The sequence below is a fragment of the Roseovarius sp. AK1035 genome, from assembly GCF_003288315.1.
Classification (GTDB): domain Bacteria; phylum Pseudomonadota; class Alphaproteobacteria; order Rhodobacterales; family Rhodobacteraceae; genus Roseovarius; species Roseovarius mucosus_A.
In genome coordinates this window covers 1,523,746-1,565,000 of record NZ_CP030099.1, presented here as the reverse complement: position 1 = coordinate 1,565,000, position 41,255 = coordinate 1,523,746, and the positions used below count along the sequence as shown (strand labels likewise).

At 61.8% G+C, this 41,255-nt stretch carries 37 protein-coding genes and 1 tRNA gene (1 of these 38 running past the window's edge); 17 read left to right on the top strand and 21 right to left on the bottom strand.

Annotated features, from left to right (window positions below):
• Together RAK1035_RS07455 and cueR are read left to right on the top strand one after the other, a co-directional pair.
• On the top strand, nt 1-2,100 hold the 3' portion of the coding sequence (locus RAK1035_RS07455; protein ID WP_050775761.1) for a heavy metal translocating P-type ATPase. It extends 360 nt beyond the left edge of the window; only the last 2,100 of its 2,460 coding nucleotides appear in the window; the start codon falls outside the window, past its left edge; its stop codon occupies nt 2,098-2,100.
• On the top strand, nt 2,097-2,483 hold the full coding sequence (gene cueR, locus RAK1035_RS07450) for a Cu(I)-responsive transcriptional regulator (protein WP_008281524.1): 387 nt from the start codon (nt 2,097-2,099) through the stop codon (nt 2,481-2,483). Before RAK1035_RS07455 ends, cueR begins: the two co-directional genes overlap by 4 nt.
• 94 nt (nt 2,484-2,577) lie before the next feature.
• Here cueR and ggt read toward each other — a convergent pair whose 3' ends face one another.
• The 3 genes from ggt to RAK1035_RS07435 are packed head-to-tail and all read right to left on the bottom strand — an operon-like array spanning nt 2,578 to nt 6,498.
• A complete protein-coding gene (gene ggt / locus RAK1035_RS07445; RefSeq protein ID WP_008281523.1) occupies nt 2,578-4,350 on the bottom strand; it encodes a gamma-glutamyltransferase in 1,773 nt (590 codons plus the stop codon).
• Nucleotides 4,351-4,359: 9 nt separating this feature from the next.
• Nucleotides 4,360-5,472: a THUMP domain-containing class I SAM-dependent RNA methyltransferase gene (locus RAK1035_RS07440; protein ID WP_008281522.1), complete on the bottom strand. Its 1,113-nt coding sequence runs from the start codon at nt 5,470-5,472 to the stop codon at nt 4,360-4,362.
• A gap of 39 nt (nt 5,473-5,511) precedes the next feature.
• A complete protein-coding gene (locus tag RAK1035_RS07435; protein WP_081507014.1) occupies nt 5,512-6,498 on the bottom strand; it encodes a 2-hydroxyacid dehydrogenase in 987 nt (328 codons plus the stop codon).
• Nucleotides 6,499-6,600: 102 nt separating this feature from the next.
• On the opposite strand from RAK1035_RS07435, the gene RAK1035_RS07430 reads away from it, so the two are divergent.
• Both RAK1035_RS07430 and RAK1035_RS07425 read left to right on the top strand, forming a co-directional pair.
• The gene (locus RAK1035_RS07430; RefSeq protein WP_008281519.1) at nt 6,601-7,104 is read left to right on the top strand and encodes an SH3 domain-containing protein; all 504 of its coding nucleotides are present in this window, start codon (nt 6,601-6,603) and stop codon (nt 7,102-7,104) included.
• Nucleotides 7,105-7,232: 128 nt separating this feature from the next.
• Nucleotides 7,233-7,307, top strand: a tRNA-Gln gene (locus RAK1035_RS07425).
• A 357-nt stretch (nt 7,308-7,664) separates the two neighbouring features.
• Here RAK1035_RS07425 and RAK1035_RS07420 read toward each other — a convergent pair.
• From RAK1035_RS07420 to RAK1035_RS07395, 6 genes are all read right to left on the bottom strand, one after another.
• Nucleotides 7,665-8,105: a hypothetical protein gene (locus RAK1035_RS07420; RefSeq protein ID WP_008281518.1), complete on the bottom strand. Its 441-nt coding sequence runs from the start codon at nt 8,103-8,105 to the stop codon at nt 7,665-7,667.
• A 431-nt stretch (nt 8,106-8,536) separates the two neighbouring features.
• Nucleotides 8,537-11,167, bottom strand: coding sequence for an AAA family ATPase (locus RAK1035_RS07415; protein WP_008281517.1), 2,631 nt, complete (start codon nt 11,165-11,167; stop codon nt 8,537-8,539).
• Nucleotides 11,164-12,279: a metallophosphoesterase family protein gene (locus tag RAK1035_RS07410; protein ID WP_008281516.1), complete on the bottom strand. Its 1,116-nt coding sequence runs from the start codon at nt 12,277-12,279 to the stop codon at nt 11,164-11,166. Before RAK1035_RS07410 ends, RAK1035_RS07415 begins: the two co-directional genes overlap by 4 nt.
• A 121-nt stretch (nt 12,280-12,400) precedes the next feature.
• Nucleotides 12,401-13,150, bottom strand: coding sequence for an SDR family oxidoreductase (locus RAK1035_RS07405; RefSeq protein ID WP_037297914.1), 750 nt, complete (start codon nt 13,148-13,150; stop codon nt 12,401-12,403).
• A 41-nt stretch (nt 13,151-13,191) separates the two neighbouring features.
• Nucleotides 13,192-14,658 carry an aldehyde dehydrogenase family protein gene (locus RAK1035_RS07400; RefSeq protein WP_008281514.1) on the bottom strand — a complete coding sequence of 489 codons (1,467 nt, stop codon included), beginning with the start codon at nt 14,656-14,658 and terminating at the stop codon, nt 13,192-13,194.
• A 212-nt stretch (nt 14,659-14,870) separates the two neighbouring features.
• Nucleotides 14,871-16,847, bottom strand: coding sequence for a TonB-dependent receptor domain-containing protein (locus tag RAK1035_RS07395; RefSeq protein ID WP_008281513.1), 1,977 nt, complete (start codon nt 16,845-16,847; stop codon nt 14,871-14,873).
• Nucleotides 16,848-17,138: 291 nt separating this feature from the next.
• Here RAK1035_RS07395 and RAK1035_RS07390 point away from each other — a divergent pair, with 291 nt between their 5' ends.
• The 4 genes from RAK1035_RS07390 to RAK1035_RS07375 are packed head-to-tail and all read left to right on the top strand — an operon-like array spanning nt 17,139 to nt 20,932.
• A complete protein-coding gene (locus RAK1035_RS07390) occupies nt 17,139-18,203 on the top strand; it encodes a hemin-degrading factor (protein WP_037297912.1) in 1,065 nt (354 codons plus the stop codon).
• Entirely contained in the window at nt 18,200-19,096 is an 897-nt protein-coding gene (locus tag RAK1035_RS07385) for a heme/hemin ABC transporter substrate-binding protein (protein ID WP_008281511.1), read from the top strand. The genes RAK1035_RS07390 and RAK1035_RS07385 overlap by 4 nt, the downstream gene beginning before the upstream one ends.
• A complete protein-coding gene (locus RAK1035_RS07380) occupies nt 19,077-20,144 on the top strand; it encodes a FecCD family ABC transporter permease (RefSeq protein WP_008281510.1) in 1,068 nt (355 codons plus the stop codon). Before RAK1035_RS07385 ends, RAK1035_RS07380 begins: the two co-directional genes overlap by 20 nt.
• On the top strand, nt 20,144-20,932 hold the full coding sequence (locus RAK1035_RS07375; RefSeq protein WP_008281509.1) for a heme ABC transporter ATP-binding protein: 789 nt from the start codon (nt 20,144-20,146) through the stop codon (nt 20,930-20,932). The genes RAK1035_RS07380 and RAK1035_RS07375 overlap by 1 nt, the downstream gene beginning before the upstream one ends.
• Before the next feature lie 52 nt (nt 20,933-20,984).
• On the opposite strand, the gene RAK1035_RS07370 is transcribed toward RAK1035_RS07375, so the two are convergent.
• Together RAK1035_RS07370 and RAK1035_RS20150 are read right to left on the bottom strand one after the other, a co-directional pair.
• Entirely contained in the window at nt 20,985-21,677 is a 693-nt protein-coding gene (locus tag RAK1035_RS07370; RefSeq protein WP_008281508.1) for a flagellar hook capping FlgD N-terminal domain-containing protein, read from the bottom strand.
• A 10-nt stretch (nt 21,678-21,687) separates the two neighbouring features.
• Nucleotides 21,688-22,185: a flagellar hook-length control protein FliK gene (locus tag RAK1035_RS20150; RefSeq protein ID WP_157132408.1), complete on the bottom strand. Its 498-nt coding sequence runs from the start codon at nt 22,183-22,185 to the stop codon at nt 21,688-21,690.
• A gap of 1,113 nt (nt 22,186-23,298) precedes the next feature.
• Between RAK1035_RS20150 and RAK1035_RS07360 the strand changes: the two genes are divergently transcribed.
• From RAK1035_RS07360 to RAK1035_RS07330, 7 genes are all read left to right on the top strand, one after another.
• A complete protein-coding gene (locus RAK1035_RS07360; protein WP_037297907.1) occupies nt 23,299-23,583 on the top strand; it encodes a rod-binding protein in 285 nt (94 codons plus the stop codon).
• Nucleotides 23,573-23,932 (top strand): flagellar protein FlgN, encoded by a 360-nt coding sequence (locus tag RAK1035_RS07355; protein WP_008281505.1) that lies wholly within the window; start codon nt 23,573-23,575, stop codon nt 23,930-23,932. Before RAK1035_RS07360 ends, RAK1035_RS07355 begins: the two co-directional genes overlap by 11 nt.
• A 209-nt stretch (nt 23,933-24,141) precedes the next feature.
• Nucleotides 24,142-24,972 (top strand): flagellin N-terminal helical domain-containing protein, encoded by an 831-nt coding sequence (locus RAK1035_RS07350; protein WP_008281504.1) that lies wholly within the window; start codon nt 24,142-24,144, stop codon nt 24,970-24,972.
• Between the two features lie 72 nt (nt 24,973-25,044).
• Nucleotides 25,045-25,422, top strand: coding sequence for a flagellar biosynthesis regulator FlaF (gene flaF, locus RAK1035_RS07345; RefSeq protein ID WP_008281503.1), 378 nt, complete (start codon nt 25,045-25,047; stop codon nt 25,420-25,422).
• Entirely contained in the window at nt 25,419-25,823 is a 405-nt protein-coding gene (gene flbT, locus RAK1035_RS07340; protein WP_008281502.1) for a flagellar biosynthesis repressor FlbT, read from the top strand. Before flaF ends, flbT begins: the two co-directional genes overlap by 4 nt.
• Entirely contained in the window at nt 25,820-26,623 is an 804-nt protein-coding gene (locus RAK1035_RS07335; protein WP_008281501.1) for a DUF1217 domain-containing protein, read from the top strand. Before flbT ends, RAK1035_RS07335 begins: the two co-directional genes overlap by 4 nt.
• A gap of 111 nt (nt 26,624-26,734) precedes the next feature.
• Nucleotides 26,735-26,971, top strand: coding sequence for an Lrp/AsnC ligand binding domain-containing protein (locus RAK1035_RS07330; RefSeq protein WP_008281500.1), 237 nt, complete (start codon nt 26,735-26,737; stop codon nt 26,969-26,971).
• On the opposite strand, the gene ade is transcribed toward RAK1035_RS07330, so the two are convergent.
• From ade to ubiE, 10 genes are all read right to left on the bottom strand, one after another.
• Nucleotides 26,968-28,662: an adenine deaminase gene (gene ade / locus RAK1035_RS07325; RefSeq protein ID WP_037297905.1), complete on the bottom strand. Its 1,695-nt coding sequence runs from the start codon at nt 28,660-28,662 to the stop codon at nt 26,968-26,970. The genes RAK1035_RS07330 and ade overlap by 4 nt on opposite strands.
• A gap of 101 nt (nt 28,663-28,763) precedes the next feature.
• A complete protein-coding gene (locus RAK1035_RS07320; protein WP_232279205.1) occupies nt 28,764-29,159 on the bottom strand; it encodes a hypothetical protein in 396 nt (131 codons plus the stop codon).
• Nucleotides 29,160-29,230: 71 nt separating this feature from the next.
• On the bottom strand, nt 29,231-31,273 hold the full coding sequence (locus RAK1035_RS07315; protein ID WP_037297904.1) for an ASKHA domain-containing protein: 2,043 nt from the start codon (nt 31,271-31,273) through the stop codon (nt 29,231-29,233).
• A gap of 121 nt (nt 31,274-31,394) precedes the next feature.
• Nucleotides 31,395-32,081 (bottom strand): hypothetical protein, encoded by a 687-nt coding sequence (locus RAK1035_RS07310; RefSeq protein WP_008281496.1) that lies wholly within the window; start codon nt 32,079-32,081, stop codon nt 31,395-31,397.
• 86 nt (nt 32,082-32,167) lie between these two features.
• A complete protein-coding gene (aroA, locus tag RAK1035_RS07305; protein WP_037297902.1) occupies nt 32,168-33,514 on the bottom strand; it encodes a 3-phosphoshikimate 1-carboxyvinyltransferase in 1,347 nt (448 codons plus the stop codon).
• 80 nt (nt 33,515-33,594) lie between these two features.
• Complete coding sequence (locus tag RAK1035_RS07300; protein ID WP_008281494.1) at nt 33,595-34,119, bottom strand: UTRA domain-containing protein; 525 nt, start codon at nt 34,117-34,119, stop codon at nt 33,595-33,597.
• 111 nt (nt 34,120-34,230) lie between these two features.
• Complete coding sequence (locus tag RAK1035_RS07295; protein ID WP_254683693.1) at nt 34,231-34,914, bottom strand: YjbF family lipoprotein; 684 nt, start codon at nt 34,912-34,914, stop codon at nt 34,231-34,233.
• Nucleotides 34,911-37,031, bottom strand: coding sequence for a YjbH domain-containing protein (locus tag RAK1035_RS07290; protein ID WP_112303068.1), 2,121 nt, complete (start codon nt 37,029-37,031; stop codon nt 34,911-34,913). The genes RAK1035_RS07295 and RAK1035_RS07290 overlap by 4 nt, the downstream gene beginning before the upstream one ends.
• A 123-nt stretch (nt 37,032-37,154) precedes the next feature.
• A complete protein-coding gene (gene ubiB, locus RAK1035_RS07285) occupies nt 37,155-38,693 on the bottom strand; it encodes a 2-polyprenylphenol 6-hydroxylase (protein ID WP_008281491.1) in 1,539 nt (512 codons plus the stop codon).
• Between the two features lie 3 nt (nt 38,694-38,696).
• Nucleotides 38,697-39,440: a bifunctional demethylmenaquinone methyltransferase/2-methoxy-6-polyprenyl-1,4-benzoquinol methylase UbiE gene (gene ubiE, locus RAK1035_RS07280; protein ID WP_008281490.1), complete on the bottom strand. Its 744-nt coding sequence runs from the start codon at nt 39,438-39,440 to the stop codon at nt 38,697-38,699.
• A gap of 86 nt (nt 39,441-39,526) precedes the next feature.
• On the opposite strand from ubiE, the gene mutM reads away from it, so the two are divergent.
• Nucleotides 39,527-40,378 (top strand): bifunctional DNA-formamidopyrimidine glycosylase/DNA-(apurinic or apyrimidinic site) lyase, encoded by an 852-nt coding sequence (gene mutM / locus RAK1035_RS07275; protein WP_008281488.1) that lies wholly within the window; start codon nt 39,527-39,529, stop codon nt 40,376-40,378.
• Between the two features lie 64 nt (nt 40,379-40,442).
• Nucleotides 40,443-41,219, top strand: a complete 777-nt coding sequence (locus RAK1035_RS07270) for an enoyl-CoA hydratase (protein ID WP_008281486.1) — start codon at nt 40,443-40,445, stop codon at nt 41,217-41,219.
• Nucleotides 41,220-41,255 lie beyond the last annotated feature (36 nt).

Genomic DNA, 41,255 nt, shown 5'->3' with positions numbered 1-41,255 from the left:
GATGCGCGCACCCTTGCGCGCGCCTTGACCGAGGCGGGATATCCTGCACGCCTGCGCAGTCAGGATGGCGAGGACCCCGCTCTGCGGCGTGCGGCCGAGATCACGCAAGCCCGACGCCAGATGTTGATCGCGGGTCTGCTGACCTTGCCGGTCTTCGTGCTTGAAATGGGGGGGCACATGATCCCCGCGCTGCATGATTTGATCATGGCGACGCTTGGCATGGCTCTGTCATGGTCGATTCAGTTCGGACTGACCACGCTGGTGCTGATCTGGCCGGGGCGGCAATTCTACCGTCTGGGGGTTCCTGCGCTGCTCAAAGGCGCGCCGGATATGAACAGCCTCGTCGCCCTAGGCGCAACTGCGGCTTGGGCCTATTCCACCGTGGCGCTCTTTGCCCCAGCAGTCTTGCCCGAGGGCACGCGCGCTGTCTATTTCGAAGCGGCGGCGGTGATTGTCACGTTGATCCTGACCGGCCGCTGGCTGGAGGCGCGGGCCAAGGGGCGCACGGGCGCAGCGATCCAGCGGCTGATCGGATTGCAGCCCAAGACAGCCCGTGTCGCGCGCAACGGCAAGGTCAACGATTTGCCCATCGAGGAGGTGGCGCTTGGCGATCTGATCCATCTGCGTCCCGGCGAGCGAGTGGCACTTGATGGCGAGGTGATCGAAGGCCAGTCTTACATCGACGAATCCATGATCACCGGCGAGGCGCTGCCCGTAGCCAAAGGGCCCGGTGACAGTATCGTCGGCGGCACAGTCAATGGTGCGGGCGCACTCAGCTTTCGTGCGACGGCGGTGGGGCAGGATACCGTGCTCGCGCGCATCGTGGCGATGGTCGAGACGGCGCAGGGGGCCAAGCTGCCGGTGCAGGCGCTGGCCGACCGGGTGGTGCGAATTTTTGTGCCGGTGGTGATTGCGATTGCGCTTTTGACGGTGGCGGTCTGGCTGCTGCTGGGCCCCGCCCCGGTTCTAACCCATGCGCTGGTGGCGGGGGTTTCGGTGCTGATCATCGCCTGCCCCTGCGCGATGGGGCTGGCGACGCCGACCTCGATCATGGTGGGAACCGGGCGCGCGGCAGACCTGGGCGTGCTCTTTCGCAAGGGCGAAGCGTTGCAGCGGCTGGATGAGGTGCGCGCCATCGCCTTTGACAAGACCGGCACGCTGACACGTGGCAAGCCCGAGGTGACGCGGGTTGCTGTGGTTGCGGGGCAAGAGGCGGACACCGTGCTGCGGCTGGCAGCGGCGGCTCAGGCGCGCTCTGAACATCCTATCGCCCGCGCGGTCGAGGCCGAAGCAGCGCGGCGCGGGCTGAAGGTGCCGGCGGCTGATGCTGTGCGCGCCATCGCTGGCCACGGGCTAAGCGCCGAGGTGGAAGGCGCCCGCGTGCTGATCGGCGCGGCGCGGCTGATGACGCGCGAGGGCATCGCGACCGGTGCCTTGGCCAGTGAGGCCGCCTCTTTGGCCGACGCAGGGCAGACCGCTATTCACATCGCGGTTGACGGACATCTTGTGGCGGTGCTGGGCATTGCCGATCAGGTCAAACCGACCAGTGCTGCGGTGATCGCCGCCCTGCATGCCAAGGGGATCAGAACCGCGATGATCACAGGCGACAGTGCCGCCACCGCCCATGCCATCGCCCGGGACCTCTGCATCGACCATGTCGAGGCCGAAGTCCTGCCCGAAGGCAAGGTGGCAGCGGTGCGCGCCTTGCAAGCGCGCTTTGGCACGCTCGCCTTTGTCGGGGACGGGATCAATGACGCGCCCGCGTTGGCGCAGGCCGACGTGGGAATCGCCGTGGGCACCGGCACGGATGTGGCGATCGAGGCGGCAGATGTGGTGCTGATGTCAGGCGACCTGACCGGCGTGGTCGAGGCGCACGCACTCTCGCATCGCACGCTGCGCAACATCCGGCAAAACCTCTTTTGGGCCTTTGCCTATAACGCGGCACTCATCCCCGTGGCGGCGGGTGTGCTCTATCCGGCGACCGGTCTTCTGCTGTCGCCGATGTTGGCGGCGGGGGCAATGGCGCTCTCGTCGGTTTTTGTGCTGTCCAACGCGCTGCGCCTTAAGCGTCTGCGCCCGGTGATGGGGGCTGCGGCATGAATATTTCGGATGTGGCCCGCGAAACCGGCCTGCCCCCCAAGACGATCCGGTATTATGAGGAAATCGGCCTCATCCGGCCTTTGCGCGATACCAATGGCTACCGCGTGTTTCGCCAAAGCGACAGTCACAAGCTGGCCTTTCTGGGCCGTGCCCGCACGCTTGGGTTCTCCATTGAGGATTGCCGCAAGCTGATGGCGCTCTATGAGGATCAGGATCGCGCCAGCAGCGATGTCAAGCAATTGGCGCAAGAGCATCTGGCGCAGATCGACGAAAAAATCGCACAGTTGCAATCGATGCAGGCGACGCTGCGCCACTTGGTGCGGGAATGCGCCGGGGATGCGCGGCCCGATTGCCCCATATTGCGCGATCTGGCCGAAGGCTGAACAGGCGGGGGGCGCTGCCCCCCGAACCCCCCGCGATATTTAAGGCCAGATGAAAACAAAGCTGTTTCTTTTTGGCTCAAATACTCAAAATCCGTCACTCCCCAAAGGCGAGACCCTCACGACGGGGATCGGCACCGCCTGCAAGCTCTGCGCCAATGGCGATGACATGCAGGCCCGAGGTAAGCGCCGTCTCACGTATCTCAAACCCCATCTCGGTGAGAGGCGACACCAAGGCGCGCGCGCCCGGTTCAATGTCATAGGGGCCAAAACGGTTGACCAGATGCGGCAGGCTGACCGCCTCTTGCACATCAAGGCCCCAATCGACCCAAGCGATGATGGTTTTAGCAACATAGCCAATTATGCTGCTTCCCCCCGGGCTGCCCAGCACAAGGACCGGCACGCCGTCGCGGCGCAGGATTGTGGGCGCCATTGAGGAACGCGGGCGCTTGCCGGGGGCCAAGGCATTGGCGATAGGCCGGCCTGCGTCATGAGTGGCAAAAGAGAAATCGGTCAGCTCATTGTTGAGCAGAAAGCCCCCCACCATCAGCCGCGACCCGAACCCGTTTTCAATCGTCGTCGTCATCGACAGGGCATTGCCATAGCCATCGACAATCGAGATATGCGAGGTCGAGGGCAGTTCCAGCGATTGATCATCCGCCCAGAGATAGGCGTGATCAAAGTCGGGGCGGCCCGGCGTCACCTCCGGCAAGGCATCATCGCCGCGCAATAGATCAGAGCGCTGTTTGAGGTAGTCAGGTGACAAAAGGCCCTTGAGCGGCACGGCCACGAAATCACTATCCGCAAGGTAACGCCCCCGGTCGGCAAAGGCCAATCGGCTGGCATCCCCGATCAGGCGCCAAGCCTCGGGGCTTTGAGGCCCAAGAGATGAAAGATCGAAAGGTTCCAGCAGGCCAAGTATCTGCCCCACCGTGCTTGCCCCCGAAGACGGCGGGCCCATGCCACAGACCTCATAGCCGCGATAGGGCGTGCAAAGCGCGGGTCGTTCCTTGACCCGGTAGATGGCGAGGTCCAAGGGGCTGAGAACGCCCGGATTGCCACCCGACCGCTGCACCCGTTCCGCGATGTCGAGCGCCATCTCACCCGCGTAAAAGGCCGATACGCCCTTATCGGCAAGCAGACGCAGGGTATCGGCGTAATCCGGATTGCGCAGGATGTGCCCCGGCGCGAGCGGCACGCCACCGGGCAGGAAATACTCGCGCGTGTCCTTGAATATCTTGAGGCGGTCGGCATCCTCGGCAATAAGCCCGGCAAGGCGCGGGCTAACGGGAAAGCCGGTCTCGGCCAAGGCGATGGCCTCGGAAAACAGTCCCGCCCACGCCGTGCGGCCCCAGCGGGCATGCGCCTCTGCCAAAAGCGCCGGGGTGCCGGGCGTGCCAACCGAGCGCCCGCCCACCACCGCGTCAAAGAAGGCAAGGGGTTGCCCGTTGGCATCTTGAAAGAGTGTGGGGGTTGCCGCCAAAGGCGCTGTCTCGCGCCCGTCGAGCGTGGTGATCGCTCCGCTCGCGCCATCGTGCCAGACAAGAAAGGCTCCGCCGCCTAGCCCCGAGCTTTGCGGCTCCACCAGTCCCAGCACAAGCTGCGTGGCGATCATCGCATCCGCCGCTGTGCCGCCCTCGCGCAGCACCCTTGCGCCGGCGTCAACGGCAAGCGGATGGGCGGCGGCGATCATCCAGTTTTGTGCCTCAACCGGCTGGCCTGCGTCCTTGGCCGCCTGCGCCGACAGAAGGCGCGCGGGCACCTGCAATACCCCGGCCCCTGCCCCCTCTGGTGCGACGGTATCGGCGGCCTGTTGCGCCAAAGCGGCACCGCCTGCGAAGATCGACAAGATCAGAACCAGACCGCGCATGAGCCCCCCCTAAAGCGGATCGGTGCGCCAGAGCGTCACCTTGAGCCCACCATGCGCCACCGGCGGCCCCGGTGGCAAGAAGGGCAGACCGGTGGTTTTGGCCAAGCCCCCATCGCTGGTGACAATCCCCACCCGCCAGCCGTGCATCTCGCGACGCAGCACCTCGCCCAAGCTGGCATAGAGACCGAAGAGCAACTTGCGATTGCCGATGCGCGCGCCATAAGGCGGGTTGACCATCACCAATCCCGGCGGCCCTTCGGGGCGGGTCAAGGCCGAAAGCGGTTGGCAAGCAAACTGCGTAGTGCCCGCCACGCCCGCCCGCTCCGCATTCTCAGTTGCCATCCGCACGGCACCTGCGTCACGGTCAAATCCCATGAATCGCAACTCTGTGGCGTGCGGCGCACGCGCCGACTTGAGCGCGGTCCAGACCGCAGGGTCAAAGGCCGCCATATCCTCAAACGCGAAGTGGCGCGCGCGGCCCGGCATCAGCCCCGCCGCAATCTCTGCCGCCTCAATGGGAAAAGTGCCAGAGCCACACATCGGATCAAGCACCGGCTCGCGCCCGTCATAGCCACATTGCCGCAGAAAGAGCGCTGCCAAGGTCTCGCGCAGGGGGGCCTTGCCCACCGCCTCTTTATACCCACGCCGGTGCAACGGCTCGCCCGAGGTATCCAGGCTGAAAGTGACCAGATCATCCTCAATCCGTGCCATCAGGCGCAGCGGCGCATCCTCGGTGACGGCCACGCCCAAGGTTTCGGTCAAGGCCTTGACGATCCGCTCTGTCGCGGCCCCCGCATGATAGATCTTGGACTTGCGACAGGTGACTTCGACGCGCAGCGGCACATCCGGGCGCAAATGCGCCGCCCAATCGAATTTACGCGCCCGCTTGTCCAACTGTGCAAGATGCATCGCGCGGAACGCCCCAATCCGCGCCAGCACCCGCCCTGCCCCGCGCAGAACAAGATTGGCGCGCCAGACATCAGGCCAAAGCCCCCGAAAGCTGACACCGCCGGGCAGGATCGTGACAGGGCCAAAGCCATGTTGCACCGCCTCTTCCGCGAGGGCAGTTTCATGCCCCGGAGCGGCGGCGAGAAAGATTTCAAAAGGCTCAGGCTGTGTCATCGCGCCGTCATAGGCCAAACTGGCCCCAAAGGCGAGCCGTCACAGCATCGAGGGGACGACCTGATCGGGCGGGCGGTGGCCATCGTCAAACGTCTTGATATTGATGATCACCTTTTCGCCCATCTCTATCCGCCCTTCCACGGTGGCCGACCCCATATGCGGCAAGAGCACAACGTTCTTCAACTCGCGCAGGCGCGGGTTGATGTCCGCGCCATGTTCATAAACATCGAGACCGGCGCCTGCGATCTCTCCGGCGCGCAACATGCGGGTGAGGGCATTTTCGTCAATCACCTCGCCGCGCGAGGTGTTGACGATCACCGCCTCCGGCTTCATCAGCTTGAGCCGCCGCGCGTTCATAAGATGGAAAGTCGAGGGCGTGTGCGGGCAATTGATGCTGAGCACATCCATACGCGCCACCATCTGATCCAGGCTTTCCCAATAGGTCGCCTGAAGGCTCTCTTCGATTTCGGGGCGCAGGCGGCGGCGGTTGTGGTAATGCACCTGCATGCCAAAGGCCGCCGCGCGCCGCGCCACCGCCTGACCGATCCGGCCCATGCCAAGGATACCCAGCCTGCGCCCGGCGATCCGCCCCCCCAACAGGGCCGTGGGCGACCAACCGCCCCATTGCCCCGATTGCATCACCGCCAACCCTTCGGGCAGGCGGCGCGTCACGCTGAGGATCAAGGCCATGGTCATATCGGCGGTGTCATCAGCCGATACGCCAGGCGTGTTCGACACAAGAATGCCATGCTGGCGCGCGGTGCCCACGTCGATATGGTCCACCCCGGCCCCGTAATTGGCGATCAGTTTGAGCCGATCCCCGGCCTGCGCGATCAGGCTGGCGTCGATCCGGTCCGACAAGGTCGGAACCAGCACATCTGCCTCTTTGGCGGCGCGAGCCAGTTCCTCTCGCGTCATGGGCACGTCCGTCTCGCGCAGGCGAACATCGAAAAGTTCGCGCATCCGCGTCTCGACCGGCTCGGGCAGGCGTCGCGTAACAACAACACTCAGGCGTGCAGATGGCATGAAGCCCTCCTTGAAACTTTCCTTTCAGGCGCGTTGCTGCCAGAGTGGCGCAGGAAAGAGCGGGGCACAAGAACCCCCTTGCAGATTACGGGCAGAATTCGAATGACGGTGATGAAATCCGGGCTTGTCGCCCTTGTCATAATGATGGGACTGGGCCCCGTTGCGGCCATGGGCCAAGAGCGCGGGCCGGTCACGAACCTGCCACTGCCGCGCTTTGTGTCGATGAAGGCCTCAGAAGGCAATGTACGCCGCGGCCCGAGCCTTACGCATCGTATCGACTGGATTTTCAAACGGCGCGACATGCCGCTCGAGATCACCGCAGAGCATGGCCATTGGCGCCGGGTGCGGGATCGCGACGGCGCGGGCGGATGGGTCCATTACACGCTTCTGTCCGGCGTACGCACTGCCAGCGTCGAAGTTGAAATGCTGGACTTGCTGGCCAAGCCTGATGCGAAGTCCATGGTCGTGGCCCGGCTGGAGCAAGGCGTGATCGCGCGACTCGAGGAATGCCAGCCCGACTGGTGCGCGGTTTCCGCCGGTGGCTATGATGGCTGGGCCCCGAAATCGGCGCTCTGGGGCGTTATGGACGGCGAAACATTCGAGTAACCGCTCGCTGCGTCCTTTAATTTACTAATTTATATTAGATACTTAACCATGTATTTGGATCGCACCACGTTTTTTTTGCCAAGCACCCTTGAACCGCACCATGCTCCAGAGTAATTAGCGCGTCACGTTGGGGTGTAGCCAAGTGGTAAGGCGTCGGTTTTTGGTACCGTGTACCGTAGGTTCGAATCCTACCACCCCAGCCAAGTTCTCCCGATCCTTGATCCGATGACACGCGCGGGCTGTTCTCAGCGCGAAAGTGCCCTGATTTGTGCCCCCGCTGGCGGGTGGCTCGGGTGACGCCCCGGATTGCTCGGCGAGAGCCTCTCCCACGCGGGACGTCAGAGGTAGTCTGGATCGAGCCCGTAGGCCCAATAACCCCAGTCGTCGTGCTTGTTGTCCGCCTGTGAGCCGATCTCGAGAGGCTCGTGGTAAAGCCAACGACCGCCCGCGAGGGGACGGCCTGAAAGGTACAGCGGAATACGCCTCGCACGAGTCGAGTTGGGGTGTGGCACTTTCAGCGAGAGGTGAGCAGACATTTCTCTGATGGCTGATTTACCCGACTACTCACACTCCGGCATGTAATCCAGCACCGTCTCTGGCGCCGGGCGTGCGATCTCTGGCAGGTCCTGCAGGACCTCGTCGATCACCTCCGCCGTCAACGCCGCCACTTCGCAGGCGTAGGCTTGGCGCGTGCCCTCCGGGTTTTCCTCCAGCCATTCTTGAAAGTCTTGCTCTTCGAAATAGGCGATTGCGCCGATGCCTGCGATAGGAACGGCAACGATTGCCCTCCTGAGCCGGGCCTTCGCCTTGGTCTTCGCGACGGCCTTCGCTAATTGCTGACGATGTGCAATCCCCGTTGCCACGGCCTTGGCGCTCATCGCCGCAACCGCAGACGTCATCTGCAGCGCCCAGATGCTCGCCGCAATCGCCGTGGACGCGAGCGCCGCACTGAGCCAAACTAGGAAAACCACGCTCCTGAATACACCGAAGATCCTCGACACGACTGGCCTCCACCGTTCTAAAACCCCGGCCCGCGCTTACCAACCGGGGCTTGTCTCTGGGCAGCTTACGCGCCACGACGCAATCCGCCAACCAGTGCCAGTACGGGTCACGATCCGGAGCGCGTTGCGCTTTGGCGGCGAGATCGTTCGCCACCGCACGAGACAAACCACCGCCCTACTCCGCGACGGCTGCCCGCGTGTTGATGGCCTCGATGTCCGGGATCAAACACCTGGGTGATCCCGTTCTACGACCGCGCGGCTCTGTGGGCGACGAGAGACGTCCTATGCTCCGGGGCACCCGTCCGCCACATTGGGGGATGAACCATTTCCAGGTGGAGTGGAAAGCACGGGACGGGTCTTGCGTATTGGTGTCTCCAGTGACGCTTCTGGTCTCTACCCTGACATCGCAGCGCACGGGCCCGATGCGGCGCTCAGGTTGGGTCAACCGTCACCTCTGCGCGCGTGCCGCCCAAGGCTGCGAAGGCGCGTTGTCGACAGGTGAGCACGAGAATTTGCTGGTCACGGGCCGAACGATGGAGCGCGTCAAACATGGCCTCGATGCGGTCATCATCCGAATGGACAAGAGCATCGTCCAAGATCACAGGAACGGGGCGCCCTGAGGCCGCAAAGAGCCGGGCAAAGGCCAGTCGTGTCAGGATCGCCACCTGTTCGCGGGTGCCGCCCGAAAGGATTTCGAGCGACTCGGCCTGACCTTTGCGGGTCAGGGTCGCGGGCAAAAGGCTGGTGTCGTCAATCGTTAGCAGTGCCCCCGGATAGAGAATCGCGAGCAGGGGCTGCAACTCACGCAGAACCGGGCCAAAATAGGCGTCTCGGGCGAGGGTTCGCGCCTCGTCCAACGCGCGCCGAAGGCGGATCAGGGCGCGCACCTCGGCCTCATACCGGGCCGCGCGTGCCTCGGATTCGGCGCGGGCTCCGGCGAGAGTGGAGAGGCGTTCCTCAATCCCCTCCTCGGCGAGCGCGGTGATGGTGGCGTTCAGGCTGGCAAGGTCTTCGCGGTTTTTGGCCAGATCACGCGCAGCCTGCTCGACCGCCCCCTTGGCGCGAGTTAGCCGCGCCTCGGTGGTGGCAAGGTCCGGCGCTGTGGCGCGCAAACGGTCGCAGGCCTCTTGCGCCCCGAGGCAGATGTTCGCGAGCGTGGGTTGTCGGGCCTTGAGATCGGCTATTAGCGCAACAAGAGCCTCTGGGTCTCCGGCCTCGGACAGGGCAGATTCAAGCTGCCGCGTCGCACTGCTGCGATTGGCCTCGGCTGCGGCGCGGGCTTCACCTGCGGTCACGGCCAGTTCATGCGCCGCTTTTGCGGCGGCGCGGGCGGCCGCCTCGTCGGTTTCGGCAGCGGTCAACGCCTTGGTCAGGGCTGCAACATCCTCAGCTTCTCTCGGGGCATCGGCCACCTCGGCCTGCGCCCGCGCAAGGGCCGCGCGCAACGCCTCAACACCGTCGGGGGCTACTTCCGCGCAGAGGGCCAAACCCTGTTTCACATCTGCCTCAAGCTGTTGGGCTTCAGCCCATTGCGTGCGGGCGGCGGCCAGCGTGTCAACCTGCGCCTCCGCCAAAAGGCGCGCAAGCGCCTGATCTGCACGCGCAACCTCGGCGGCGCTGTCTGTGCCGCGCGCAGAACCCGGATCAATGTGCAACCTGCCAAACCCCGGCAAGGCAAGCTCAGTCGGCACTAAGATCGGCGTCGGGCCTGTTCCAAAAGGTTGACCGTCATGCAGCGCTGGAGAGCCGTCAGGGTGAACCTCGATCGTCACGGCCTGTGCCTCGGCCCGCGCCCGCGCCAGATCAAGCGCGCTTTGGGCCTTGTCGGCGGCGTCGAGCAGTTTGGACGTGACGCGTATACGGGCGCGCGCCGCTTCGGTCTTGTTCAGCATCGCCCAAAGCTCTGTGGCGCGGTCAAGCCGGCGCTGGAAATCGTTTGCCTTGATCTGCGCCGCCTGCGCCGCTTGGGCGCGGGTGGCCTGATGCAGACGGTTGCGCAAATCACGCGCCTTGGTGCCTTGGTCCTCGGCATTCACCGCGGCGGCACTATCGCGCGCGGTCAGCTCAGTGGCACGCGCGCGGGCCTTCTTTGCCGCTTCTTCGGCCTTGGCAACTGCGCTGCGGGCCTCCTCAAGGCGGGCGGCGCGGCTTTCGGCGGCCAGCACATCGCGCTGCAAATGCTCGGCATCCAGTGTGGCAAGGCGTAGGGCGGTTTCCGCCTGTGCAACCTCGGCCTGATGGGCCTGGGCCGCCTGATGCGCGGCTTCAGCCTCGGCCAAGGTTTGTGCGCGGGCCGCCGTATCCGCAGGATCGGTCAGTCGGGCAAGGTGACGCTGCACCTCCGCCCGGCGGATCAGGTCATCCGAGAGCCGCTCGGCGCGCGGGCGCAACTCGGCCTCTTCGGTGGCAAGCGTTGCGGCCTCTTCCACCGCGCGCGCCCATTCTCCCCCGGCTTTGGGGCGTCCGGTTGCGGTCGCCAATCTCGACAGCGCCTCGGTCACGCGGTCAATCACGCCATCCATCCGCCGCCCGCCGGTCATCATGTCAATCTCGCCCGCGACAGAAGACAAAAGATCGCGCCGCGCATTCAACCCGCGCTCGCGCTCGCGCTTGTCATCTGCGCTGCTGCCGTCGGGTTCCAACCCCATCAACCCTTGCCGCACCCAGAGCAGGCCGGACGGGCCTGCCAGACCTCCGCCCATCAGCCGGTCAATCCACGCCTCCGCCTCATCTGCCTGAGCGATCAGGCGGCCGTTGGTGTCGTGCACTTGCGCCTGCGGGCGGTTGAGCCACCGCTTTGCAATGCGAAATCGCCCCTCCGCAAGCTCCACCTCGGCCGCCACCTCGGGCGCGCCCCCGGCATGCGGTTGCAGCGCCTTGATGGCCGCATTCCGGCTGTTGTGGCGTTCAAAAAACAACGCATGCAGCGCGTCAAAAAAGGTCGATTTGCCGAATTCATTCGGTTGAGAGAGCACAGTGATGCCGTCGCCAATCTGGCCAAGGCGTGCGCGCTGACCCGCGAAACGGCGCACGTTGGTCACCTCGATCACCCGAAGCTTCACGCCTGCACCTCCTGACTGAGCGCATAGAGACGCGCGAGTGCCGCAGACGCCGTATCGCGGTCGGATTGCGAAAGTGTGGTATCCCCTGCCTCGGCCAGCAACACTTCGGCAGCCTGACGCAGCGCTCCGGCGCGGTCGATCTGGTCAAGGTCTTCGGGCAGCGCCTCGACGCCCAAAGCAGAGAGGTCCGCCGCGAACCAGCCGAAATCCGGGGCACGAGCGGCCAGCGCGGCCTCGAGCGCGGCGCGGTCAGCCAAAGGCAGGCGTCCCGTCACGGTGAGCCGCACCAGATGATCGCGTGCACGGCTTTGTGGCAGGATATCAGCAAAGCGAGCGGTCAGATCCTCGCCCGGCAGCAGGTCGAGGGCCGGGCGACGCCAACGGAACTGCGCGGTTTCGACCGGCGTCACCTCAGCCGTCCCCCCGAGCGTCACAAGAAGCGCAGAACCCGGCGCATCGTGCTTGAACCCGTCTGGTTCGGGGGTGCCGGAATACCAGGCAGTGGGCGTCACCTGCATCTGCCCGTGCCAATCGCCAAGGGCGAGATAGTCAAGACCCGAGCGCGCGGCCCGGTCGGGCGGAATGATGCCAAGGGCCCCCTCTTCGCCCGAGAAATCGGTGATCGCCCCATGCCCAAGCCCGATACGGCGCGCCCCTTCGGGCGTGGGGGCCGACATCGCCTCGGTCAGATCGCGCCCCGGACGGCGTTGTGTACAAGGCGCAGGCAAGAGCCAATGGTCAGGGGCAAGGGCAACCGGCACCTCAGACGTGAGGACCATCAGATTGCCAGGTGGGTCTTGTGCAATCCGCCGCCAAAGTTCGGAGGCCGCAAGGCTGTCGTGGTTGCCGGGCAGCAGCACCCAAGTCAAATCGCGTTCCTCGCCCATCGCACTGAGGGCTTGCCGCAACGTGTCGGGGGCGGGCGTTTCGGCATCGAACGTATCGCCCGCAAGCAGCACCACCCCTGCCCCACCGTCGCGCGCAGCCTTGGCCAGCCGGGATATCGCGCCATGCCGCGCCTCGCGCAAACGATGCCGAATGCCCTCGGGATAGCCGCCATAAGCGCGCCCAAGATGCAGGTCCGAGGTATGAAGAAAGCGAAAGGGGGTCATAGAGGTCCTTGTTGCGCCCAAGCGCTCTGTTTCAGCCTTGCCGCGAATGCGTCAGAGATCAAGCACTGGCGTATGGTCATCAGGCCGAACAGACAGTTTCACGGCACCGCCAACACATCGCTCAGATGGTGCGGCCACCATCAACCTCGAGCACCACGCCGGTGATGAAATCCGCCTCGTCCGAGGCGAGATATAGCGCCGCGTTGGCGATGTCGCGTGCCTCGGACAAGCGGCCCATCGGGATGGTCGAGATAAATCGCGCGCGGTTTTCGGGCGTGTCGGGCATGCCCATGAACTGTTCCAGCAATCCGGTCGCCCCCATCACCGGTGCGATACAACAGACGCGAATCTTGTCGGGGGCCAATTCCGCTGCCAATGAGCGCGTCATCAGGTTCACGGCCCCCTTGGACGAATTATACCACGTCAGACCGGGACGCGGGCGGATACCTGCGGTAGAGCCGATGTTGATCATCACCCCGCCTCCAGCAGCACGCCAAAGCGGCACGCAGGTCTTGGTCATGTGAAAGATCGACAGCACGTTTATTTCATAGATCTTGCGAAATGTCGCCTCGTCGGTGTCCATCAACGGGCTGTTGGGATTGGTCCAGCCTGCGTTGTTGACCACGATATCAAGACCACCAAAGGCCGCAACAGTGGCGTCAACGGCGGCCTGCACCTGATCGCCTTTGGAGACATCACAGGTCACGGCGATGGCGTTCTCACCAAGGTCGCGTGCCACGGCGCGCGCACCGTCCGCGTTCATATCGACCACTGCTACCTTGGCACCTTCGCGGATATAGGTCTCGGCTATGCCCTTGCCAAAGCCCGAAGCCGCGCCGGTCACGAGGGCTCGTTTTCCATCCAGTCTCATCTTGCGTTCCTTTGGTCTGGTCTTTTCCGCCTGCGTGCGGCCTAGCCGTGATTGTTGATGATCGTCTTGATACGCGAGAATTCCAGCAGCGCCGCAAAGCCCTTTTCGCGGCCATGCCCGGATTTGCGTATGCCGCCAAACGGCAATTCCACCCCGCCGCCCGCGCCATAGCCGTTGATGAACACCTGACCGCAGCGCATTGCCTTGGCGACACGTTGCTGGCGCCCACCATCTTTGGTCCAGACCGCGGCGACAAGACCGTATTCGGTGGCGTTGGCGATGGAAATAGCCTCTGCCTCATCCTCGAACGGGATGAGGCAGAGCACAGGGCCGAAAACCTCTTCTTGCGCGATCCGCGCCTTGGGATCACAGGGGCCGAATACTGCCGGAGCGACATAATAGCCGCCTTTTGGGGCCTTGGGATCGATGCTGCCACGGGCCATCAAGGGTGCGTCGGCCTCGGCGATATAGGTCTCGACCCGCTTTTTCTGCTTGGCCGAAATAAGCGGGCCAAGCACCGCATCCTCGCCAGACTCTGAGGCGGCAATCGCGCTGAAACGCGCGGTCAATTCGGTAACGGCGCGGTCATAGATGCCGCGCTGCAACAACACGCGCGTGCCCGCAGAACAGGTTTGTCCGGCGTTCTGGATCACAGCGTTGACAAGAACGGGCATGGCCGCGTCAAGATCGGCGTCGTCGAACACGATTTGCGGCGACTTGCCCCCCAGTTCCAGCGTGCAGCCGATGAAATTCTTGGCAGCTGCGGTCTGAACGATCACGCCCACTTCGGGCGATCCGGTGAAGGAGATGAAATCTATCCCGCGATGATCCGCCAGAGCCTGACCGGCCACCGCACCGCGCCCGGTCACGATATTGATGGCACCGGGCGGAAAGCCCACGTCGAGCGCCAGTTCCGCAATCCGAAGCGCGCTGAGGCAGGCATCCTCGGCGGGTTTCAGGACCGTTGCATTGCCCATGGCCAGCGCCGGGGCGACCGAGCGGCCAAACATCTGCGCCGGATAGTTCCACGGGATGATATGGCCGGTCACGCCATAAGGCTCTCGTTGCACCTCGACATTATAGCCGTTGAGAAAGGGCACAATCTCGCCATGCACCTTGTCGGCGCCACCGCCGTAGAATTCAAAATAGCGCGCGGTGACTTTCATGTCAGTGCGCGCCTGTGCAATCGGCTTGCCGTTGTCGCGCCGCTCGAGCTGGGCCAGAGGTTCGATATTCTCAAGAATACGCTCTGACAGGCGGATCATCAGGCGACCGCGTTCTGCCGCAGTCAGCCTTGACCATTCGCCACCATCAAAGGCCGCGCGCGCCGCTGCGATGGCCGCGTCGATATCGGCGGCATCGCTGTCGGCGATCTGGGCAAAGGGCAGCCCGTCAATGGGCGAAAGCACCTCCATCACCCTGCCCGAGCGCGCGGGAACCCAAGCATTGCCAATCAGGTTCAGCGGTTGCGGGATGACCAGCTTTGCATCGGGGTCAGTGTCTTTCATGCCTTGGCTCCTTGCGGTTCAATGCCCCTTGCGATGGTATGTGGCCGGATGGTGGCGACCACAAAAGATACATGTCGTCGAAGGGTTGGATTCGCTCGTGCCCAGCGTGATCGAGCGATCCCGCGCGCGCAAGCTCTGAAAGGTCTCGGCATGATGTAAAGCCGGGGCGGCAGGCCGGGTAAACCCGCCCCTTCTACCGCCCCAAGCCCGTCTCAGAAGGTTTTGGCCAGCGTGAGTTTGAAGTTTCGCCCAACCGCCGGGCGGGTAGCAAGATTGGGCATATACTGTTCGTCAAACAGGTTTTCGATCCCAAGACGGAACTCGGTTCCTTCCCACACGCCGCGCTTGGGCGCGATGGTGCCGCGCAAGTTGTGGACCGTATAGCCGTCATCCCGCACCCCGTTGACGGTGATGGAGTCGGCGCTGACAACCTCCCAGCTCAGGTCATAGGTATCGTCAAACACCTTGCCCACGGTCGCACGCAGGCTGTTGGCCGCAAGATTGCGCCAGTCGCGCACGCCGCCCAATAGATCCACCTCTTCGCCATCGGCGACAGTCGCGTTGAAATCGACGTAAAAGCCGTTTTCCATGGCATAGGACGCCTCAAACTCTAGCCCTTGGGTCTGGATTTCATCCAGCAGGTTCTGCGCGGGCGTCGTATCGACAAAGGAATTCACGTCCCAAAGCTCACTGTCAAAGTACGTGACCTTGAGCGCGAGGTTATCATTGTCTCGCCAGAGACCGCGACGGTCATATGAAAAGCCAAGTTCATAGGTGCGTGATTTTTCGCTCCGCCCTACCCGGATCGGGAATTCCAGATCGTCGATGATCGGCAAAACCTCGGTATAGGCGGCGCTGCCGAACAGGGCAAAGCCGTTGTCAAAGGCATAGCGCAGCGACAGCCCACCCATCAGCGCATCCTCGGAAAAGCGGCCATCGTTTGGCGCTGTGTCCCCCTCGACCTTTGATGTTTCATACCGAATGGCGGGCGTTAAGGTCCAGGCGCGGCCGATGTCGATTTCGTCCACCGCAAAGATCGCCCAGCGGTTGTCTTCGCCCCCCGGTGCGGCAAAGGCATTGACGCGCTCGCGGTTGATATACTCAATCCCCGCCGTCAGATCATGGCGCAACGCGCCGGTGTCAAACAGGGACGTGTTTTTGAGTGTAAGCGTCGTGGTTTCATAGTCATGGTCAGCGTTGAGAAGCTCCGAGCAAATCGTGATCGGCGCGGGCGGGCTGCCAGGACAAGACACCGCGTTCTGCAAGATCGACTCGTCAACGTGCGAATATTGCAGCGTCAGATCAACCAGATCATTGAGCGGGTTGAAGTTGTATTTGAGAATGCTGGTCTGGCTTTCGACCTCTCGGTCGACATTCCCGAAAAAGGTGAGGTTGCCAAAGCTGTCGAATGGCACGTCGAATTGCGAGCTTTGGGTATCCTGATAGCTGGCTTCAATGGAATGGGCCTTGTCTTCGCCAAAACGATACTTGGCCTTGATCAACCAGGACGGATCGTCAATCCGCGCCCTCAGGGGGTTGATAACAGCGCCATTGCCATCCTCAGGAAAGCCAAGTCTGCGGCTGACATAGTTGAAGAGCACCCCAAAGTCCTCGGTGGGCTGCCACGCCCCGATGGTCGAGGATGTCACACCATTGCCATTGGTCTGAAACTCCAGTGTCTGACGCAGTCCAAAGCCGGTTTCGCCCCCGGTGACGTCCTCAGGGTCGATGGTTTCAAGCCGAACCACCCCACCAACCACGCCAGAGCCATATTGGAACGATCCCACCGTTCCACGGATCACCTCAACCTCCTTGAAGAGGAAAGGATCGGTGAAAAGCTGTGTGCCAATGCGGTAAAGCTCCTCGGACCCGCGCGTTGCGCCATCGACCTGAATCAGCACCTTTTGATCCGTGCCAAACGTGTCATTCGATCCAAACCCACGGATCGAGATACCCGACCCCTGCGCCGTGTCGCCATTGAGCAGGGCCACAGACGGCACTGTCACGAGCAATTCGGCCACCGAACCCGCCTGTCGGTCACGGATTTCGTCTTGGTCGATCACGGTCGTGGGGGTGGCGGTATCGGTTTGCACCGCACGCTTGCTTTCTCCCAGCGTCAGCGTTCCAAGAAACCCCTCTTGGCCGGGTGTTTCCTGTGCCAGACTGGCAGAGCCATAGCCGAGCCCCATGCAAAGGCAGGTCGTAGTCAGTAGTCTGCAGCGTGTGCGCGATGTCATCACGTGTCCCTTTCGTTTCCTTGACAATGGCTGTCACACCGTTGTGCTTGCGAAAGGCTGGCACGGTTTTTTCGTTTGATTTCAGTGGGCGAACGATCTTTCTGGGATCGGTCTTGCGCTCCTTAGTCTTTTATGAGTAAAAGAGTCAAGATTGCGATTCAACTTTGAGAAATCGTTTTCGAGAGCCACGTCCGCGCCGCAGGTGCGATGCAGCCAGCCCATCCATCCAGACATGAGGCCGGCATGACAGACTCTGCTCCCCTTACCCCCGACGCACTCCGTGCCTTTATGGCCGACAACCCCAAGATGCGCAGCCGCGATCAGGCGAACCGCCTTGGCATCAGCGAAGCGCAACTGGTCGCGGCCCACATCGGACGCGGTGTGACGGCCATTGCCGCGCACCCCGATCAGGTGATGGGGGCCGCCCAACGCCTTGGCGAAGTGATGGCGCTCACCCGCAATGAAAGTTGCGTGCATGAAAAAGTGGGGCGCTATGACAATTATCACAGCGGACAACACGCGGCGATGGTCCTGACCGAGGATATCGACCTCAGGATGTTCCCAAGCCATTGGCACCATGCCTTTATGGTCGAAACCGAGAGCGAGACAGGGCCCCGGCGCAGTCTGCAGGTGTTCGACGCCGCAGGCGACGCGGTGCACAAGATTTTCCTGCGCGATGGATCATCGCTGACCGCATGGGAGGCGCTTCGCCTCTCGCTGGCTCTGCCAGACCAGTCCGAGAGCTTGACGGTTGCGGCGCGCACGCCCCCGGAGGCTGCGAAATCAAACCCCGACAAAATCGAGGTCCTGCGCGAGGAATGGCGGCGGATGACCGATACGCATCAATTCCTGCGCCTGACGTCTAAACTGCGGATGAACCGGCTTGGGGCCTACCGTATCGCGGGGGCACCGTTTGTGCGGGCATTGGCACCAGAGGCGGTGAACACCCTTCTGACCCAACTGGCGCAGGCAGGCACCGAAGTGATGATCTTTGTCGGCAATCGGGGCTGCATTCAGATTCATTCCGGCCCTGTTGTGACCCTCAAACCGATGGGACCATGGCAGAATGTGATGGATCCAGGGTTCAACCTGCATCTGCGGTTGGATCATGTGACCGAGGTTTGGGCCGTAGACAAACCGACGCAACGCGGTGCGGCAATTTCGGTTGAAGCGTTTGACGCGCAGGGATCGCTGATTTTTCAAATCTTTGGATTGGGCAAGGAGGGGCGTGACAGCCGCGCTGCCTTTGGTCGGGTCGTAAAGGCGCTTCCGGATCTGCACAACGCTGACACGGAGGCCCTGACATGAGTGGAAGTTCCCTGACGCGCCGCGCACTCTTGGCGCAGGTGGCGATCTTGGCCTTGGCGGGGACAAGCCTTGCGCAAGACGGCGACCGTGTGCTGTCCATCGGCGGATCGGTGACAGAGATCGTGCATGCCTTGGGGCAAGAGGATCGGTTGATCGCGCGCGATACGACCTCGACCTTTCCGCCCAACGTGACCAAATTGCCTGATGTGGGCTATGCGCGCGCGCTCAGCCCCGAAGGTGTGCTCTCGGTCGCCCCGTCGCTCATCCTCGCTATCGATGGGGCTGGCCCCCCCGAAACGATCGAAGTCCTGCGGCAATCAGGCGTAGGTTTTGTCACCATTCCAGAGGCGCACAGTGCCGAGGGAATCATCACCAAGATTACCGCTGTTGGCGCAGCCTTGGGCGTGCCTGACCGCGCCGACGCCTTGGCGTCAGAGACGCGCACCGCGCTTGCAACCGCGGCCACGCGGACTGCTCAAGTGCCAGAGGCCGCGCGCAAGCGCGTCCTCTTCATCCTCAGCCTGCAAGGCGGGCGCATCCTCGCGTCCGGGCGCGACACGCAGGCTGCCGCCATCATCGAGATGGCGGGGGGCATCAACGCGGTTACAGCCTTTGAAGGCTACAAGCAGTTGACGGATGAAGCTGTGGCAGAGGCCGCCCCCGATGTGATCCTGATGATGGACCGAACTGGGGATCATGCCATCCTGGACGAACAACTCTTTGCCATGCCCGCGATCCGCATCACGCCGGCAGGTGCCGATGAGGCAATTGTGCGGATGAACGGGCTCTATCTGTTGGGCTTTGGGCCGCGCACCGCATCGGCTGCCCTCGATTTGAACTCAGCCCTTTATCCGCAGCCCCAAGAGACCGACAATGACCGTGACCCAAGCTGACGCGCTGACGCCCAGCCGTTTCACGGATCGCCGCACGCGGGCGCGGCGCGCGCATCTGTGGCTGGGTCTCGGTCTGCTTCTGACGTGCGCCCTCAGTCTTGAAACCGGCGCATCCGGGGTCTCGCTTTGGTCGATGGTCGGTGCGGGGGGGCAGGATACACCCGTCCACAGCATCATCCTTTGGGAGGTTCGCCTGCCGCGCGTTTTACTGGGCGCGCTGGTTGGGGCGGCTCTGGCGGTTTCCGGCACGGTGATGCAAGGGCTTTTTCGCAATCCGCTGGCCGATCCCGGCATCGTGGGGGTTAGCGCCGGGGCCGGTCTTGGGGCCGTGACGGCGATTGTGCTGGGCGGCCTGCTGCCCATCGCCCTGCGCGACAGTCTGGGCCCGTTCCTTGTGCCGGCGGCGGCGTTCTTGGGTGGCTGGGCCTCTGTTCTTTTGCTCTACGGGGTTGCCACGCGCGGTGGGCGCACGTCTGTGGCGACGATGCTGCTGGCGGGGATCGCGCTTGGCGCGCTGTCGGGCGCAGTGTCGGGCCTGATGGTCTATGCGGCGGATGATCAGCAGCTGAGAGACCTGACATTCTGGGGCCTCGGCTCTCTGGCTGGGGCGACATGGGCCAAGGTGGCCACCGCCATGCCGATCCTTGTTGTGGCCATGGTCGGGGCCCTCGGGCTGGGGCGTGGGTTGAATGGCCTTGCTTTTGGCGAGGCAACCGCACTGCATCTTGGCATCCCGGTGCAACGGACCAAAACGCTGGCCATTCTTGCGGTTGCGGCGGCGACTGGCGGTGCGGTGGCGGTGTCTGGCGGGATTGGGTTCATCGGCATTGTCGTGCCACATCTGCTTCGTCTGGCAACCGGGCCGGATCACGGGCCACTGCTGCTGAATGCGGCGCTTCTCGGGGCAATCTTGCTGCTTGGGGCAGACATCATCAGCCGCGTGATCATTGCCCCAGCCGAACTGCCCATCGGTATCGTCACAGCGGTTCTGGGCGCGCCGGTGTTCTTGTGGATATTGCTCCGACAGCGCCCGATGGGGGATATGTGATGCTGGCTGCAGAGCGGATCACGCTTGGCCTTGGGGGCCGGGTCATCCTGCGCGACGTCACGCTTTCTGCCCGCGCAGGTGCGGTGACGGCCATTGTCGGCCCGAATGGATCGGGCAAGACGTCGCTCTTGCGCGTGCTGACGGGCGAGAGCGCCGGTTCGGGCCGAGTTCAGCTTGGTCAATTGCAGGTAACTCCGCGTGCGGCTGCAGCACTTGCCGCACGACGCGGGGTGCTGCCACAGGCCACGCGGATCGCCTTTCCCTTTACGGTGATCGAATTGGTCCGCATAGGCCATAGCGCAGGGCAATATGCCGGGCGGGCTGATGTTCCCGAACGCGCCTTGGCTCGGGTGGGATTGGCGCATATGGCCAACCGTTTCTACCAAGACCTGTCGGGGGGTGAGCAGCAGCGCGTTCAATTGGCACGCGTTCTTGCGCAGGTCTGGGAGCCTGTCGGACCGGGCGGGGCAAACTGGCTGTTTTTGGACGAGCCCGTCTCGAGCCTTGATATTGGCCAACAGCTGAGCGTCATGCAGATTGCCCGCACCTATGCGGAGGCAGGGGGCGGCGTGGTCGCGGTGATGCATGATCTGAACCTGACCGCGATGTTCGCCGATCATATCATCATGGTGCAAAAGGGCAGGATTGCAGGCGCGGGCAAGCCGCAAGAGGTGCTGACCTCTGGCACACTCTCGGCGGTCTACGGCTGTGCGCTCAGGATAAGTACGCCGCCAACAAAGGATGTGCCCTATCTGCTGCCCCAAGCCGCGCAAGAGTTTGCAGGCTGATATCGACATTGCACCCCATGCCATACGTAAAACCTGCGTCATGAAGAGGGCCCTATTGCGGTGCCGGGCGCAGGCCAAGAACCTGTGCAGGGGCGATCCGTTCGCCATTCCTGAGGATCAAGACGGTCTCGCCCGCCTCGAACTGTGCTTCTGCGATTTGACGATAAAAGCTGGCGCTGTGGCGTGCGAGCGTTTCTTCATTCGCGAAGGAGTGCACAGAGAGCGTATATTCCCCCTCTGCAAGCGGGAAACCCGCCGAATCGAGACCGGACCAGACCACCGGACCCGAGCGCGCCGGGATCGTTTGGCGGTTCACTATGATGCCGCGGGCATCGCTTGCAACGATTTCGGCGGCATCCGCCTGCGACTCGACCGTGGCGATCAGGGAAATCGGCTGTCCAGAGAACGCGACGGGGCCGGTTGCCAGCGCCTCCATTCCGATCCATCCGGATACTTGCGACAAGCCCTGTGCGCCCAACCGCGCGCCTAGATCTGTGAGCAGATCATTGGTCAGCACCTGTTGTTCGACCGTCGAGAATGTCGCCAACTGCACAGCGAAATCAGAAGATTCAATTGGATTGAGTGGGTCCTGATTGCGCAATTGGGTCGTTAGCAGCCTGAGAAAGGTTTCAAAGTCAGAGCTGAAACCGGTTGCCGGACGCGCAGGGGCAGCAGCGTTGGTTGCGGAGGGGGCTGCTTGGCTGCGGTCCAGGGCAGTGCCCGGTGGAATCGTCGTCACGTCCATCTTGTTTCCTTCAAATCAAGACATTGATGCGCGCGCCTGCCAAAGCAGGCGAACTGAGAGCCGGGGGCACAAACACGTCTGGCACCGCGCCGCGCCCCTCATCCTCGCGGTGGGTGGCGCCTTGTGCGTTCAGGGTCTTGCCCGGGCTTCCGCCAGGGTTTTGCCCGGAAAACTCGAAACGCGCCTCTTGATAGCCAACATCCAGCAGCCCCCGCGCCAATGTCTCTATGTGCCGCCGAAGAAGATCGAGCGTTTCTGGCCGCTCTGCCAATACAGTCACGGCCACGACGCCTTCATGGCTTGTCAACCTGAGGCGCACCCGGCCCAGTTCCTCGGGCGCAAGCTGAAGGTCGATGGTGGATTTGCCAGCACCCTGCGACTGCACCGCCACCGCAATCTGCTGGGCAATGGCCTGCGGCAAGTCGGTCCGCGCCAAGGAGAGGAGCGGCTGGTATTGCCCGTTTGGCCCCGTAGACACGGCAAACCGCAAGTCGGAAACCTCGGTCACCGCTGGCATTCCCGGCTCGTCTCCAAGACCAAGCTTCGGGATATCTGCAAATGGGTTTGCCTTTGCGGCCTCCCCTCCGCTGAGGAGATTGAGCCCTGCTGACCGCATGGCCAGAGATGAAGGAGGCGCGTATCCAGCAGCCTTCTGTGCGGAATACGCGCCCCACGACCCAAATATCAATTCCCGAGGCGAACCTGTCTTCGATTCTGTGACCTGAGCATACTCTGGATCAAATTCGAATTGCCCTAAGGCATGGGGCAGGTTCGGGCCAACATTCGAACTATCTGGGCGCATGCCCGGCGGCGCGGAGAGGTCGGGTTCTGCCTTTATCCGGGGCTGAGAGACAAAAGGATCGGCGCGCCACGCCGCTGGCTGCTTTGCATCCCCGCCCGTCTGGGAACCTGTCAACGATCTTTGGCCTAGGTCCACTTGGGTGAAGTCCTCTGGCGATATCTCTGGTACCGGGCCCACCGGATGAGCGAAAGAGGCTGATGTCGTCTGATCTGCAAACCGATGCGGTGCCGATCGCTGCTCCGAGGGGTTCATCCCGTCCGCAACTGATCCCTCGAACTGCGCCGTGGCATAGCCCTGGATCGGGACTATGGGGGCATCCTCCTCTGCTTGCGACAAGGCACCATCGACCGCCATTGAGACAGGCGGCACAGGCTGGTCCTCATCCTCAGATAACCCAGGCACCGGCCCCGCATGTGGCCGAGGCCCGGCATCGGTGCTGGGCAATCCACCCTCGGACACCAATTCCTTGCGGATTTGGGTCCGCGCGACATCCACAACAGACGCGGCAAGCCCAGCGTCTGACATATCGTCTTTCTCGCGCTGCAGATCCAAGGCGGCCTCTTCCGCACTTTGGAAAATGTCGGCGAATGTTTTCGCCCTTTCAGACGACGGTCCACCGGCAGCAGCCGCGCCCAAACCGGACGGCAATGCCGATGAAAGCCCAAGGACGGGATTAAGAGGATCCTTGGCGGGGATTACTGACATAGGCGCCCTCCGTGATGCCATGGCGATAAGCCGGAGGATTGCAGAAACCAGTTACTGCTTCTTTACCGGTTTCGGTTCTTCTTGTGTCCAGTGTGATCAATTTGAGGGATTCTCATGACTGACCCTGTACAACTTTCCTCCAGAGCCGTGGACCGGCCCTCGACCAGCTTAACCCGCACCAAGCATGTGGCCGAACAGCTAGAGGCAAGCTTTCTTGCCGAAATGCTCAAGTTCGGGGGGCTGGACCCCAAGAGCGACAGCTTTGTGGCAAGCACGGGCGAATCGCAATTTGCATCCTTTCACCGCGAGGCATTGGCACAAGAGATGGTCAAAGCGGGTGGCATCGGGCTGGCAGATGTCTTTTATCGCTCGATGATGGAGCGTGCCCATGACGCTTGATCAGAGTACCCGCATCATCCAACAGCTTGACCTTATTCTGGAGGAAGAGCGCGACGCCCTTTTGCGCGGAGATCTGTCGCAGATCGTGGCGCTCATGTTGAAAAAGGAACAGTTGGTAGACGCGCTCAATGCCCTTTCGGCGACGGCAAGCGGCGATCTGATTGCGGTTCAAGGTAAGTTGAGCCGCAATCAGGCCCTGCTTGACGGGGCCTTGCAGGGGATTCGCACCGTTGCGGCGCGCCTCGCAGCACACCGCCGCATTCGACGTTCCTTGGACACCTATGACCAGAACGGTCACAAACGCTCGATTCCCGGCGATATCGCGCACCATCTTGAAAAGCGTGCCTGACGGATTGGCTAAAATTCGCGGCGTTTCAGAGATGGGACTTAGCACTCCGTTAGCATCTTGAAGGCATTTTATCTCTTGCATCCCGAAACGGATGGCGCAGCCGGGACCATCCCGCACCCTGCAACCGTCAGAAAGACAGTCCAAACCGTCTCCTCCGGGGAGACGAACCATGAAATGGCGAAATTCGCCAAACCCGAAAGGAACATGATATGTCCAGTATTCTGACCAATAACAGCGCCATGGTCGCTCTTCAGACCTTGCAATCCGTGAACTCCAACCTTGCCAAGACGCAGGATATGATCTCGACGGGCAAGGCTGTCGCAACGGCCAAGGACAATTCGGCCATCTTTGCCATTTCCAAGGTGATGGAATCCGACGTCAGCGGCTTCAAGGCCGTTTCCGACGCGCTGTCTTTGGGCGAATCGACGGTCGCCGTGGCCTCGGCCGGGGCAGAGCAGATCACCAATTTGCTCAACGAGATCAAGGAAAAGGTCGTCGCCGCGACCGGTGAAAACGTCGATCACAGCAAGATCCAGAACGATGTCGACGAGCTGGTGAATCAGGTCACGTCGATTATCGGCGCGTCACAATTCAACGGCGCGAATCTGCTTAACACGGCGGGCAACGCAGGGATAACGGTACTGTCGTCCCTCGATCGGGACGCAACCGGAACGGTCACAGCGTCGAACATCAGCGTGGCTTCTGTTGATTTCGAGGCCAACCTTGATCTGAGCGACATTGATGTGACGAACTCTGCAGCCGCTGACACCTCGCTTGCCGCAATCGAAGTCCATATCCAGACGGCGGTCGATGGGGCGGCAGCGCTTGGTGCCTCGGCCAAACGGATATCGGATCAAAACGAATTCGTCAGCAAGGTGACGGATGCGATCAAATCCGGGATCGGCGCATTGGTCGATGCCGATTTGGAAGAGACCTCTGCGCGTCTCCAGGCCTTGCAGGTGCAACAACAGTTGGCGACACAGTCTTTGTCCATCGCCAATCAGGCCCCGCAGGCCATCCTGTCGCTGTTCAGGAACTAAGCCATTCAGGGGCGTCTTTCGGGGCGCCCCTGACATCTGATCGGTGACAGACTGACCCTGAAAGGACATGACGTGAATGCGACCCGTCTGGCGCAGAGCGCCTATCGCGACCAATCCCGGTCCGTCCGGACTGACCGTGGGCTGGAATATGATGCCTTTGCCCGTATCACCCAACGCCTCGTGCACGCAGCAGGGCAGGACCCAAGAGATATAGCCAGTCTCGCGGTCGCCCTTCATGACAACCGGCGGCTCTGGACAATCTTGGCGACTGACGTCGCCGACCCACAAAATCCACTGCCGCAATCGTTGCGGGCCCAAGTCGTCTATCTCGCGCAGTTTTGTCATCATCACAGCAGCGCGGTGCTGAATACAAACGCATCGCTTCAACCCTTGATCGACATCAATACAGCCATCATGCGCGGGCTGAGCGATAGGAGAGCAGACCAATGAGCGGCCTCGTCCTAAAACTTAATCCCAAAGAGCGGGTGCTTATCAACGGGGCGGTGATCGAGAACGGCGACCGCCGCTCGCGGCTGTCCATCATGACGCCGAATGCGCATATCCTGCGGCTTCGGGATGCCATTCACCCCGAAAGTGCAACAACGCCTGTACGCAGGGCCTGCTTTGCTACGCAACTTCTGCTCTCGGGCGATGGCGATCCGCAGGACGCGCGCCGCCAGATCCTGCGCCGAATCGAAGAGCTGAGCCAGGCGTTGCGCGATCCCGACAGCCGTATCCAGTTGACCCTCGCCACGCGGGCGCTTCTGGACGGGGAATACTACAAATGCCTCAAGGCCCTGCGTGCCCTCCTGCCGCGTGAAGAGCGTCTTTTGGCGCATCGTGCGTCATGAACTTTACGCCTGTAGTGCCGCTGGGTGGATTGTCGGGCTGGGCGCTCTTGTCGCGCACGTCTGAGCGTCAGACGGATCTGTTCAACAAATCCCCGCAGATCGTGCGTGATACCGAATATTTCGAGCAGAACATTGCCAAGATCACCACGGCAGAAGGTTTGGTTTCAGATCGCCGCCTCTTGCGGGTGGCCTTGGGGGCGTTTGGCCTTCAGGAAGATATCAACAGCCGCGCCTTTATCCGCGCCATTCTGGAAGAGGGCACCATTCGGGATGATGCAATTGCCAACCGTCTTGCCGATGACCGGTACAAACAGCTGTCCGAGGCGTTTGCCTTCGCCGACCGTCCGATCCCGCGCACGCAATTATCGACCTTTGGAACCGAGATCACCGAGAAATTCCGGCGTCGGGAATTTGAGGTTGCCGTCGGGGATCAGAATCAGGCCTTGCGCCTGGCCCTGAACGTCCAACGCGAATTGGGCGACATCGCAGGCGATGCAGAGACCGAGGACACGCGCTGGTTTCGGATCTTGGGAAACCCACCCCTGCGGCGCGTGTTCGAAGTGGCGCTTGGTCTTCCAGACAGTTTCGGGCAAGCTGATCTTGATCGGCAGTTGGACGAGATCAAATCCCGCAGCGCGCAGCAATTGAAGATAGGCTCCCTGTCGGATCTGAGTGCGGAGAGCGTGCGGGAGCAATTGATCCAACGGTTCCTCTTGCGCGAGCAGGTGGCAAGTTTCAATGTTCAATCCTCGCAAGCAATCGCGCTGACGCTGTTGCAATCGGTTCCGCGCCGGGCTTGATACTGGGCGCTGCGTTTTGGTCTTGCGCCGTGGCAAGCAGGCCATTCCGAGTTTGCCGTTGCATTTGCTTGCAAGTAAAAGCCCTATGGGGCTGAGCCACAGGAGGAATTCATGCGCTGCGTCTTTATCAACATCCGCTGCAAACCGGGGCATTCCTATCGCGTGGCAGAGGCCATAGCCCTGCGCGAAATCCATTCAGAGCTTTACTCAACCTCCGGTCCCTTTGACCTGCTGCTCAAGCTCTACATCCCTGAGACTGAGGATATCGGCAAATATATCAACGACAACCTTCTGGACATTGCCGGGATCGAGCGCACCGAAACGACCCTGACCTTCAAGGCGTTCTAGCCTAGGATTTCGAACCGGTTGACATCAACCATACCCCGGTCCGTGATCTTGAGCGCCGGGATAACCGGCAGCGCGAGAAACGCAAGTTGCAGGAAGGGTTCCTGCAAGGTGACACCCAAGGACCGTGCTGCTGCCCGCAGATCGACAAGACGATGGTGCACCTCCTCAAAGGGCTCAAGGCTCATCAACCCTGCCAGAGGTAAGGGCAGTTCTGCCAAAACCTGCCCGCCCTGCACCACGACAAAGCCGCCCTCAATCTCACCCAGCCGTGTGGCGGCGAGGGCCATATCCGCATAATCCACCCCGACACAGGCGATATTGTGGTGATCATGGCAAACGGTCGAAGCGATAGCCCCGGACTTGAGCCCGAAACCACGAACAAAGCCGGTGGCGATATTGCCGTTCTTGCCATGCCGCTCGATCACCGCAATCCTTACCAGATCGCGCGTGGGATCGGGATGTTTGTCGCCTTCTACCGGCTCGATCCGTTCGCGCAGATGCGCGGTCAGGATCTTGCCTTCGATAATGCCGATCACATCCGTCTCGGCGCGGTTGCCGGCGTGGCGAAAGTCCTGTGGGCTAACCGCAGGCGCCCGCACGGAGCATCGCCCGATGGGGGGCACCGTGCCCCGCGCAGCAAAGGCCGCCGCATCCGCAAGACGACCGGCGCAAAACACGCGCCGCACGTCGCAGGTGGCGAGCGAGCCCACCGCCACGATATCCGCCCGCCGCCCCGGCGCGATCAATCCGCGATCTCTGAGGCCAAATGCCTCGGCCCCCGAGAGCGACGCCGCGCGATAGGCCGCCAGAGGCGACGCCCCTTCTGCGATCAGCACCCGGATCATATGATCGATATGGCCCTCTTCGGCGATATCGAGCGGGTTTCGATCATCGGTGCAGAGGCACATATAGGGCGCCGTGATCTCCGACAGCAGCGGGGCGAGCGCATGCAAATCCTTGCTAACCGAGCCTTCGCGGATCAGCACGCGCATGCCGCGCTGCAGTTTCTCGCGCGCCTCCTCTACGGTGGTCGCCTCATGCTCTGTGCGGATGCCTGCCGCGCAATAGGCGTTGAGATCACGCCCCGTGAGTTGCGGGCAATGGCCGTCGATATGGCCCCCCTCAAAAAGCCGCAGCTTGGCCATCATGCCCGAATCGCGGTGGATCACGCCGGGGAAATTCATCACTTCGGCCAAACCGATCCCCGAGGGATGCCCCATCACCGCGCGCAAGTCTTCGGCGTCGATCTCTGCACCCGAGGTTTCCATATGGGTCGAGGGCACGCAAGACGAGAGCTGCACCCGGATATCCATCAAAGTCTGTTCCGAGGCCGCCTGAAAATAGCGGATGCCGTCCAGCCCCAGAACATTGGCAATCTCGTGGGGATCGCAAATCGCGGTGGTTACGCCGCGCGGCGTTACGCAGCGGTCGAATTCAAAGGGTGTGACAAGAGAGCTTTCGATGTGCAGATGGGTGTCGATGAAACCGGGGACAAGGATCAGCCCCGTAAGGTCGATCACCTCGCGCCCGTCATAGGTGTCGCCAATGCCTACGATGGTATCGCCGCAAATGGCCACATCGCCGGGGATCATTTCCCCCGTCACAAGGTCAAACACCTGCGCCCCGCGCAGCACCAAATCGGCGGGTTCATCCCCCCGGCCCTGAGCAATCCGTTGTTCGAGATTTGCCATGCGCTGACCCTCCGACATCCTGCAACTGTCGCGCGTCGAAGGGTCAAGAGCAAGCCCGATGGCCGAAACCTGTCGGCCCTGGGCTTGCTATCAGGCTGTCCTCACTCGGTCTGCGCGGCAGGTTTCTGCGCTGCTGGTTTTGCGAGCTTCATCTCTGGTTTACAGTCCATGCCGTTGTAGCGGCTGACCAGGGCTTCATTGCGGCGCTGATAGGCGCGTGCCTCGTCGCCTGCGGCACCCTTCATATCCATGAAGAACCACGGCACCAGCAAAAAGGCTCCGGCAGTCCCGGCCACAATGTTCTGGGCGGTTTTGGTTTCCTGCTCTTTGACAAGGCCCTCGATGGCGCGGGTATTGGCCGTAATGTCGCTGCGCAATTGCGCGCAGGTAAGGGCGCTGTCACCGGGCTGCACTTCGGCCACGGGATCAGGGGTACGACCACCGCATGCGCTCAGGAGGGAAATGGACAAGAGGGCCGGCACGAACAACTGTTTCATCTGATTGCCTTTTTACAGAGTGTTCGCGTCAGTATCCCGCTCCTGAGATGATGAAAAGCCGCGATTTCGCACTACCCCCGCCGACGCTTGCGCCGCCCCCCGTCGCTGCCATCGCCATGGGTGTTAAAGCTGGGATTGGGAAGTGTCACGATTTTGGACAGCTCCGGAAAAGGGTCCGTCTTGTGAGGGATTGCGTTGGCGGCCACGAAATGCTCTTGGAATTTCGGCTCGATGGCGGTCTCGACCTTGGTGATCTGACCCACCACGCGCTCAATCTCGCGGCGGGCGGCCACGTTGCACAGCGCGATGCGCGCGCCCGTACCCGCCGCATTGCCCGCCGATGTCACCTTGTCTAGCGGCACATCGGGGATCATGCCCAGCACCATCGCATGCAACGGCGAGATATGCGCACCAAAGGCACCTGCCAGAACAACGCGGTCCACCTTGTCGACGCCGCGTTCGTCCATGAGCAGACGCGCGCCCGCATAGAGAGCCGATTTTGCAAGCTGGATGGCACGAATATCGCCTTGGGTCACGGTGATGACCGGCCCACCCTTGGCACTGCCATCGTGGATAACATAAGAATGGGTGCGCCCATCCTCGATCATACGCGTGGTGCCAGTGGCCTCGGACGATCCGATCAGACCGCTTTCGTCCAATAGCCCAGCCATGCGCATCTCGGCCACCGCCTCGATGATGCCAGACCCACAAATGCCGGTAATGCCCCCGTCGCCTACCGCCGCCTCGAAACCGTCCTCATCCGACCAAATGTCAGAGCCGATCACCCGGAAACGGGGTTCCTTGGTCATGGGATCAATACGAATAGCCTCGATCGCGCCGGGGGCGGCGCGTTGGCCGCTGGAAATCTGCGCCCCCTCAAAGGCGGGGCCGGTGGGCGAGGAACAGGCCAAAACCCGCGTCTTGTCGCCCAAAAGGATCTCTGCGTTTGTGCCCACATCGACGATCAGCGCCAGATCTTCGGATTTGCCCGGCTCTTCGCTCAGCGCCACGGCGGCGGCGTCGGCCCCCACATGGCCTGCGATACAGGGCAACACATAAATCTGCGCGCGCGGATTGATCGCAACCAAATCCAGTTCGCGGGCGTTCAGGGCCATGCTCCCTGAGGTGGCCAGTGCAAAGGGGGCCTGGCCCAATTCCACCGGATCAATCCCCAACAAGAGGTGGTGCATCACCGGATTGCAGACAAACACCGTCTCGACGATGAGCTTGGCGTCAATCCCCGCCTCTTTGGCAATCTCTTCGGCCAAGGTATTGATCGCGTCTCGTACCGCTGCCGTCATTTCACGGTCGCCGCCGGGGTTCATCATCGCATAGCTGACGCGGCTCATCAGATCCTCTCCAAAGCGGATCTGCGGGTTCATGATACCGGAGGATGCCTTGACTTCGCCGGTTTCCAAATCGGTCAAATGGGCCGCAACAGTGGTAGACCCAAGGTCAATGGCCAGACCAAACAGCCCCCCTTCGTGCAGACCGGGCCAAATCTCCAGCACCTGTGCCGGGGTTTCCGCATGCCCTCTGTGCAGCGCGACCGTGACCTGAAACTTGCCCTTGCGCAGCACGGGTTGCAGCTTGGCCAAAAGGCTCAGATCGGCGCGGATATTGTCGATCTCCCACTGAGCCTTGAGCGCACGTTGCAAACGCTCGAAATCGCCGGTGGGCTCATGCATATCGGCCTCTTCCACCTCAACGAAATAGAGGCGGGTGGCCGGGTCCATCTCGATCACGCGGGCAGAGGCGGCCTTGCGCACCACCTGCTTGTGAACCTGGCTTTCCGGGGGCACGTCGATCACCACATCGCCCATGATCTGAGCCTGACAGCCCAGACGGCGGCCCGGCTTCAACCCACGCTTCTGGTCATAGCGTTCCTCGACCGCATTCCATTCGGATAGCGCATCCTGATGAACGGTGACGCCATGTTTGGAAAACTCGCCATAGCCCGGCGATATCTGGCATTTCGAGCAGATCCCCCGCCCGCCGCACACCGAGTCAAGATCAACGCCGAGTTGGCGCGCCGCCGTCAGAACCGGTGTTCCCTTGGGAAAGCGCCCGCGCTTCCCGGAGGGCGTGAAAACGACGAGTGGGTCGGTCGACATATGCGAAATCCTGCTTCTGAAGCGTTGCTTGCGGGGAACATAAGCCATAGGCGCTTGTCCGACAGCCCACAAGCGTCAGAAAATCATCGGCACGCGGCATGCACCGCTCTGGCAGGGCCTGTCAGGTCAGCGACCAGCCAAATAGCCAGATCGCCAAGGGCACCGGGGCCGTCGCGACAAAGAGCGTGAGGATCGCCAGAGGCGCACGAAAGATCCCAGAGAGGCCCGAGACAAACGCGATGCCACCGCCACCGCCAATGATCGAATTGCCCGGAACATTAATCAGCGCCGCGAGATGCAGATAACGATAGCGGACAATCCAGTCGAGATAGCGTCCGCGCAGTTGCGCCGAGATATAGGTCGCACGCTCTGCTGGCGACAGGGTCTGAAACTCTTCCAGCAAGCGGCAGGCGCGCAGGAGGTGCAAATCAAGCAACACCCGGTGCAGCCAGCGATAGGGCACCTTGCCGCCCACCATATAGGCCAGCGTCAGCCCAGAGGCCGTGGCCAGCCAGACGAAGGGCGCGATATCGCCGCCGCCCGCTGCGAGTACCATCAACCCGATTTCGATCCCCGGCACAAAGGGAATAGCGATCAGCACCGCATAGACCAACAAGGCCATGACGAGGAACCCAGGCATCGCCCAACCCTGTTCATTTTCAAGGATATAGCCTTCGGCCCACACAAAGACGTGGTGCATGGCCAAGGCCAACACCGCCAATGCAGCCAAGCGAATCACCGTGCGCAGCAGGCCGGTTTTCACAGGCGGCGGAGCAGGTGGCGGGGCGTTGTGGGCGGGGTCATCCATGCGGCGAAATTAGGCCCTCTGCCCTGGTGCGCGCAATGGGACACACGCACATTTGCCTTGCCCACCGCCTGCCCCGCGCGGCGGGTTCAATCACGCCTGATATCCGCGCCAAGCTGTGCCATCAACGACTCGAAAATCGGAAAAGAGGTGGCGATGGGACTTGCGTCATCGACCTGCACCGGCGCAGTGCTGGCCATGCCCATGACGAGAAAGGACATCGCGATCCGGTGGTCAAGATGGCTGGCGCAGGTCTGGCCGCCCGGCACATGCCCATGCCCCCTGCCCTGTACGATCCACCAATCCGGCCCATCCTCGACCTCGACACCGCCAGCGCGCAATCCGGCAGCCATGGCTTCGATCCGGTCGCTTTCCTTGACACGCAATTCCTTGACGCCGCGCATCACGGTTTCGCCGGTGGCATAGGCGGCCACAACGGACAGCACCGGATATTCGTCGATCATGCTGGCCGCGCGCTCGGGCGGCACCTCGATCCCCTTGAGGTCTGGCGAAAAGCGCGCGCGCAAGTCGGCCACCGGCTCGCCGCCTTCTTCGCGCAAGTTCTCATAGCTCAGGTCTGCCCCCATCTCGCGCAGCGTCGCAAATAGGCCCGCGCGCGTTGGGTTTAGCCCGATATTGGGCACAAGCACGTCAGAACCGGGAACGATCAAAGCAGCACAGACCGGAAAGGCCGCCGAAGACGGATCACGTGGCACCACGATGGTTTGCGCCCGAAGTTCGGGTTGCCCGGTCAGGGTAATCACCCGCCCCTCATCAGTTTCTTCAGTAGTGATTTCTGCGCCAAAGCCGACCAGCATCCGCTCGGTATGGTCGCGCGTCGCTTCACGCTCGATCACCACAGTCTGCCCCGGCGCGTTGAGGCCAGCCAAGAGCACCGCGCTTTTGACCTGCGCAGAGGGTACAGGCACCACATAGCGAACCGGTACCGGCTCTGCTGCGCCCACGATGGTCATGGGCAACCGCCCGCCCGACCGGCCCACCGCTTGCGCCCCAAAAAGGGCCAGAGGGTCCGTGACCCGCGCCATAGGGCGCTTGTTAAGGCTGGCATCGCCCGTAAACGTTGCCGTGATAGGCGAGGTCGCCATCGCGCCCATGATCAGCCGCACGCCGGTGCCCGAATTGCCGCAGTCAATGACGTGGCCCGGTTCGGCAAAGCCACCGACACCCACACCATGCACATGCCACACACCCGCCGCATCGCGTGTCACCTCGGCGCCAAAGGCGCGCATCGCCTTGGCCGTATCCAGCACATCTTCACCTTCAAGCAGCCCGGTGATCACCGTTTCCCCAACGCTCAGGGCCCCAAGGATAAGGGAGCGGTGCGAGATTGATTTATCCCCCGGCACATCGGCGACACCGGACAGCGGCCCGGAGCGGTGAGAGGTCATGGGAATGGGGGTGCCGTGGCCGGACATGGTGCGCCTCTTGACTGGTCTGTATTGCCCGCCTGATAGCCCAAGCAGGCGGACCCGTCCATGACCATCGCCGCCTTGGATTAAGGGGCGGTGCCCAATTGGGTCACGATCAAGTGCCCCGGCGCGGAGCAAAGGCGCGCAAGCGTTACGCCGCGCCCATGATCCCATGTCAGCCGCTCGATGACAAAAAGGGGCGCGCCGGGTTCGGTCTCTAGCAATCGGGCTTCGTCGCCTGAGGCGGCCTGAGCCGATAGGCGTATTTCCCCATGAGTGTAGGGAACATGGGCCAAGAGCCACTCATTGGCATTGGTCGTTTCGAAATCCTGTGCAGCCGCAGCGGGTGCCGTTTGCAAATTGACCCAACGATCCTCGAGCAAGAAAGGTTTGCCAGAGGCAAGGTGCAGCGCCGCGACATGCAGACAGGGACAGGTCGTAGAAGAGCAGAGGCGGCGCGCCACGCCCTCCGGCGGAAGGCTCGTTTCATGGGTCAGACGCCGATAGCCATAGCTCTTGCCAAGCGCGCCCACCTCTTGCCGGATTACGGGAATGTCGACCGTTGCGCGGCTGACCGGGTGCAGGCCATTGCTGGCTGTACGGCCAGACAATGCGACTGGTTTCCGATCAGGAACGATTGGAACGCATCTGGTGCACGCAACGTGCCGTCACTCTCGACCACAGCATGCGCCCCGCAGTCGAGGTGGCGCATACGCTCGCGGTCAACGCAACCGCTGAATGGTACTGTAGCCCATGGTCGGCCCCGCCCAATGGCGCGATTGCACGACGGCACCATTTGCATCGACCAGATAGGAATTCACCACGCTGCGGTTGGCCTGCCAGCATTCCGCTGTCATGCGCACCCCTTGCACCGAACCAGCGACACTGGCCACGGCTTCTGTTTCCCCGCGCGTAATCTTGCAGTCGGATTTCAGATTTACGATCTGGTTTTCACCATCGAGATAGCGTTGCTGGATCGTGGCAACGCCATCCTCACGGCGCGATACCACCTCAAGCAGTGGCTCTACGCGAGATGACATCAGGTCGTTGCCAAGCCCCCGGGTCGAGACCAGAACACCGTTCAACGTCGTGGCGCTCAGCCGCTCGGAACTGCCGTAGGAGGCCCAAGTCTGGTAGGCACCATTCTCTGCAATGGGCCGCAGAACCGCGACCGCTTTGCGGTCCTCCAGAGTATAAAGCAAGACAGGGCCAGTCGTTCTTGACAATGCATCCGTGGCGACTGCCTGCACAATCTTTGGGTCCGGGGTGACGGGCTGCGCGCGGCGCTGCTCAATCAACCTCTTTGTGACGGTAAAAACATTCTCGGAACTCCGCTGGTTCGTACAGCCCGCAAGGACCATGGCGCAGACCAACAGACTCAGCCGAGGCAGGGACGCAGCGATCATCTCCAGAATTTCCCCCAGCTTGCCACGGTGTCGCGCTCGTGCGAGTTTCGCACGGTTTCATAAAGACGGCCCGTCACATTGACGCGCGCGCCCCCATCGCGGGTCAGCGGGCGGATAACGGCGGTTGGGGCCTGCTGTGTGGGCTTGCCGAACAGCCACGAAATCGGGGCGGTAATGCGAATGCCCTTGTCAAATGACCCTTCGCCGAAATCCTGCGCAGAGACATCTGTTTTGGTGGCAAAGGCCCCAACTTTCCAGCCGTTGGCGAATTCCCGGTCAAAACCGATGGTCACGCCCCAATCCCCCGCCAGATACCGGCCGGCGTCGACCTGCGCGTGGTATCCACCGCCGAAATCGTAATAGACCGAGGCATGCCCGTTGAAATCCGGAATGGTGCCACTGACCGTATTGCTGTCGCGCAGGCCAAAATCACCATCAAAGTCGCGTGGGCGGACGTAGTTCAATTCCGCGCCGATGGCGATGCGGCTGTCCACGGGCCGCCACAACACCTCGGTCGAGACACCCGCATACATCTGCTCAAGGTATCCCAAGGTGATGCGCCCGTAATAATCAGGGGCAAGCCGGTGATATTTGCTGAGTGTCAGCCAATCGACACGAGGCGCATCGGATTGGGCGAATCGCGCCGCATCCGACCGCACGCGCGGAATGCGTGAATTGCTGAAACGGTTGGATTGATCCAGATTGCCGAACAGCTTGACAGAGGTTGCCGCCCGAGCAACCCATCCCCGCCCCAATTCGGCCTGCCCCTGCAAACGCAGCGCGACGTCAAAACGCAGCGGCTCGTCGGGGTCAAACAGGCTGACCCGCGTAAAGGGAAAAATGCTCCATCCGTAGCGCGGAAACTTGCCTAGAACCGGCTCGGGAAGATTGCCGAAACGCAGACTGTCGCGAAAGGTTGCCGCCGCCAGCGCCTCATCCGAGGCCTTGTGCTCTAACCGCTCGATGTCGGTGCGTGAAAAGCTGACCGTGCTGGCAGGGATACCCTTGGCGTAGAGCGTGACGTGAAAATCCTCGACCGAGGCAGGCAGCGCGCGGGTCATTGCGCGCACGGTGCGCCCCAGGGCCTGCGATGTGCGGTCATAGGTCTCATTCTGGATGCCGACATAGGCCGCACGCCCTTCAAGTCGCAGGCGGATCAGGTCAATCTGATCCAAAGCCAGCGTTTCTTCGAGCGATTTCGCAACTTGCGCACGCGCCGCTGGCTGGTCTGCCCAACCAAGATCGCGGGCGGCATCGGGATCTCGCACCGCAACGGGCAGAGGCGCGGGTTCTAACCCGCCCGGAACAGGCATCCCGCGCGGGTTGATCGCGATGGCAAGGCTGACGCCGATTTCTTCGCCATGCAGAACATAGGCCCGGAGATTGGCATCGGGTGCGAATTCGTAATTCAGGCTCGCATTAACCGCCGTGCTCTGCTCAAAAATACCGGCGCGACGTTCGGTGTCATAGCTGTCGGACGAATATTCCAGTGCGAATGTCAGCTTGTCCGATACGTTATAGCTGAACCCCCCAAAGAGGCCGATATCCCCCTTGAACCAGTTGGATATGCTCACGTCCCCGCCGGTGCCCACACCTGCAAAGTTGAACGGTGTTCTCGTCCCGAATCCACCAATCGAGTTGTTGGATCCAAACCGCCCCCAACCCAGACCAGCGGTCACACGCAGCCGGCTGCCAACAGATTTCGTGGCAACGATATATTCCGCGCCAAGCACGCCTGTCCCCAGAAAATCCTGAAGCCCGACCGCGATGGCCGGTGAGTATTCGGTTTCCTTGAACAGCCGGAACCGCAAGTCAAAGCTGCGATCATAGAAGATATCGAATTGCGGCGTCAGATCCTTGGTGCCGGAATATCGAAAACTGCCTGTCAGCCAAGGGGCCACCTGAAAACTGAGGGTCGTTTTGCTGAACCCGTCGAAATAGGCGATGGTCGTCGACAATTGCGCATCCGGCGCCATCTCGGCGGTGGGCATGTCAATAAGACCGCCCGGGGTGCCATAGTTGTTGGTAAGTGTCGTGACCAGATCGTTCGCTGATGCGCCGGTAGCCCCTGTCATAACGGCCACTGCGCCCAAGATGTTTCGCAATCTGATTGTCATCGACTGTTCACCGGTTCCGAGCGCCTTGCAACTTCTCCCGGGCGACCATAACGATCACAGCGCGGCACGGCAATGTGAGTTTCAGCCGTTGCTGTGATTGCTCTTAATTTGTGCAAAAATCCGTCACATCCCGACCAGAAATACCGTGAGCGTAACGCCAACCGCACCGACCAAGCACCCAAGCCCGGCCCAAAGCGCGCGCTCGGGCCAGACCGCGCGTTTGACCGGCACCGGCGCTGCGGTTTGCCGGATAAGCGCAGCCTCGACCAGCCCCGGCAACCTTGGACCATAGCGCGACAGCACCATGGCCGTGCGCCCCAGATCCCGCAGGGCGGCGCGCGGTCCAATGGTCTTTTTGATGTAGTCCTCGACCACAGGTTTTGCGACCTGCCAGATATTGATCTGTGGATTGAGGCTGCGCGCCACGCCTTCGACCACAACCATCGTGCGCTGCAACAGGATCAGTTCGGTGCGCGTTTCCATGCCGAACCGCTCTGTGACCTCAAAGAGGTAGCTAAGCAGGCTGCCCATAGAAATCTTGCTGGCATCCATGCCAAAAATCGGCTCGCCGACCGCGCGCAGCGCACGGGCAAAGGCATCGACATCCCGGTCCGCAGGCACATAGCCCGCCTCAAAATGCACCTCGGCGACGCGGCGGTAATCGCGTTTGATAAATCCATAAAGGATCTCGGCATAAACCCGGCGGGTATATTCGTCGATATGCCCCATGATACCGAAATCATAGGCAATGATATCGCCATTCCCGGAAACCTTGAGATTGCCCTGATGCATATCGGCGTGGAAATAGCCATCACGCAGCGCATGGCTGAGGAAGAGCTGCAACACCCGTTCGCCCAATTCGGCGCGATCATGTCCTGCGGCATCCAGCGCGGCATTATCCCCAAGCGGCAAACCGTCAGCCCAAGACATGGTCATCACTCGGCGCGAAGAAAGCGGCCATTGCACCGTCGGCAACTGAAACCCGGCATCCTTGGCGGTATTGGCCGCAAATTCCGAGGCCGATGCCGCCTCAAGACGCAGATCAAGTTCACCCATCACCACGCCCTCGAAATGGGCGATGACATCGGTTGGGCGCAACCGGCGCGCACCGGGGGCCAAAAGCTCGACCATGCGCGCGGCAAAATAAAAGGCGTCGATGTCGCGACGAAAGGCCCGTTCGATCCCCGGACGCAGAACCTTGACGGCAACCGCCTCGCCCGTATCGCGCAGCCGCGCCTTGTGGACTTGCGCGATAGAGGCGGCGGCCACGGGCGGGCTGAAATCATCAAAGATGTCTTCGACCGGTCGGCCGAGTTCCTGCGCGATACTGCGCTTGGCCAGATCCACCGAAAAGGGCGGTAATTTATCCTGCAACACCCGCAGATGCGTTGCCAATTCCTCGCCCACCAGATCGGGACGGGTGCTGAGGATCTGGCCAAACTTGATATAGGCAGGCCCCAGAGCGGTCAGCGCACGCGGCGCGGGCGGAGTGGCAAGATCGCCCTTGTCCCCCAGCCATTGAAACGGCCAAGCCAGAAACCGCATCGTGCCGCGCACCAAGGGTGGGGCCTCGAAGGCATCCATGATGAGGCCCATCGCCCCTGTGCGCTCCAGCGTCGCCCCGGTTCGGATGAGGCGCAGGATATTGTGCGGGCCACGCATCGCTCAGATCTTCCAGCCGGAATGCAGACAGGCAATGCCCATGCTCAGATTGCGGTATTTGGCATTCTCGAACCCGGCTTGCCGGACCATGCCCAGAAACGTCTCTTGATCGGGAAATTGGCGGATGGATTCGACAAGATACTGATAACTGTCGCGATCATTGGCGATCATCTGCCCCAGACGCGGGATGATGTTGAAACTGTAGAGGTCATAAACCTTTTGCATCAGCTCATTGGGGATTTGGCTGAATTCCAGCACCATCAGCCGCCCACCGGGCTTGAGCACGCGAAACGCCTCGTTCAGCGCCTCTTGGGGGCGGGTCACGTTGCGGATGCCGAAACTGATCGTGTAGACGTCGAAACTCGCATCCGGAAAGGGCAGCGCCATCGCATCGCCCACCACCCAATCAAGGCTGTCTGCCATACTCTCGGCCTCGGCGCGCTTGCGCCCCTCGACCAGCATCGGCTCTGTCAGATCAAGCACGGTGGCATGACCATGCCCTGCCCGCTTGAGAAAGCGAAAAGAGATATCTCCCGTGCCCCCCGCCACATCAAGAAGGCGTTGGCCTGCGCGCGGGGCCAGCCAATCCATCATCGCATCTTTCCAGATGCGATGGATACCAAGGGACATGGCATCATTCATCACGTCGTATTTACTGGCCACGCTGCCAAACACGCCGCGCACACGCCCGGCCTTTTCCGACTCGGGGATATCCTGAAATCCAAAATGCGTGGTTTTCTCGTTCATGGGCCTTGCCGCTCTTGTGTCTCGCCTTTCTTATAGGGCTATGACAGGGGGTTACAATGCGCCCCTTGTGCCCATAGAGGTCCGATATGCCAGAATTGCCCGAGGTTGAGACAGTCCGCCGCGGCCTTACCCCGGTGATGGAGGGGCAGGTGATCGCCTCTGCCTCCGTGAACCGTCCAGATTTGCGTTGGCCATTTCCGCCCAATATGGCGGCACGGCTGACTGGTCAGACCGTGACAGCGCTGCGACGACGCTCGAAATACATTCTCGCCGATCTGACATCCGGCGAGAGCCTTCTCATTCATCTTGGCATGTCGGGCCGCATGCTGGTTTCAGGCGACCCTTTGGGCCGCTTTGTCCACGATCACCCGGCCCCGGAAAAGCATGACCATGTGGTTTTTGACATGGCAAACGGCGCGCGCATCACCTTCAACGATCCGCGCCGCTTTGGCGCGATGGATCTTTTGCCCACAGCCACGGCAGAGACGCATCCCCTCTTGGCCCGGATTGGGCCGGAACCCTTGGGCAATGCATTCAGCGAACCCTATTTGGTTGCCGCCCTCAAGGGGCGCAACACCCCCATCAAATCCGCCCTGCTGGATCAACGAATCGTCGCAGGTCTGGGCAATATCTATGTCTGCGAGGCGCTCTATCGCGCGCGCCTCTCGCCCTTGCAGCGGGCCGGAGCACTCTCAGGCAAACGCGCCGCCGCCCTTGTGCCGATCATCCGCGACGTATTGAGCGATGCAATTTCTGCCGGTGGCTCTTCGTTGCGGGATTTTCGTCAGGCTGACGGGGAGTTGGGCTATTTCCAGCATAGTTTTGATGTTTACGGGCGCGAGGGCGAGCCCTGCCGCAGCCCCGGATGTAACGGCCATATCGCCCGCGTCGTACAGGCCGGTCGCTCCAGCTTCTATTGCCCGCTATGTCAAAGATAGGTTGAACGCGCGGCCAACAGTGGTAATGAATCGGCCCTGATGGAAACAAATGAAAGCTGATTTCATGGCCTATGAGACGATCATCGTCGAAATAGAAGACCACGTCGCCCTCATCAAGCTCAACCGGCCTGACGCGCTCAATGCGCTCAATGCGCAGTTGATGTCGGAACTTGCAGAGGCATTGGGAGAGGCGCAACAGAACGAAAAAGTGCGCTGTATCGTGCTGACCGGCTCGGAAAAAGCCTTTGCCGCCGGGGCCGATATCAAGATGATGAGCGAGAAGAGCTTTGTCGATGTCTTCACCGAAGACCTCTTTACCGCCGATAGCGCCGCCATCGCCCGGGTACGCAAGCCGATCATCGCTGCGGTGTCGGGCTATGCGCTTGGCGGGGGCTGCGAACTGGCGATGATGTGCGATTTCATCATCTGCTCGGACACCGCCAAATTCGGCCAGCCCGAAATAAATCTCGGCGTGATCGCGGGCCTTGGCGGAACGCAGCGCCTGACACGGCTGGTGGGCAAATCCAAGGCGATGGACATGAACCTGACGGGCCGCTTCATGGATGCCGAAGAAGCAGAGCGTTCAGGCCTCGTGAGCCGGGTGGTCCCAGCCAAGAAGCTGATGGAAGAGGCGATGGCAGCGGCACAGAAAATTGCAGAGAAATCGCAAATTTCGGTGATGGCAGCAAAGGAAGCGGTCAACCGCTCCTATGAGACGACATTGCGCGAGGGGCTCTTGTTCGAGCGGCGCGTGTTCCATTCGCTCTTTGCTACCGAGGATCAGAAAGAGGGGATGGCCGCGTTTTCCGAGAAACGCGAGGCGCAGTTCCGCGACAAGTAAGCGTTTTACACCAAAAGGGGCGCTGCCCCTCTTGGC

Coding starts and splice junctions, on each gene's coding strand:
- RAK1035_RS07355 (WP_008281505.1), top strand. CDS start 23,573: ATGACGCTTGATCAGAGTACCCGCATCATCCAACAGCTTGACCTTATT.
- flbT (WP_008281502.1), top strand. CDS start 25,419: ATGAGCGGCCTCGTCCTAAAACTTAATCCCAAAGAGCGGGTGCTTATC.
- RAK1035_RS07390 (WP_037297912.1), top strand. CDS start 17,139: ATGACAGACTCTGCTCCCCTTACCCCCGACGCACTCCGTGCCTTTATG.
- ubiE (WP_008281490.1), bottom strand. CDS start 39,440: ATGAACGAGAAAACCACGCATTTTGGATTTCAGGATATCCCCGAGTCG.
- aroA (WP_037297902.1), bottom strand. CDS start 33,514: ATGTCCGGCCACGGCACCCCCATTCCCATGACCTCTCACCGCTCCGGG.
- RAK1035_RS07350 (WP_008281504.1), top strand. CDS start 24,142: ATGTCCAGTATTCTGACCAATAACAGCGCCATGGTCGCTCTTCAGACC.
- RAK1035_RS07375 (WP_008281509.1), top strand. CDS start 20,144: ATGCTGGCTGCAGAGCGGATCACGCTTGGCCTTGGGGGCCGGGTCATC.
- RAK1035_RS07330 (WP_008281500.1), top strand. CDS start 26,735: ATGCGCTGCGTCTTTATCAACATCCGCTGCAAACCGGGGCATTCCTAT.
- RAK1035_RS07440 (WP_008281522.1), bottom strand. CDS start 5,472: ATGACACAGCCTGAGCCTTTTGAAATCTTTCTCGCCGCCGCTCCGGGG.
- RAK1035_RS07315 (WP_037297904.1), bottom strand. CDS start 31,273: ATGTCGACCGACCCACTCGTCGTTTTCACGCCCTCCGGGAAGCGCGGG.
- ggt (WP_008281523.1), bottom strand. CDS start 4,350: ATGCGCGGTCTGGTTCTGATCTTGTCGATCTTCGCAGGCGGTGCCGCT.
- RAK1035_RS07430 (WP_008281519.1), top strand. CDS start 6,601: ATGACGGTGATGAAATCCGGGCTTGTCGCCCTTGTCATAATGATGGGA.
- RAK1035_RS07385 (WP_008281511.1), top strand. CDS start 18,200: ATGAGTGGAAGTTCCCTGACGCGCCGCGCACTCTTGGCGCAGGTGGCG.
- RAK1035_RS07410 (WP_008281516.1), bottom strand. CDS start 12,279: ATGACCCCCTTTCGCTTTCTTCATACCTCGGACCTGCATCTTGGGCGC.
- ade (WP_037297905.1), bottom strand. CDS start 28,662: ATGGCAAATCTCGAACAACGGATTGCTCAGGGCCGGGGGGATGAACCC.
- RAK1035_RS07320 (WP_232279205.1), bottom strand. CDS start 29,159: ATGAAACAGTTGTTCGTGCCGGCCCTCTTGTCCATTTCCCTCCTGAGC.
- RAK1035_RS07310 (WP_008281496.1), bottom strand. CDS start 32,081: ATGGATGACCCCGCCCACAACGCCCCGCCACCTGCTCCGCCGCCTGTG.
- RAK1035_RS07435 (WP_081507014.1), bottom strand. CDS start 6,498: ATGCCATCTGCACGCCTGAGTGTTGTTGTTACGCGACGCCTGCCCGAG.
- RAK1035_RS07380 (WP_008281510.1), top strand. CDS start 19,077: ATGACCGTGACCCAAGCTGACGCGCTGACGCCCAGCCGTTTCACGGAT.
- cueR (WP_008281524.1), top strand. CDS start 2,097: ATGAATATTTCGGATGTGGCCCGCGAAACCGGCCTGCCCCCCAAGACG.
- RAK1035_RS07395 (WP_008281513.1), bottom strand. CDS start 16,847: ATGGGGCTCGGCTATGGCTCTGCCAGTCTGGCACAGGAAACACCCGGC.
- mutM (WP_008281488.1), top strand. CDS start 39,527: ATGCCAGAATTGCCCGAGGTTGAGACAGTCCGCCGCGGCCTTACCCCG.
- RAK1035_RS07270 (WP_008281486.1), top strand. CDS start 40,443: ATGGCCTATGAGACGATCATCGTCGAAATAGAAGACCACGTCGCCCTC.
- RAK1035_RS07360 (WP_037297907.1), top strand. CDS start 23,299: ATGACTGACCCTGTACAACTTTCCTCCAGAGCCGTGGACCGGCCCTCG.
- RAK1035_RS07335 (WP_008281501.1), top strand. CDS start 25,820: ATGAACTTTACGCCTGTAGTGCCGCTGGGTGGATTGTCGGGCTGGGCG.
- RAK1035_RS07370 (WP_008281508.1), bottom strand. CDS start 21,677: ATGGACGTGACGACGATTCCACCGGGCACTGCCCTGGACCGCAGCCAA.
- ubiB (WP_008281491.1), bottom strand. CDS start 38,693: ATGCGTGGCCCGCACAATATCCTGCGCCTCATCCGAACCGGGGCGACG.
- RAK1035_RS07405 (WP_037297914.1), bottom strand. CDS start 13,150: ATGAGACTGGATGGAAAACGAGCCCTCGTGACCGGCGCGGCTTCGGGC.
- RAK1035_RS07295 (WP_254683693.1), bottom strand. CDS start 34,914: ATGATCGCTGCGTCCCTGCCTCGGCTGAGTCTGTTGGTCTGCGCCATG.
- RAK1035_RS07290 (WP_112303068.1), bottom strand. CDS start 37,031: ATGACAATCAGATTGCGAAACATCTTGGGCGCAGTGGCCGTTATGACA.
- RAK1035_RS07400 (WP_008281514.1), bottom strand. CDS start 14,658: ATGAAAGACACTGACCCCGATGCAAAGCTGGTCATCCCGCAACCGCTG.